Annotated in this window: 34 protein-coding genes; 17 read left to right on the forward strand and 17 right to left on the reverse strand. The window is 74.0% G+C overall.

Annotation, left to right across the window (positions count from 1 at the left end; all coding sequences use genetic code 11):
* Positions 1–39: 39 nt before the first annotated feature.
* Both OO57_RS25080 and OO57_RS25085 read right to left on the reverse strand, forming a co-directional pair.
* Entirely contained in the window at positions 40–669 is a 630-nt protein-coding gene (locus OO57_RS25080; RefSeq protein ID WP_033254914.1) for a response regulator, read from the reverse strand.
* Positions 670–745: 76 nt separating this feature from the next.
* Positions 746–1,945, reverse strand: a complete 1,200-nt coding sequence (locus OO57_RS25085; protein ID WP_033254915.1) for a sensor histidine kinase — start codon at positions 1,943–1,945, stop codon at positions 746–748.
* Between the two features lie 276 nt (positions 1,946–2,221).
* Here OO57_RS25085 and OO57_RS25090 point away from each other — a divergent pair, with 276 nt between their 5' ends.
* Complete coding sequence (locus OO57_RS25090; RefSeq protein ID WP_033254916.1) at positions 2,222–2,779, forward strand: GlcG/HbpS family heme-binding protein; 558 nt, start codon at positions 2,222–2,224, stop codon at positions 2,777–2,779.
* A 120-nt stretch (positions 2,780–2,899) separates the two neighbouring features.
* On the opposite strand, the gene OO57_RS25095 is transcribed toward OO57_RS25090, so the two are convergent.
* Complete coding sequence (locus OO57_RS25095) at positions 2,900–3,346, reverse strand: DUF7144 family membrane protein (protein ID WP_324606798.1); 447 nt, start codon at positions 3,344–3,346, stop codon at positions 2,900–2,902.
* Positions 3,347–3,559: 213 nt separating this feature from the next.
* Here OO57_RS25095 and OO57_RS25100 point away from each other — a divergent pair, with 213 nt between their 5' ends.
* Positions 3,560–5,305 (forward strand): SpoIIE family protein phosphatase, encoded by a 1,746-nt coding sequence (locus OO57_RS25100; RefSeq protein ID WP_051778220.1) that lies wholly within the window; start codon positions 3,560–3,562, stop codon positions 5,303–5,305.
* A gap of 7 nt (positions 5,306–5,312) precedes the next feature.
* Here the strand turns inward: OO57_RS25100 and OO57_RS25105 are convergent, their stop codons facing one another.
* Entirely contained in the window at positions 5,313–6,347 is a 1,035-nt protein-coding gene (locus OO57_RS25105) for a serine hydrolase domain-containing protein (RefSeq protein WP_033254917.1), read from the reverse strand.
* Positions 6,348–6,426: 79 nt separating this feature from the next.
* On the reverse strand, positions 6,427–6,825 hold the full coding sequence (locus OO57_RS25110; protein ID WP_033254918.1) for an ACT domain-containing protein: 399 nt from the start codon (positions 6,823–6,825) through the stop codon (positions 6,427–6,429).
* A 491-nt stretch (positions 6,826–7,316) separates the two neighbouring features.
* On the opposite strand from OO57_RS25110, the gene OO57_RS41465 reads away from it, so the two are divergent.
* Positions 7,317–7,979 (forward strand): PadR family transcriptional regulator, encoded by a 663-nt coding sequence (locus OO57_RS41465; protein WP_081973945.1) that lies wholly within the window; start codon positions 7,317–7,319, stop codon positions 7,977–7,979.
* Positions 7,980–8,001: 22 nt separating this feature from the next.
* Here OO57_RS41465 and OO57_RS42885 read toward each other — a convergent pair whose 3' ends face one another.
* Entirely contained in the window at positions 8,002–8,217 is a 216-nt protein-coding gene (locus OO57_RS42885; RefSeq protein ID WP_106974101.1) for a hypothetical protein, read from the reverse strand.
* Positions 8,218–8,634: 417 nt separating this feature from the next.
* Between OO57_RS42885 and OO57_RS25125 the strand changes: the two genes are divergently transcribed.
* Positions 8,635–9,333 (forward strand): bifunctional DNA primase/polymerase, encoded by a 699-nt coding sequence (locus tag OO57_RS25125; protein ID WP_033254920.1) that lies wholly within the window; start codon positions 8,635–8,637, stop codon positions 9,331–9,333.
* A gap of 27 nt (positions 9,334–9,360) precedes the next feature.
* On the opposite strand, the gene map is transcribed toward OO57_RS25125, so the two are convergent.
* The gene (gene map / locus OO57_RS25130; protein ID WP_033254921.1) at positions 9,361–10,206 is read right to left on the reverse strand and encodes a type I methionyl aminopeptidase; all 846 of its coding nucleotides are present in this window, start codon (positions 10,204–10,206) and stop codon (positions 9,361–9,363) included.
* 129 nt (positions 10,207–10,335) lie between these two features.
* On the opposite strand from map, the gene OO57_RS25135 reads away from it, so the two are divergent.
* Positions 10,336–10,560, forward strand: coding sequence for a hypothetical protein (locus OO57_RS25135; RefSeq protein WP_033254922.1), 225 nt, complete (start codon positions 10,336–10,338; stop codon positions 10,558–10,560).
* A 7-nt stretch (positions 10,561–10,567) separates the two neighbouring features.
* On the opposite strand, the gene OO57_RS25140 is transcribed toward OO57_RS25135, so the two are convergent.
* The gene (locus tag OO57_RS25140) at positions 10,568–11,863 is read right to left on the reverse strand and encodes an MFS transporter (protein WP_033254923.1); all 1,296 of its coding nucleotides are present in this window, start codon (positions 11,861–11,863) and stop codon (positions 10,568–10,570) included.
* Positions 11,864–12,002: 139 nt separating this feature from the next.
* Positions 12,003–12,581, reverse strand: coding sequence for a hypothetical protein (locus tag OO57_RS25145; protein ID WP_033254943.1), 579 nt, complete (start codon positions 12,579–12,581; stop codon positions 12,003–12,005).
* Positions 12,582–12,628: 47 nt separating this feature from the next.
* Here OO57_RS25145 and npdG point away from each other — a divergent pair, with 47 nt between their 5' ends.
* Together npdG and OO57_RS25155 are read left to right on the forward strand one after the other, a co-directional pair.
* A complete protein-coding gene (gene npdG, locus OO57_RS25150) occupies positions 12,629–13,345 on the forward strand; it encodes an NADPH-dependent F420 reductase (RefSeq protein ID WP_033254924.1) in 717 nt (238 codons plus the stop codon).
* 159 nt (positions 13,346–13,504) lie between these two features.
* Positions 13,505–13,711, forward strand: a complete 207-nt coding sequence (locus OO57_RS25155; RefSeq protein WP_033254925.1) for a hypothetical protein — start codon at positions 13,505–13,507, stop codon at positions 13,709–13,711.
* Between the two features lie 16 nt (positions 13,712–13,727).
* Here OO57_RS25155 and OO57_RS25160 read toward each other — a convergent pair whose 3' ends face one another.
* The gene (locus OO57_RS25160; protein ID WP_033254926.1) at positions 13,728–14,543 is read right to left on the reverse strand and encodes a site-2 protease family protein; all 816 of its coding nucleotides are present in this window, start codon (positions 14,541–14,543) and stop codon (positions 13,728–13,730) included.
* Between the two features lie 382 nt (positions 14,544–14,925).
* On the opposite strand from OO57_RS25160, the gene OO57_RS25165 reads away from it, so the two are divergent.
* Positions 14,926–18,279: an AfsR/SARP family transcriptional regulator gene (locus OO57_RS25165; RefSeq protein ID WP_033254927.1), complete on the forward strand. Its 3,354-nt coding sequence runs from the start codon at positions 14,926–14,928 to the stop codon at positions 18,277–18,279.
* Between the two features lie 7 nt (positions 18,280–18,286).
* Here OO57_RS25165 and OO57_RS25170 read toward each other — a convergent pair whose 3' ends face one another.
* The 3 genes from OO57_RS25170 to panB all read right to left on the reverse strand — a co-directional run bounded on the left by OO57_RS25170 (position 18,287) and on the right by panB (position 21,059).
* Complete coding sequence (locus OO57_RS25170) at positions 18,287–19,114, reverse strand: ABC transporter permease (protein WP_051778221.1); 828 nt, start codon at positions 19,112–19,114, stop codon at positions 18,287–18,289.
* Positions 19,111–20,094, reverse strand: a complete 984-nt coding sequence (locus OO57_RS25175) for a daunorubicin resistance protein DrrA family ABC transporter ATP-binding protein (RefSeq protein WP_033254928.1) — start codon at positions 20,092–20,094, stop codon at positions 19,111–19,113. Before OO57_RS25175 ends, OO57_RS25170 begins: the two co-directional genes overlap by 4 nt.
* Before the next feature lie 86 nt (positions 20,095–20,180).
* The gene (panB, locus tag OO57_RS25180; protein ID WP_033254929.1) at positions 20,181–21,059 is read right to left on the reverse strand and encodes a 3-methyl-2-oxobutanoate hydroxymethyltransferase; all 879 of its coding nucleotides are present in this window, start codon (positions 21,057–21,059) and stop codon (positions 20,181–20,183) included.
* 248 nt (positions 21,060–21,307) lie between these two features.
* Here panB and OO57_RS25185 point away from each other — a divergent pair, with 248 nt between their 5' ends.
* From OO57_RS25185 to OO57_RS25195, 3 genes are all read left to right on the forward strand, one after another.
* On the forward strand, positions 21,308–22,963 hold the full coding sequence (locus OO57_RS25185; protein ID WP_033254930.1) for an MFS transporter: 1,656 nt from the start codon (positions 21,308–21,310) through the stop codon (positions 22,961–22,963).
* 23 nt (positions 22,964–22,986) lie between these two features.
* Positions 22,987–23,685: a TetR/AcrR family transcriptional regulator gene (locus OO57_RS25190; RefSeq protein WP_051778222.1), complete on the forward strand. Its 699-nt coding sequence runs from the start codon at positions 22,987–22,989 to the stop codon at positions 23,683–23,685.
* A 223-nt stretch (positions 23,686–23,908) separates the two neighbouring features.
* Positions 23,909–24,922 carry an endonuclease/exonuclease/phosphatase family protein gene (locus OO57_RS25195; RefSeq protein ID WP_033254931.1) on the forward strand — a complete coding sequence of 338 codons (1,014 nt, stop codon included), beginning with the start codon at positions 23,909–23,911 and terminating at the stop codon, positions 24,920–24,922.
* A 38-nt stretch (positions 24,923–24,960) separates the two neighbouring features.
* On the opposite strand, the gene OO57_RS25200 is transcribed toward OO57_RS25195, so the two are convergent.
* Both OO57_RS25200 and OO57_RS25210 read right to left on the reverse strand, forming a co-directional pair.
* The gene (locus OO57_RS25200) at positions 24,961–25,794 is read right to left on the reverse strand and encodes a putative protein N(5)-glutamine methyltransferase (RefSeq protein ID WP_033254932.1); all 834 of its coding nucleotides are present in this window, start codon (positions 25,792–25,794) and stop codon (positions 24,961–24,963) included.
* Between the two features lie 603 nt (positions 25,795–26,397).
* Positions 26,398–28,143 carry an NAD+ synthase gene (locus OO57_RS25210; protein ID WP_033254934.1) on the reverse strand — a complete coding sequence of 582 codons (1,746 nt, stop codon included), beginning with the start codon at positions 28,141–28,143 and terminating at the stop codon, positions 26,398–26,400.
* 244 nt (positions 28,144–28,387) lie between these two features.
* Here OO57_RS25210 and glnA point away from each other — a divergent pair, with 244 nt between their 5' ends.
* The 3 genes from glnA to OO57_RS25225 all read left to right on the forward strand — a co-directional run bounded on the left by glnA (position 28,388) and on the right by OO57_RS25225 (position 31,071).
* Complete coding sequence (gene glnA / locus OO57_RS25215) at positions 28,388–29,749, forward strand: type I glutamate--ammonia ligase (protein WP_014135480.1); 1,362 nt, start codon at positions 28,388–28,390, stop codon at positions 29,747–29,749.
* A gap of 137 nt (positions 29,750–29,886) precedes the next feature.
* Positions 29,887–30,309 carry a hypothetical protein gene (locus OO57_RS25220; RefSeq protein ID WP_033254935.1) on the forward strand — a complete coding sequence of 141 codons (423 nt, stop codon included), beginning with the start codon at positions 29,887–29,889 and terminating at the stop codon, positions 30,307–30,309.
* A gap of 129 nt (positions 30,310–30,438) precedes the next feature.
* Positions 30,439–31,071 carry a hypothetical protein gene (locus OO57_RS25225; RefSeq protein WP_033254936.1) on the forward strand — a complete coding sequence of 211 codons (633 nt, stop codon included), beginning with the start codon at positions 30,439–30,441 and terminating at the stop codon, positions 31,069–31,071.
* A 35-nt stretch (positions 31,072–31,106) separates the two neighbouring features.
* On the opposite strand, the gene OO57_RS25230 is transcribed toward OO57_RS25225, so the two are convergent.
* Entirely contained in the window at positions 31,107–32,261 is a 1,155-nt protein-coding gene (locus OO57_RS25230; RefSeq protein ID WP_051778223.1) for an acyltransferase family protein, read from the reverse strand.
* A gap of 182 nt (positions 32,262–32,443) precedes the next feature.
* Between OO57_RS25230 and OO57_RS25235 the strand changes: the two genes are divergently transcribed.
* Positions 32,444–35,488 (forward strand): bifunctional [glutamine synthetase] adenylyltransferase/[glutamine synthetase]-adenylyl-L-tyrosine phosphorylase, encoded by a 3,045-nt coding sequence (locus OO57_RS25235; protein ID WP_199811321.1) that lies wholly within the window; start codon positions 32,444–32,446, stop codon positions 35,486–35,488.
* A 95-nt stretch (positions 35,489–35,583) separates the two neighbouring features.
* Here OO57_RS25235 and OO57_RS25240 read toward each other — a convergent pair whose 3' ends face one another.
* The gene (locus tag OO57_RS25240) at positions 35,584–36,534 is read right to left on the reverse strand and encodes a phosphatase PAP2 family protein (protein WP_033254938.1); all 951 of its coding nucleotides are present in this window, start codon (positions 36,532–36,534) and stop codon (positions 35,584–35,586) included.
* A gap of 319 nt (positions 36,535–36,853) precedes the next feature.
* On the opposite strand from OO57_RS25240, the gene pulA reads away from it, so the two are divergent.
* Both pulA and OO57_RS25250 read left to right on the forward strand, forming a co-directional pair.
* On the forward strand, positions 36,854–42,421 hold the full coding sequence (pulA, locus tag OO57_RS25245; protein WP_033254939.1) for a pullulanase-type alpha-1,6-glucosidase: 5,568 nt from the start codon (positions 36,854–36,856) through the stop codon (positions 42,419–42,421).
* 459 nt (positions 42,422–42,880) lie between these two features.
* Positions 42,881–44,808 (forward strand): M4 family metallopeptidase (locus OO57_RS25250; protein ID WP_033254947.1); only part of this gene is annotated, 1,928 nt, incomplete at its 3' end.

Here is a 44,808-nt window from a genome sequence, read left to right on the forward strand (position 1 = left end):
GTGGGCGGGGGCGGGAGTGGGCGGGGTCGGTGGGGTGTCTCAGCGCAGCAGGCGGCGCTCCTTGGCGATGGCGACCGCGCCGGAGCGGGTGTCCACGCCGAGCTTGGCGTAGATCCGGCCGAGGTGGGTCTTCACGGTGGCCTCGCTGATGAAGAGGGCCCGGGCGATCTCCTTGTTGCCGAGGCCCTGGCCCAGCTGGGCGAGGATGTCCTGTTCGCGGTCGGTGAGTTGGGGGAGCGGGGAGCGCATCTGGGCCATCACCCGGGACGCGATCGGCGGGGACAGCGCGGGACGGCCCGCCGCGGCGGCGCGGATGGCGGCGAACAGCTCCTCCGGCTTCTCCGCCTTCAGCAGGTAGCCGGTCGCGCCCGCGTTGATCGCCCGGCTGATGTCGGTGTCGGTGTCGAAGGTGGTCAGCACCAGGACGTGGCTCGCGCCCGGCCCGGCGAGGACCCGCCGGGTGGCCTCCACGCCGTCGATGCCCTCGCCGAGCTGGAGGTCCATCAGGACCACGTCCGGCCGCAGGGCGGCGGCCAGCGAGACGGCCTCCTCCCCGGTGCTGGCCTCGCCGACCACCTCGATCGCCGGGTCGCTGGACAGCAGGGCCAGCAGCCCGGCCCGGACCATGGCGTGGTCGTCGCAGATGACCAGCCGGACGGTGTCGTTCATGAACCGCTCCTCTCGTGTCGCCGTCGGCCGACGCTACCGGCCGGGGGCAGCGGCCCGCGGCTCACCGGCCCGCGGCTCACCGGCCCGCCAGGGGGATGGCCGCGGAGACCACGGTGCCCTCGCCCGGGGCGGACTCGATGGTGAGCGTGCCGCCGAGCTGGCGCAGCCGGGCCCGCATCGCGGGGAGGCCGTGGCCCCGGCTGCCGCCGGCCGCCCAGTCGGTGCGCTCGTCGCGCCCGAGCCGGCCGACCAGGGCGGGGGCGAAGCCGCGGCCGTCGTCCGCGACGTCCAGCACGGCCTGGTCACCCAGGTAGGAGAGGGTGATCGAGGCGTGCTCGGCCCCGGCGTGCTCCCTGGTGTTCGCCAGCGCGCCCTGGGCGATCCGCAGCAGGGCGGACTGGGCGGCGGCGGGCATCGGGGCGGCCCGGCCGTCCAGGTGGAAGCGGACGGCCAGGCCGCTCTCGGCGGCCTCCCGGTCGGCCAGGGCCTGCAGGGCGGCCTCCAGGGTGCCCTGCTCCGCGAGGTCGGCCGGGGCGAGGTCGTGGACGAAGCGGCGGGCCTCCGCGAGGTTCCGCGCGGCGATCGCGGCGGCCGTCCGGACGTGGTCGAGGGCGGCCGCCGGATCCTGCCGCCACGTCCGTTCCGCGGCCTGGAGCAGCATCTGCTGGCTGGACAGGCCCTGGGCGAGGGTGTCGTGGATCTCGACGGACAGCCGCTCCCGCTCGGCGAGGGCGCCCTGGCGGCGCTCGACCGCGGCCAGCTCCCGCCGGGTGCGGACCAGGTCGACGATCAGCTTCCGCTGCCGGGCGCCCTGCCGCTGCATGTGCAGGAACACGGCGGTGGCGAGCGCGGCGACGGCCGGGGGCAGCAGCAGCATCGTCGGGTCGAAGCCGCCCGGCAGCCGCAGCTCGGACACCACCACCAGCACCGTCAGCGCCGTGACCAGCGGGATCGCGGCGCGCGGCGGCAGCGCCCGGAGCACCGTGTACACCAGCGGGACGGCGCACCAGGCGAAGCTCGGCGCCATCAGCACCAGCACCGCCCAGCTCGCCAGCACCGCCGCCAGCCAGGCCGGGCGCCGCTCGGACAGCCCCGACAGGTGGCCCACGGCCAGCGCCAGGCTCAGCCCCACCACCCAGGGCGTCAGCGGGCTGGCGAGGTGGTGCGCCAGGTACCGGGCGAGCGAGGTGCCGAGCAGCAGCAGGAAGGCCAGCCGCATCACGACGGTCAGCCAGCCCGCGTCCGGGTCGACGGCCCGGGACAGGGGTTGACGCATCACGGCCGCCTCCTCCGTTCCTCCGTAGTCCTCCGCCGCCGCGCGGTGGACGTGCTCCCGCGCGTGGTGGACGTGCTCCTACGCATGGTGGACCGGGACGGAGGCCCGCACATCCACCGATCGGTTGACACGGATGTCCTCCATCATGCTCCGCGGAGCGAGCCGGTCCGCCGATCCGGGGAGGGGGTGCCGGGGCGAACCATGGAGGGCGAGGCCGGAGAGCACAGGGATCCGGCGCCGAACCGGAACCCCCGATCCACGAAACAGGAGCCGAACATGAAGAAGCTGAGCACCCGCACCCGCGTCGTCACCGGTGCCGTTGCGGTCGCCGCGGTCGGAGCCAGCGTCGTCGGCGCCGTCACCGCCAGCGCCGAGACCCCGAACGCGGCCCCCGCCACCGCGGTCAACTCCGACGTCCAGAACAAGAACACCTTCCAGTCCACCCACCTGTCGGTCGCGGCCGCCACCAAGGCCGCCCAGGCCAGCCTGGACGCCGCCGCCAAGGCCGGCCAGAAGGTCTCCGTCGCCGTCGTCGACCGCAACGGCAACGGGATCGTCGAGCTGCGCGGCGACGGCGCCGGCCCGCAGTCCTTCGAGTCGGCCGAGCGCAAGGCCTACACCGCGGTGTCCTGGAACGCCACGACCTCCGAGCTGACCAAGCGCCTGGCCCAGGCCCCGAACCTGAAGGACATTCCCGGCACCCTGTTCCTGGGCGGCGGCGCCCCGGTCCAGGTCAAGGGCGCCCCGATCGCGGGCATCGGCGTGGCCGGCGCCCCCAGCGGCGACCAGGACGAGCAGTTCGCCCGGGCCGGTGTCGAGGCGCTCGACAAGTGACCCCCGCCAACGAGTGACGCACCGCGGGCCCGCTCCGGCACGGAGCGGGCCCGCGGTGCCCCGGCGCATCCCACGCATCCGGGCACGTCCGGTGCGTCAGGCCGGTGGTGCGTCGGCCGTTCAGTCCTCCCGGTAGACGGCCAGCGCCCAGATCACGAACACGTCCAGCGCGATGGTCACCAGGGACCACAGCGGGTAGTACGGCAGGTCCAGGAAGTTTCCGATCAGGCCGAGCGAGACGAGGAAGATACCGGTGATCCTGGCCCAGGCGGCCCCCTTGATCACGAAGAAGCCGACCAGCGCGATCAGCGCGCCGATCACCAGGTGGATCCAACCCCAGGAGGTCAGGTCGAACCTGAAGACGTACCGGGGCGTGCTGACGAACACGTCGTCCTCGGCGATCGCCATGATGCCGCGGAACACCTCCAGGATGCCGCCCACCAGCATCAGCACACCGGCGAACAGCACCATCCCGGAGACCCAGCCCTTGTTCTGCGGGGCCCGGGCGGCACCGGTGCGTGATCCGGCGGGCGGCGGCGTTGCGGTCGGACCGACAGACGAGCTCATGGAACCTCCTAGGCCGAAGCAGGTCTTGCCCCGACCCTCCGCCATCGCCCGCCCCCGGGCATTCGGGCGACTCCATCCGGGTGAACGCGACCGCCCCCGCCGGGCCGCCCGGCACCGGATCGCCCGAAGCCCCGCCGCTGTGTTTACTGGGTTTACTGGTCACAGTGCCGGGTCCACGGTGCCCGAGCACCCCGGTGAGGAGGTGCGCCAGCCATGGCCGACGAGCTCTGGAGCGCCCTGCCCCGCCCGCTGCGCCAGGTCCTGGACGGCACCCCCGCCGGAATCGCCGTCCTCGACACCGACCTGCGCTACCGCTACGTCAACCCCGCCCTGGCCGCGATGAACGGCGTCCCCGCCGAGCGCCACCTCGGCCGCACCATCGCCGAGCTCCTCCCCGACATCGACGCCCGGGAGGAGGTGCTGCACGCCGTGCTCGCCGACGGCCGCGCCCGCGAGACCACCTCCAGCGGCCACACCCGGGCCGCCTCCCCGCTGCGCCGCCGCTACTGGCACGGCGCCTACCACCGGATCGACGCCGAGGACGGCCGCCCGCTCGGCCTGGTCGGCATCGTCCTGGAGGTCACCGCCTCCCGCGAGCAGCAGCACGAACTCGAACAGGCCAGGTCCCGGCTGGCCCTGCTGGACGCCGCCGCCACCCAGGTCGGCACCACCCTCGACGTCGACACCACCTGCGGCGAACTCGCCGCCTTCCTGGTCGAGCACCTCGCCGACGCCGCCAGCGTCGAACTCCTCCCGCACCCCGACAGCCCGCACGCCCGCCCCCGCCCCGACGGCGGCCGCCGACTGCGCCGCGCCGCGCTGGCCGCCGCCCCCGCCCTGCTCGCCGCGGTCCGCCGGTTCGGCGACCGCGGCGAGCACGTCGACTACCAGCCCGGCTCGGCGATCCCGCGCTGCCTAGACAGCGGCCGCCCCGTCATCGAGAACCTGCTGGGCGACGAGGAGCTGAGCCGCTCCGCCCCCAACGCCGAACGCGTCGCGCGGTACCGGGAGATCGGCATCCACTCCGGCATGATCGTGCCGCTCACCGCCCGCGGGCACCGGATCGGCACCGTCAGCCTGATGCGGGCCGACGGCTCCCCGGGCTTCACCGCGGACGACGCCGTCGCCGCCCAGGACCTGGCCGGCCGCACCGCGATCACCCTCGACAACGCCAGCCGCTACAGCCGCGAGCACGCCGTCGCCGTCGACCTGCAGCGCGCCATGCTCGCCGAACCCGGCCGCCCCCACCCCGACGTCGACGTCGCCTTCCGCTACCGCCCGGCCGGGACGGGCGCGCTGGTCGGCGGCGACTGGTACGAGACGGTGGCGCTGCCCGACGGCCGCACCGTCCTCGCCATCGGCGACGTGATGGGCCACGGCATCGAGGCCGCCACCCACATGAGCCACTACCAGGCGATGCTGCGCGCCATGGCCCTGGTCGAACCCACCGCCGACCGGCTGCTGGCCCGGCTTGACCACCTCGCCTGCGAGGTCCACGACTACCGGCCCTCCACCTGCCTGGTGGTCTACGCCGAACCCGCCCGCGGCCGGTACGAGCTGGCCAGTGCGGGCCACCTGCCGCCCGCCGTGGTCCGCCCCACCGGGGAGCTCGCGCTGCTCCCGGTCGAGCCCGGCCCCCCGCTCGGCACCGGCCTGAGCGGCTACGTCCCGACCACCGTCGTCCTGCCGCCCGACCACACCCTGCTGCTGTACACCGACGGGCTGGTCGAGCGCCGCGACGAGGACATCGACCGCTCGCTGGAGCGGCTCACCGCCCTGCGCCTGCCCCCCGGCGCGGGCCCCGCCCCGCTGCTGGACGCCGTCCTGGCGCACGCCCCCGCCCCCGCCGAGGACGACATCGCGCTGCTCGCCGCCGCCCCCGTCGCCCCGCGCCCGGGCCGCCGCCGCGGGGAGGTGCTGACGGTGCTGTCCGGCGGCCGCTGGAACGCGCGGCGCTGACCGGCCGTCAGGGCGCGCCGGGCAGCAGGACGCGCAGGGCGAGGGCGCGCAGCGCGGCCAGTCGGGCGCGGTCCCAGCCGTGGTAGACGGCGTTGCTGCACAGCACCACGTAGCGGCGGGTGCGCGGGGCCAGGTAGAGGCTGGTGCCGGTGAACCCGTGGTGGTACGCCACCGAGCCGTCCGCGGTGACGATCCAGGCCAGGCCGCGGTGCAGGCCGGGTTCGACGGGGGTGCGCGGGCGGCGGCTCAGTGCGAACCACTCGGGCAGCGGGCCGTCCGCGCCGAGCAGGTGCTCGGCGAAGGCGGCCAGGTCGGCGGCGGTGGAGAACACCCCGGCGTGCCCGGCCACCCCGCCCAGCAGGGCCGCGCTCGGGTCGTGCGGGACGCCCCACGTCCGGGGCGCGCCGCGCAGCCGCTGCTCGGTCGGGGCCAGTCGGGCGTCGCGCGGCAGCGGGCCGTACGCGGTGGCGGTCAGGCCGAGCCCGCGCCAGAGCCCGTCGGCGAGTTCGGCCAGCGGGCGGCCCAGCAGTTCGGGCAGCAGCAGGCCGAGCAGGATGAACCCGCGGTCGACGTACCGGTGGTGGGCGCCGGGGGCGGAGACCAGCGGTTCGGCGCACAGGTGCTCGGCCAGCGGCCGTCCGGTGTGCTCGTACCGGGCCAGGCCGGTCCGCGGCAGGATTCCGGAGGTGTGGCTGAGTAGTTGAGCAGCGGTCAACTCACTGCCCGGGGAGGGGAGTTCCGGGAAGGCGGCGCGCAGCGGGGCGTCCAGGTCGAGGCGCCCGGCGCGGACGGCGGTGCCGACCAGCGGCCAGGTGGCGAGCACCTTGGTGAGCGAGGCCAGGTCGTAGCGGGTGTGCTCGTCGGGGCGGACGTCGCCGCACTCCGGGGCGACCACCCCGCGGCCCGCCACCGCCCGCCCGGCCCCGGCCTGCCCGACCACCAGCACCCCGCCCGGGAACTGCCCGCCGTCCACCGCCTCCCCCAGCACGGCGCCCAGCACGGCGGCGGTGGCGTCCACCCACTCCTGCGGTTCGGCCGGCACGGTGCCCCCTCCTGCGGAATCCTCCCCGGATTGTCACCCGCCCCGGGCGCCGCGGCCAGAGCGCCCGGCCGACGCCTCCTCAGGAACGGGACGCGGCGAGCGAGTCGAGCGCCTCGACGGCGCGGTCCGCCTCGTCCACGGGCACGAACAGGTGGTCGTGGTGGAAGCCGGCCACCACGTTGCAGCTGATCCCGCGCTCGGCGAGCGCGGCGGCGACGGCGGCGGTCAGCCCGACCGCCTCCAGCGCGGAGTGCACCCGCAGGGTCAGCCAGGCCGCGACGTACCCGTACGGCAGGCCGAGCGCGTCGGCCTCCTCCTGCGCCACCACGAAGGTGACCCCCTCCGGCTCGGCCACGGTCACCACCGGCCGCAACCCGGCGGGCACCCGCCCCGGGAGGGTGCAGTACACGTAGCGCCCCGGGTTGCGGACGGGGTCCAGCCCGGAGAGCAGTTCGTCGAGGTCGCGTTCGCCAGCCATGACGTCACGCTAGTGCGTGCCCCCGCCCCGACGGGGGAGGCGGTCCGGTCCGGGACCGTTCGATGGAGGGAACTCCGCCACCGCCCCCCCCGGGGGGGGAGGGGTACGTGCCGGAACGGGACGCTGCCGCGCGGCCGGGCGTGGTGCCCGGCGGCCGGGGTACGACGGGGACGACGTTCGCCGCCCTGTGCGGCGGGTTCGCCCCGCGCCCCTGGGACGGGCCGGAGTTCGAGCACGACGCCTACCAGCGGTTCCACCGGCGTTCGCTCGCGATGGGGCGGCTCGACGAGAGGGCGGGCGGAGGCGGGTCGGGACCGTGGGCGATGGACGACGCGGGGCGGGAGCACCCGCCCGCCGCGGTCTCCGGGGCCGCTGCTGTCCAGCGTCGTACGGAACGGGGTTGTCTTCCGATAGTTAGCGATATATCGTCGAGATATCGGGATGCTTCGATAGGTGGAGCGTCCGTTTCTCGTGGAAGACAGGTGTTCGTCATGCGGTACGACAAGCGTTTCGGTGGAGAAGGTCGGCGTCGCTGGGCCGAGGGCCCGGGGCGGCCCGGTGAGGGGAGTGGCGAGTTCGAGGTGCGGGCGGCGTTCGGGCCGTTCGGGGCGCCGGGGCGGCCGATGCCGCCGTTCGGGCCGGGGTTCGGGCCGCGCGGGCGCGGGTTCGGCGGGCACGGGCCGCGCGGGCACGGGGGCGGGCGGCGCGGGGGGCGGGCCAGGCGCGGTGACGTGCGGGCCTCGTTGCTCGCGCTGCTGCGGGAGCGGCCGATGCACGGCTACGAGATGATCACCGAGATCGGTGAGCGCACCGGCGGGGTCTGGCGGCCCAGCCCGGGGTCGGTCTACCCGACGCTCCAGCTGCTGGAGGAGGAGGGGCTGGTCAAGGCCAACGAGGAGTCCGGCAAGAAGCTGTTCGAGCTGACCGAGCAGGGCCGGGCCGAGGCCGAGCAGGCCGGGGCGTCCCCGTGGGACGAGGCCGGCCGGCGGGACGACTGGGAGGCCGTGCAGGAGGTCGGCGCCGCGCTCGCGGCGGTGGACCACGCGGTGCGGCAGGTCATGATGACCGGCACCGAGGAGCAGCGGACCAAGGGCCTCGCGGTGCTGGCCGAGGCGAAGAAGAAGCTGTACCTGATCCTGGCCGAGGAGGCCTGAGCCCGACCGGGGGCGCCGGGCGTCAGGCGTCGGGGTCGTACTCGTAGCGCCAGCGGTACCGCCCCCTGGCGTCGTGCTCCTTGGCGCGGCGGTAGACCAGGGTGGTGGCCGGGGTGTCCCCGTGCGCGGGGACGGGCACCCGGTAGACCTTGGGGACGTGGTGGGTCATGCCCAGCAGGACCGGCAGGACCCGGCCGTCCAGCGGCCCCCCGACGAACTCGGTGTCGGCGCTCTTCATCCGACCAGGGTAGGCGCGGCGCGGAGCGTCCGGTGCGGGCGGGTGTGTCCGTTCCGCAGCGGGGGTGTGGAGCGGGTGTGACGGGGGCGGCACCGCCCCCGGTCATGGGGAGGGCTCCGGGAGCCTTATCCTGCTACGTACGCCCCCGGGGTCGACCCGGGTCCGCGGGCCCGTACGGGCCGGGTGGGGTGCGCCGTGGTGCGCCCGCCCGCCGAGCGCGACTCCCGTGCCTCCGTACCCGCCCCCCGGACGCCGGCCGCCCGGAGACCCCGGTGCGGGTCGGCGGCAGGACGCCCCCGCGCGGTGCACCCCTCCGGGAAGCAGTGCGCCGCTCCGTGCGTTGGCGTCGGTTGTTGCGTAGGTGGCCGTGCCGTACCTGGCACGGCAGCTCAGGCAGGTGCGTGCGGAAGGGGCCAGATGCAAGCCAGCAGCAGGTGGACGTCCTGGTGGCGGCGGGGCGGGCGGGGCCGTCCGGAGGCCGCCGGAGCGGACGCGGCCGCGCGGCTGGACCTGCTGCTGGGGGCGGCCGGGGCGGGGTTCCCGGTGGCGCCCGCGGCGCACCCGGCCGGGCACCGGTGCTCGTGCGACCGGGTCGGCTGTCCGGCCCCGGCCCAGCACCCGCTGTCCTTCGCCTGGCAGTCCCAGGCCACCACCGACGCCGAGCAGTTGGCGCGCTGGCTCTCCCGGGACCCGGAGGCGAACTTCGTCACCGCGACCGGCCGCGCGCACGACGTGCTGGACGTGCCGGCCGAGGCGGGCGTGCTCGCCCTGGAGCGGCTGGAGGCGCTCGGCGCGGTCGGCCCGGTGGCCGCCGTCGGTGCCGACCGGTACCTGTTCTTCACCGCGACCCGCGGCACCCCGCAGGACGAGGACGAGTGGTGGACCAGCGCGCTGGACTCCACCCCCGACACCGTCTCCGAGCACCCCGGCCTGCGCTGGCACTGCCGCGGCTCGTACACCCTCGTCCCGCCGGCCGCGCTGCCGGACGGCTCCGAGGTGCGCTGGCTGCGCGGTCCCGAGCACCCGCTGCCGGACCCGCTGCGGGTGCTGGACGTGCTGACCGACGCGTGCACGGAGGTCGGCGCGGTGGCCCAGGAGCAGTGGCTGATCGGCTGAGGCCGCCGCCGTGCCGGGGCCGTGCGCTCAGGGCAGGGTGAGGATCTCCGCGCCGTCCGCGGTGACCAGCAGGGTGTGCTCGAACTGGGCGGTGCGCTTGCGGTCCTTGGTGACCACCGTCCAGCCGTCCGGCCAGACCTCGTAGTCGTAGGTGCCCAGGGTGAGCATCGGCTCGATGGTGAACGTCATCCCGGGCCTGATCACCTCGGTGGCCCGGTCGCTGTCGTAGTGCGGGATGATCAGGCCGGAGTGGAACGAGGTGTTGATGCCGTGGCCGGTGAAGTCGCGCACCACGCCGTAGTCGAACCGCTTGGCGTACGACTCGATCACCCGGCCGATCACGTTGACCTGCCGGCCCGGCCGGACGGCCTTGATCGCCCGGTTCAGCGCCTCCTCGGTGCGCTCGACCAGCAGTCGCGACTCCTCGTCCACCTCGCCGCACAGGTAGGTGGCGTTCAGGTCGCCGTGCACGCCGTGGATGAACGCGGTCGCGTCGATGTTGACGATGTCGCCGTCCTGCAGCACGGTCGAGTCCGGGATGCCGTGGCAGATCACCTCGTTGACCGAGGTGCAGATCGACTTCGGGAAGCCCCGGTAGCCCAGGTCCGACGGGTACGCGCCGTGGTCGCACATGTAGGCGTGGGCGACGGCGTCCAGCTCGTCGGTGGTCACGCCCGGGGCGATCAGCTTCGCGGCCTCGGCCATCGCCCGCGCCGCGATCCGCCCGGCGATCCGCATCTTCTCGATCGTCTCGGCGTCCTGCACCTCGGGGCCGGTGTACGGCGTCGGCGCGGGCTTGCCGACGTACTCCGGACGCGCGATGTGCGCGGGGACCTTGCGGGTGGGGGACAGCGTGCCGGGTACCAGAGCCATGACGGCGAGTGTATCGGCCGCCACCCGTCCGGACCCGGCCGCGTGTACGGCCGCCGCGGCGGGAAAGGATCACCACCGACCGCCGCGGCCCGCCGCCGCGGCGCCCACCGCGGGACGGGAGAGCAGACGATGGTGTTCGGCCGCAGCAAGCCCACCGGGCAGCCGGGGGAGTGGTTCTACTGCATCAGGCACGGCAAGGTCGAGGAGGGCCCGGAGTGCCCGGCCAAGGACCGGCTCGGCCCGTACGCCAGCCGGGAGGAAGCCGCGCGCGCCCTGGAGACCGCCGCCGAGCGCAACCAGGAGTGGCGCGAGGACCCGCGCTGGAACGACGGGGAGCCCCGCGAGGAGGGCTGACGGCGGCTCAGGAGACGCCCGCGGCCTGGCGCTCGTGCTGCTCGCGCACCGCCAGCGCGTGCGGGTCGGTGCGCGAGTCCCAGGCCAGCAGCTTCGGGACGGCCGCGGTCAGCGCCAGCACGCCCGCCACGCACAGCAGGCCGCCCGCCCAGATCGAGCCGCGCACCCCCACCAGCGCCGCCATCCCGCCCGCCCGGACCTGGCCCAGCTGCGGGCCCACCGAGTACGAGAGCACCTCGACCCCGGCGAGCCGCCCGCGCAGCTGGTCGGGGATCGACTGGTTCCAGATCGTCGACCGGGCCACCCCGCTGACCTGGTCCGCCCCGCCCGCCACCGCCAGGAACAGCAGCACCAGCCAGACGTTCCCGACCAGGCCCGCCAGCGCCATCGCCGCGCCCCAGCCGAGCGCCGCGAACAGCAGCATCCGCCCGTGCCGGTGCACCCGGGCCGTCCAGCCGCCGGTCGCCGCCACCAGCAGCGCCCCCGCCGCGGTCGCCCCGTACAGCAGGCCCAGCGCCCACTCGGCGTCCAACTCGGCGGCCAGGAACGGGTACAGCGCCACCGGGTAGGCGAACAGCATCGCCACCAGGTCGATCGCGTACGTGCCCAGCAGGTCCTTGCGGCTCCAGGCGTACGCCAGGCCCTGGCCGATGGTGCGCAGCGACGGGGCCTCGGCGCTCTCGGCGGGCGGCACCGGGCGCATCCGGGCGATCAGCGCCAGCGAGAGGAGGAAGGTCAGCAGGTCCAGCGCGTAGGCGCTGCGGGCCCCGGCGAGCGCGACCACCACGCCGGCCAGCGGCGGGCCGGCCACCGAGGCGACGTTGCGGTACAGCGAGTTCAGGGCGAACGCGGCGGGCAGCTGGTCGTGCGCCACCACCCGGGGGACCATCGAGTCCAGCGCCGGGCGCTGGAGCCCCGCCAGCGCCGCGGTCAGCGCCGCGACCAGGTAGATCGGCCACAGCAGCGGGTGCGGCAGCAGCGAGTTGGCCAGCATCAGCGCCGCCAGCAGGGCCAGCCCGGCCTCGCTCAGCAGCACCAGGCGGCGCCGGTCCAGCGCGTCCGCCAGGGCGCCGCCCCACAGGCCGAACACCACCAGCGGCACCAGCTCGAACGCGCCCACCAGGCCCACCGCGAAGGTCGAGCCGGTCAGCTCCTTGATCTGGATCGGCAGCGCCACGAAGGACAGGAAGCTGCCGAAGCCCGTGACGCACCCCGAGGCCCAGAGCAGCCGGAAGTCCCGGGAGGCGCGCCAGGGCGCGAGGTCGGGGAGGAGTCGGCGGAGGAAGGGAGCGGTGCTGGTCACATGGCCAGATGCTGCGTCACCGGGACGGAACGGGGCAACCGGTTTTTCCCGCCACGGACACGGCTGCGGCCACGGCCACGGCTGCGGCTGCGGCTGCGGCTGCGGACACGGCCACGGCCGCGGACACCGGGACGGGCGGCTACCAGCGCAGCACCGGCGAGGCGGTCAGCCGCTCCGCCAGCCGGGAGAGCCGGGAGCGCGGCGGGGTGGCCGAGGTGGCCGAGCTGACCAGGTGCTGCACCAGCTCGAAGGGCTCCGGCGCGGCGCCCGGCACGGTGAGGCGCTCGTGCGCCAGGTCGGTCAGCTCCGGGTCGCCGTCGTCCAGGCAGAGCAGCACCGCCCCGGCCCGGCGGGCGTCGTCCAGCCGCTCCAGCAGCGGCGCGTCGGCCGGGCCGGGCGCCACCAGCAGCACCGTCGCGCCCGCGCGCGCCTCCGCGAGCCGGGGCAGGCCGCACGCCAGGTGCTCCGGCGCGCCCGCCGGGACGGCGTGCCGCAGCAGCGTCGGGGCCAGCTCCGGCAGGCCGCCGTACGCGGCCTCGTCGCTCAGGTGCGCCGCCAGGTGCCAGGGCTCGTAGCGGGGGGTGCCGACCAGGAGCAGGCCGGTCGCGCTGCGCCTGGTCACCGAGCCGCGCAGCGCGGTGGCGAAGGCGCCCGCCCGTTCGGGCCAGCCGGTGCCCGCCAGCGACTGCCGGAGTGCGGAAACTCTCACCGCGTCCATGCGCGACAGCATGCTGCCCCGGCGGCGGGTTTGGCAGGATCTTCGCCATGACGCAACCCGATTCAGTGAACGCGACGGCAGTGAACGCGACGGCCGGACCCGGCCGGAACCTGCCCGACGTCTCCCACCTCGTGGTGGGCGTCCTCGGCGGCACCGGCGACCAGGGCCGCGGCCTCGCCCTGCGGCTGGCCAGGGCCGGGCAGCGGGTGGTGGTCGGCTCCCGCAGCGCCGAGCGCGCCGAGGCCTGCGCCGCCGAGCTGGGCCTGGGCATCCGCGGCGCCGACAACGCGGCCTGCGCCGCCGAGAGCGACGTGGTGATCGTCGCGGTGCCGTGGGACGGCCACGCCGAGACGCTGACCTCGCTGCGGACCGAGCTCGCCGGGAAGATCGTGGTGGACTGCGTCAACCCGCTGGGCTTCGACAAGCAGGGCGCCTACCCGCTGCAGGTCCCCGAGGGCTCGGCCGCCCAGCAGGCCGCCGCGCTGCTGCCCGACTCCACCGTCACCGCCGCCTTCCACCACCTGTCGGCGGTGCTGCTGCAGGACGAGAGCGTCGAGCGGATCGACACCGACGTGATGGTGCTCGGCGAGGACCGGGCCGCCACCGAGGTCGTGCAGGCGCTGGCCTCCCGGATCCCCGGCATGCGCGGCATCTTCGCGGGCCGGCTGCGCAACGCCCACCAGGTGGAGTCGCTGGTCGCCAACCTGATCTCGGTCAACCGCCGCTACAAGGCGCACGCGGGCCTGCGGATCACCGACGTGTGAGCCCGGCGCGCGCCGCGGCCCGCCCCGCGCCCCCGGCGCGCGCCCACCCGTCCCGCTCCGAGGCCGCCCCCGTCCCGCCCCGGGGCCACCCCGGGCCCGACCGGCCCGTTCGGTCGGCGAGAATGGACGGGCACACCGCGACCCCGGAGGAGCCCCGCCATGCCCCGCAACGCCCTGTACGCCGCGACCGTCCTCGTCCTGGCGGTGGCCGCCGCGGTGGTCTCGTTCAGCAACGGCAACTGGTACGGCGTGATCTGGGTCCTGATGGCCTGCGTGGCCAGCAACATCACCTGGTACTACCTGCGCAAGGACCGCATCGAGCGCCGCGCCGCGGCCGCGGCCGCCGCCCCCGCCCAGCGGGGCTGACCGCCGCCCCCGCGGCCTAGTAGCCCTTCCAGAACGAGAACATCGCGTGGCCGATGTCGCTGTACGCGATGTTGGCGCCGAACAGGTCGAAGATCCACGACACCAGGTCGTACATCCACTGCCCGACCTCGCTCTGCCACATCAGCGCGAACAGCAGCAGCATGCCGTAGGGCGCGTACGGGGCGACCGCCCGCCGGGTCCGGTACGACAGCCAGGGCTCGATGATGCCGTAGCCGTCCAGGCCGGGCACCGGCAGCAGGTTCAGGATCGCCGCGGTGACCTGGAGGTAGGCCAGGAAGGCCAGCGCCGACGCCAGCGGCGAGACGGGGAAGGCGTACTCGCCGATGACGGAGGGCGTGTCGGTGTCGTTGAACCAGCCCCCGCTGACCAGCACCAGCGTCACCACGCCGAAGGCCACGTTCACCAGCGGCCCGGCCGCCGAGATCAGGCTGTGCTTGAGGCGGCCGGCGATCCGGTCCCGCTCGATGTACACCGCGCCGCCGGGCAGGCCGATGCCGCCCATGATCACGAAGACCACCGGCAGCACGAAGCTCAGCACCACGTGCCCGTACTTCAGCGGGTTCAGCGTCAGGTAGCCCTTGGTGCCGACCGTGATGTCGCCGCCCGCCAGCGCGGTGCGGGCGTGCGCGTACTCGTGCAGGCAGAGCGAGACCATCCAGCCCGCCACCACGAACAGGAACACGCCGAACCGCGCGTTGCCCCAGCCGGTGGCCAGCGCGAAGCCGGAGGCGACCAGGATGGCGGCCATCGCCAGGAAGATCGGGCTGACCCGGTTCTCCGCGCTGCGCTGGCCGGTGCTGGCGTAGGTCATGACGTGGGGGCTCCGGGGTGGTGGTGGGTGCGCTCGCGGCTGCGGTCGCGGACGGGGGGACGGGCGTCCGATCATGCCGCCCACCGGGCGTCCGGGACAAGCGGCCCAGGGTGAACGCACGGGAGCGACCGGACGTTCCGCCGCCCCGGCCGCCGCCGTCCCCGCCGTCGCCCCGCCGCTGCCCGTCCGCTGTCCCTGCCGGCTCGTCCTCGTCCTCGGCCCCGCTTGCCGCCGCCCCCCAGCCACCCCGTCGCCTGTCTGCTGTCTTTGCCGCCGTCCCCGCCACTGTCCCGCCGTCCCCGCTGCCCCACCCGCCGCCGTCCGCCCGGGGATTCCGCACGGGTGTGCGTCCGGGCCCCGGTGCGTCCCGCAGAATGGGCGGGTGCACTACGGCATCCTCGGCACCACCACCGCCCACCACGACGACGGCACCCCGGTCGCCCTCGGCGGCGCCCGGCTGCGCGCCCTGCTGGCCGCGCTGGTGCTGCGCCAGGGCCGTCCCGTGCCCGCCGAGCTGCTCGCCGACGAGGTGTGGGCCGACGAGCCGCCGCAGGACGCCGGTGCCGCGCTGCAGACCCTGGTCGGGCGCCTGCGCCGCACCGTCGGCCGGGCCGAGATCGGCTCCGGACCGGCCGGGTACTGGCTGACCGACCCGCGCACCGACGTCGCCGAGTTCCAGCGCCGCGCCGCCGACGGCGCCCGCGCCCTGCAGGGCGGCGACCCGGCCGCCGCCGCCGAGCAGCTCACCGCCGCGCTCGCGCTGTGGCGCGGCCCCGCGCTCGCCGACCTGCCCGACCGCACCGCCCCCGCCGCCCGGCTGGAGGCCCAGCGCGAGGAGGCCCGGCGGCACCGGCTCACCGCCGCGCTCGCCCTCGGCCGCACCGCCGAGGTCACCGCCGAACTCGCCGAGCTCTGCCGCGACCACCCCTTCGACGAGCAGTTGCAGGCCCTCCAACTGCGGGCCCTGCGCGCGGCGGGCCGCACCGCCGAGGCGCTCGGCCGCTACGAGGAGATCCGGCGCACCCTGGCCGAGGAGCTCGGCACCGACCCCGGCCCCGAACTGCGCACCCTGCACCGGGAGCTGCTCACCGCCGAGGCGCTCCCCGCCCCGGCGCCCGCCCCCGTCGCCCCGGCCGCCCCGCCCGCCCCCGCACCGCCCGCGTCCGGCAACCTCCGCTCCGGGCGGACCAGCTTCGTCGGCCGGGACGGCGAACTCGCCACCGTCGCCGACGCCCTGACCACCGGCCGGCTCACCACCCTGACCGGCCCCGGCGGCTCCGGCAAGACCCGGCTGTCGGTCGAGGCCGGCCGCCGCGAGCAGGACGCCGCCCGCTGGCCCGGCGGCGTCTGGCAGGTCGAGCTGGCCCCGCTGGACGACCCGGCCGCCGTCCCCGACGCGGTCGCCTCGGCGCTCGGCCTGCGCGAGACCGTGCTGCACACCGGCGGCACCGTCGCCGAGGCGATCGAGGGCGGCCGCAAGGACCCGGTCTCCCGGCTGGTCGACCACCTCGGCCGCCGCCGCGTCCTGCTGCTGCTCGACAACTGCGAGCACGTCGTCCAGGCCGCCGCCGACCTCGCCGACCGGCTGCTCGCCGACTGCCCCGGCGTCACCGTGCTCGCCACCAGCCGCGAACCGCTGGGCGTGCCGGGCGAGTGGGTGCTGCCCGTCGAACCGCTGCCCGACCCGACCGCGCTGCGGCTGCTCGCCGACCGCGGCGCCGCCGCCCGCCCCGGCTTCCGCACCGACCAGGACCCGGCCGCCTGCGCCGAGCTGTGCCGCCGCCTGGACGGCCTGCCGCTGGCCATCGAACTCGCCGCCGCCCGGCTGCGCGGCCTGACCCCGCGCCAGCTCGCCGACCGCCTCGACTCCCGCTTCGCCCTGCTCACCGCGGGCTCCCGCACCCTGCTGCCCCGCCAGCAGACCCTGCGCGCCGTCGTCGACTGGTCCTGGGACCTGCTCGGGACGCGCGAGCGCGCCGTGCTGCGCCGACTGTCGGTGTTCGCGGGCGGCTGCACCCTGGAGGCCGCCGAACAGGTCGTCGCCGACGGCGAGCTGGTGCGCCGCGAGGACGTCGCCGACCTGCTGCTCTCGCTGGTCGACAAGTCGCTGCTGGTGGCCGGCCTCGGCGAGCAGCCGCGCTACTGGATGCTGGAGACCATCCACGAGTACGCCGCCGAGCGCCTCGCCGCGGCCGCCGAACCCGGGACCGGCGACCGCCACACCGCGCACTACCGCGAACTCAGCCGCCGCGCCTACCTGAACCTGCACGGCCCCGCCCAGCTCGACGAGCTCGACCGCCTCGACCGCGAGCAGGAGAACGTCCGGGCCGCGCTGCGCCGCGCCGTCGACACCGGCCAGGAGCAGGAGGGCCTGGCGCTGGCCCTGTCGATGGCCGGGTACTGGATGCTGCGCGACTACCGCACCGAGTCCCGCGCCTGGTACGAGGCGGTCGCCGCGCTCGGCCCCGACCCGTACGCGGACGACGCCCCGCCGCCCGTCCCGCTCGCCGCCGGGCCGCTGGACGGGCCGCTGCCGATGACGCCCGACCTGCTCGACGAGGCCCGCCGCCAGCTCGGCCTGTACCGGCTGATCAGCCTGTTCTCCGGTGACATGAGCCTGCTGGAGGACTCCGGCGCGATGGACACCGCCCGGCGCATCCTGGCCGTCTACACCCCCGAACTGCCGCAGTCCTACCGGCAGCCGGTGCTCGGCCGGGTCTTCACCGTCTTCCTCACCGGCGAGATGGAGCGCACCCGCGCGGTGATGGACGACGCGGTGGCCGGGGCCCGGGTGCACGGCGGCCCGCTCGACCTGGCCTTCGCCCTGCAACTGCGCGCCCGGCTGCTCAACGACCTGGCCGGCGGCCTCGACCAGGCGATCGCCGACAGCGAGGAGGCGCTGGCCCTCTACACCGCGCTCGGCGACCGCTGGGGCATGTCCGACGCGCTCTCCGGCAAGGCCGAGAACGCCACCAAGTCCGGCGACGCCGCCCAGGCCGAACTGGCCTTCCGGCAGGCCATCGAGCTGTCCGTCCAGCTCGGCGCGCACCAGGAGGTCCCGATGCTGCGGGCCCGGCTCGGCGAGGTGGTGGCCGAGCGCGACCCGGAGGGCGGCGAGCGGATGGTCCGCGAGGCCGTCGCCGCGGCCGCCGCGGACAGCAGCGACGCCGAGGGCGCCCGGATGTACGGGCGGCTGGTGCTGTGCAACCTGTGCGTGCGGCGCGGCGAGTACGCCGAGGCGCTCGCCGTGCTCGACGAGCTGCCCGCCGACCCGGGCGTTCGCGGCCCCGTCCCCTCGGTGTTCGCCGGCATCGTCGCCTGCATCCGCGGCTGGGTGGTGGCCCGCTCCGGCGACCCGGCGGCCGGCCTGGCGCTGATGCGCGCGGGCCGCCGCACGATGACCGAGTCCGAGGGCGGCGTCCTGGTCTTCGTCGAGCACATGGCGATGATGCTGATGACGCCCGTCGCCGGGGCCCTGGTCGAGTACGCCCGGCTGCACGGCGACCTCGAGGCCGCCCGCCGGGCCGCCGAACTGCTCGGCGCCCACGAGGGCCTCAGCGGCATGCCCGGCTCGTTCATGGAGCGCAGCGAGTACGCCCGCTGCGCCGCCGCCGCCCGCGAACTGCTCGGCGAGGACGGCTACCTGGCCGCGCACGAACGGGGCGGACGCCTCACGCTGCGCGAGGCGTCCGCCCTGTTGAACGATCCCGGCCCGTTCGGCACCGGGGACCGCTGACCCACCGTCAGGTGCGCTTGCGGAAGCGGGCCACCGCCAGCGGCGCGGTCACCACGGTGATCGCCACCGACCAGATCAGCACCGTCAGCACCGAGTTGCCGACCGGCTGGTCGTTGATCAGCGCCCGGCAGGCGTCGGCCAGCGCCGACAGCGGGTTGTGCCTGGTGAAGGCCTCCAGCCAGCCCGGCATGCTGGTCGGCTTGGCGAAGATCGAACTGCCGAACTGGAGCGGCATCATCACCAGCATCGACATGCCCTGCACCGCCTGGGCGCTGCGCAGCGACATGCCCAGCAGCATCGACACCCACATCAGCGAGGAGCCGAACACCAGCGACAGGCCGACCGCGGCCAGCAGCTTCAGCGGCCCGCCGTCGATGTCCATGCCGAGGACCATCGAGAAGCCGATCAGCACCGCGAAGGCGACGACGGCGCGCAGCGTCTCGGCGATCATCTTCGACAGCAGCACCGCGGAGCGCCCGATCGGCAGGGTGCGGAAGCGGTCCATCACGCCGGTCTGGAAGTCGGTGTTCAGGCCGGTGCCCAGCGCCATCGCCAGGTTCAGGCCGGTGGTGCCGAGCAGGCCGGGCACCATGTACTGCATGTACGTGTGCTGGTCGCCGGCCATCGCGCCGCCGAACACGTAGACGAACAGCACGATCATGATGACCGGGATCAGCAGCGCGTCCAGCATCGACTCCGGGTCGGCCTTGATCCGCATCAGGTTCCGGCGGGTCAGCGCGCCCAGGTGGCGCAGGTTCGCGCGCAGCCCGATCCGGGTGTCGTCCGCGTCGGCGCCGGTCGCGGCGGGGGCGGGGCTCAGGGTGGCGGTGCTCATGCGACGGGCTCCTTGTCACGGGTCTGCGCGGGGACGGCGGGCTTGCCGCCGGTGATGGTCAGGAACACCTCGTCCAGGCTGGGCAGCTTGGTGTCGATGCCGGCCACCCCGAAGCCGCGGGTGCCCAGCACCCCGATCACGGTGGTCAGTTGGGCGTCGTCGGTCAGGTGCACCGACAGCAGCTCCGACTCGGCGGAGAAGGTCGCCGGGATGCCCGCCTCGCGCAGGGCGCGCGCCATCTCGGGGAGCTGCGCCGGGTCGGCCGGCCGCACCTGGAGGCTCTGGCCGCCGACCTGGGCCTTCAGCTCCTGGACGCCGCCGTTGGCGATCACCCTGCCCTTGTCGATCACGGTCAGGGCGTGCGCGAGCTGCTCGGCCTCCTCCATGTACTGGGTGGTCAGCAGCACGGTCGAGCCCTCGCCGACCATCCGCTGCACCTCGTCCCACACCTCGTTGCGGGTGCGCGGGTCCAGGCCGGTGGTGGGCTCGTCCAGGTACAGCACCTTCGGGCGGCCGATCATCGACGCCGCGAGGTCCAGGCGGCGCCGCATGCCGCCCGAGTAGCCCTTGGCGGGCCGCTTGGCCGCCTCGGTGAGCGAGAACCGCTCCAGCAGCTCGACCGCCCGGGCCTTGGCGTCCTTGGCGGAGAGGTCGAGCAGGCGCCCGATCAGGTACAGGTTCTCGTAGCCCGACAGCAGCTCGTCCACCGAGGCGTACTGGCCGGTCAGGCCGATGGTGCGGCGCAGCTGCTTGGGCTGGCGCAGCACGTCGTAGCCGCCGACGAACGCTCTGCCCGCGTCCGGCTTGATCAGCGTCGACAGCACCCGCACCAGCGTGGTCTTCCCGGCCCCGTTCGGCCCGAGCAGCCCCAGCACCGTCCCCTCGCGCACCGTCAGGTCGACCCCGTCCAGGGCCTTCGTCTCCCCGTAGTGCTTCACGATGCCGTGGACCTCCACGGCGTTCCGCTCGATTCGTGTCATGGGGACACCGTGCCGGGCCCGGCTGTCACGACGCTGTCAGCCCGCTGTCACGGGGGACGACAGCGGGCTGACGGGGCGGGGAGGGATCAGCTGAAGGAGTGCTCCGGGCCGGGGAAGGCGCCCTCGCGGACGTCGGTGGCGAACTCGGCGGCGGCCCGGGCGAGGGTCGCGCGGAGGTCGGCGTACTGCTTGACGAACTTGGGGACGCGGCCGGCCGTCATGCCCGCGAAGTCGGTCCAGACCAGGACCTGGGCGTCGGTGCCGGGGCCGCCGCCGATGCCGACGGTGGGGATCGCGGAGTGCTCGGTGACCTCGGCGGCGAGGTCGGCGGGGACGGCCTCCAGGACGACGGCGAAGGCGCCGGCCTGCTGGACGGCCTTCGCGTCGCGCAGCAGCTGGTGGGCGGCCTCGTCGCCGCGGCCCTGGACGGGGTAGCCGCCGAAGGCGTGCACGGACTGCGGGGTGAGGCCGATGTGGGCCATCACCGGGATGCCCGCGTCGACGAGGAGCTCGATGGTGCGGGCGCTGCGCTCGCCGCCCTCCAGCTTGACGGCCTGGACGCCGGCCTCCTTCATCAGGCGGGCGGCGTTGTGCATGGCCTGGGCGGGGGACTCCTGGTACGAGCCGAACGGCAGGTCGGCGACGACGAGGGCGCGCTGGGTGCCGCGGACGACGGCGGCGGAGAGCATCACCATCTGGTCCATGGTCACCGGCACGGTGGTCTCGTAGCCGAGGTGGCAGTTGCCCGCGGAGTCGCCGACCAGCAGGACGGGGATCCCGGCCTCGTCGAAGACCCCGGCGGTGAGGGCGTCGTAGGCGGTGAGCATCGCCCAGCGCTCGCCGTTGCGCTTGGCCTTGGCGAGGTCCCGGACGGTGACCCGGCGGTTGGTGACGCCGCCGTAGAGGGTGGTGCCGACGGGCGCGTCCTGCGTCCGGGCAGGCTGAAGCGGAGAGGCGTCGTTCATCGAACAGGCTCCTGGTGTGTGTCGTCTCGTGGCGCCGTGCGGCGTCCCCGGATCTGGCTCCATGCTTGCACGCCCGCGGCCGTCCGCAAAGGGTCGGGAGCCCCGGACGTGTCCGGGGGCTCGGGCGGGGCTCGGGCGGGGCCTGCCCGGGGCCCGGGCGGGGGGCTTGGGGAAGTCTTTGCCGTTCCTTGGCCCTCGGCTTACGATACGAGACCGTCTCGTATTGAAAAGGCGTCTAGGCTGTTCGTATGACCTCGCCGACCGCCGCTGTCCAGGCACCCCGGGTGCCGGAAGCCGTACACCGCCGACGCTGGTGGATCCTGGGCACCCTGGTGCTCGCCCTGCTCGTCGTCGTCCTCGACAACTCGATCCTCAACGTGGCGATGAAGACCATCGCCACCCCCGCCCCGGTCGGCCTCGGCGCGAGCCAGAGCGACCTGGAGTGGGCGATCAACTCCTACACGCTGGTCTTCGCGGGCCTGCTGTTCACCGCGGGCCTGCTCGGCGACCGCTTCGGCCGCAAGTGGACGCTGCTGGCGGGCATGCTGGTCTTCGGCCTCGGCTCGCTGCTGTCCGCGATGGCCGCCAGCCCCGGCGAACTGATCGGCTACCGCGCGGTGATGGGCCTCGGCGGCGCCTTCGTGATGCCCGCCACGCTCGCCATCATCATGAACGTCTTCGAACGGCACGAGCAGCCCAAGGCGATCGGCATCTGGGCCGGCGCGGTCGGCCTCGCCATCGCCGTCGGCCCGATCACCGGCGGCCTGCTGATCGAGCACTTCTGGTGGGGCTCGGTCTTCCTGGTCAACGTCCCGATCGTGCTGGTCGCGCTCGGCCTGATGGGCTGGATCGTCCCGGACTCCAAGGACCCCAACCCCGGCAAGCTCGACCCGGTCGGCGTGCTGCTGTCCATCGTCGGCCTGGTCGCGCTGATCTACGGCATCATCAAGGGCGGCGAACTGGCCGACTTCACCGACCCGAAGGCCTGGGTCCCGACCCTGGTCGGCGTGCTGGCCCTGGCCGCCTTCGTCCTGTTCGAGAAGCACACCCGGCACCCCGCGCTGGACGTCACCTGGTTCCGCAACAGGGTGTTCTCGGCCTCCATCGGCGTGGTCGGCATCGTGTTCTTCGCGCTGATGGGCGTCTCCTTCTTCGGCGTGTTCTACATCCAGAGCGTGCGCGGCTACAGCGCCCTGGAGGCGGGCGAGCTGATGCTGCCGCTGGCCGTCGCGCAGCTCGTCTTCGCACCGCGGGCCCGGCTGGTGGTCGACCGCTTCGGCGTCCGGGCGACCTGCGCGGGCGGCATGCTGCTGGTCACCGCCGGCTTCCTCGGCTACGCGTTCCTGACCGCCACCAGCCCGATCTGGCTGCTGATCGTGCTCGGCTTCGTGATGGGCGCCGGCATGGCGCACGTGATGCCGCCGGTGACCGTCGCGATCATGGGCGCGCTGCCGCGCGAGAAGGCCGGCGCGGGCTCCGCGCTCAACAACACCTTCCGCCAGGTCGGCGGCTCGCTCGGCATCGCGGTGCTCGGCGCGCTGCTGTCCACGGTCTACCGCAACGGCATGCAGGACCACCTGGCCACCGTCCCGGACCAGGTCCGCGACCGGGCCGGCGAGTCCATCGAGTCGACCCTCGGCGTCGCCGAGAAGCTCCAGCTGCCCGCCCTCGTCGACCCGGCCAAGGACGCCTTCATCCACGCCATGCACGTGGTCTCCGGCGTCTCGGCCGGCGTCACCGTGCTCGGCGCGCTGCTGGCGCTGCTCCTGCTGCCCGGCAAGGTCGCCGCACCCGGCGCCCCCGGTGCGGCGGGAGCCCCGGAGACCCCGGAGGCCCCGGCGGCGGGCCCGCAGGGCCGCACCGACAGCGGCACGAGCACCGGCCCCAGCACCGCCAAGGTGTGACCGCGACGGTGGAGAATAGGGCCATGACGAGCGCCGACACTCCGCTCAAGCCGTGCCACGGCCCCGCCGGGGAGCAGGACGCCCCCCGGCGGGGCCGCCCGCGCAGCGAGGCCGCCGAACAGGCCATCTACGCCGCCGTCGAGAAGCTGATGGAGGACGGCACCGGCCTGTCCGAACTGTCCATCGAGCGGATCGCCGCCGAGGCGGGCGTCGGCAAGGCCACCATCTACCGGCGCTGGCCCAACAAGGAGGCCCTGCTGGTCGACGTGGTGGCCCGGCTGGAGGAACCGCTGCCCCCGCTGGGCGGCCCCACCTACCGGGACGACCTGATCAGCGCCGTCGACTACATGCGCCGCCGCGGCCTGATCAAGCGCTCCCGGTGGATCGTCCGCTCCGCGCTCGGCCAGATGAACGCCTGGCCCGAGCTCAAGCACACCTACCACGAGCGGGTGGTGCACCCGCGGCGCGAGATGGTCCGGCAGATCGTCCGGCGCGGCGTCGCGGCGGGCGAACTCCGCGCCGACCTGGACGTCGAACTCCTCTGCGAGATGCTGATCGGCCCGATCCTGCTGCGCACCGTCCTGTGGGACGACGCCCCGCTGGAGGACCCGGACCTGCCCCGGCAGATGGTCGACGCCGCCCTGCAGGGCATCGGCGCCCGGCCGCCGGTGCCGCCGGTGCCGCCGGTGCCGCCGGTGCCGCGGGTGTCGTCCGCGTCCTGACCGTTCCGTCCGCGCCTTCCGCCGCGCCCCTGCCGTCCCGCCCGACCGTGCCCTCCGGCCCGGCGCCCGACCCCCGTCCGGCGCAGGGGCGGAACTTTCCGGGCACTTCGCCGCGTCCATCCCGTCATAGGCTGAGCCGAGAATCGGATCGGGGCAGGTCGGGGACGGGTCGACGGGCGAGTCGGCCGGCGAGTCGGCCGGGCACGGCGGCAAGGAGCGGACGATGGTGCGGGCGGACGGCCCGGCGGTACTGGCGCAGGAGCCCGAGCGGCCCGAGCGGCCCGAGAGCGGGCGGGAGAGGCTGCGGCGCTGGTTCGACTGGCGGCGCGGGTGGCCGCTCACCGCGCTCGGCCTGCTGGTCACCGGGCTTCTGGTGCTGCACGCCCAGGTGCCCAACGCGATCGGCAACCTGGGCAGCCTGCTGGAGACCTTCCTGCCCTGGCTCGGGCTGGCCGTCCCGGTGCTGCTGGCGCTCGCGCTGTGGCGCCGCGCCGGGGTCGCGGTGGTCGCGGCGCTGCTGCCCGGCGCGGTCTGGCTGAACCTGTTCGGCGCCCTGCTGGTCGACAAGAGCAGCGGGCCCGGCGACTTCACCGTCCTCACCCACAACGTGGCCGCCGCCAACGACGACCCGCAGGGCACCATCCGGATGCTCACCGGCTCCGGCGCCGAGATCGTCGCACTGGAGGAACTCTCCGCCTCCGCCGCCCCCGTGTACGCCGAAGGACTGGCCGGGGCCTTCCCGTACCACGTGGTGGAGGGCACCGTCGGGCTGTGGTCCAGCTACCCGATCGACGGCGTGGCCGTGGTCGACATCAAGATGGGCTGGACCAGGGCCTTCCGCGCCCAGGTCACCACCCCGAAGGGCCCGCTCGCCGTGTACGTCGCCCACCTGCCCTCGGTGCGGGTCAAGTTCGACAGCGGCTTCACCGCCGGGCGGCGCGACGTCAGCGCGCAGGCCCTCGGCGACGCGATCGAGCACGAGCCGCTGCGCAAGGTGCTGCTGCTCGGCGACCTCAACGGCACCATGAACGACCGCAGCCTGGCCCCCGTCACCTCGCAGATGCGCTCCGCCCAGGGTGCGGCGGGCGACGGCTTCGGCTTCTCCTGGCCCGCCTCCTTCCCGCTGGCCCGGATCGACCAGGTCCTCAGCAAGGGCGGCCTGGTCCCCACCGACTCCCGCACCCTCCCGGCGGACGCCAGCGACCACCTCGCGGTGGTCGCCGACTACCGCTACTGACCGTTCGGCCACCGGCTTCTCGGCCACCGGTTTCTTGGTCACCGGCTTCTCGGCTGCCGACCCTTCCGGGCGATCACCACGGTGGCGTCCCGCTCCCCGTCCCGCTCGGTGCGGGTGACGAGCCCCCGGGCGGCCAGCAGCGCGGCCGTCGCCGGGGCCTGCCGCCCGCTGGTCTCGATCAGCAGGCGGCCGCCGGGCGCCAGCCAGTGCGGGGCGGCCGCCGCGACCCGGCGCTGCACGGCCAGGCCGTCGGCGCCGCCGTCCAGCGCCGCCGCGGGCTCGTGGTCACGCGCCTCCGGCGGCAGCAGCGGGATCTCACCGGTCGGCACGTACGGGGCGTTGACCAGCAGCAGGTCGACCCGGCCGCGCAGGTCGCGCGGCAGCGGGGCGTCCAGGTCGCCCAGGTGCACCCGCCCGCGGTACGGGGCCAGGTTGCGGCGGGCGCACTCCACCGCGACCGGGTCGACGTCCGCGGCGTGCAACTCGACGCCCGGGCCGAGCCGGGCGGCCAGCGCGGCGCCGATCGCACCGGAGCCGCAGCAGAGGTCGAGCAGCACCGGGCCGGGGCCGCCCGGGCCGGGGCCGCCCAGGTCGGTGGGCGGGTCGGCGGCCATGGCGGTGGCCAGGTCGACCAGGAACTCGCTGCGCCGCCGCGGCACGAACACCCCCGGGGCGAGGGCGATGCGCAGGCCGGCGAACTCGGCGAAGCCCACCACCTGCTCCAACGGATGCCCGGCGCACCGGAGTTCGACCATCGCATCGAGCCGGGCGGGGTCGGTGGCGGCGGCCAGCAGCAGCCGGGCCTCGTCCTCGGCGAAGACGCACCCGGCCGCACGCAGCCGGTCGGTGACGAGGGTGTGGGGGAGCGACACGGGAACCTCTCGAAGAGCCTGGCGGGCTCCCCGTCCGGTCAGGCCGCGACCCGGCGGCGGGGGAGCACCTCGACGACCTGCACGGTGATCTCTCCCACCTCCTCGGTTCCTCACTCCGGGCACGCCGGACGTATCACGGGCGCGCGCTGCGGCGCTCACCCTAACCCGCCGCGCCCCCGCTGTCAGCCGCTCACCAACCGGCCCTGCGGGGCCCTGCGGGGCCCTGCGGGGGCGTGGCGGGGGCGTGGCGGGCGGCTCGGCCGTGCAGCGGGGTGCTCGCCGGAGCCGTCGGTCGCTCGGCCGCGCTGTCGGTTGCTCACCGGCGCTGCGAGTTGCGCACCTGCCCCGCCAACTGCTCGGCCGTGCTGCTGATCGCTCGCCCGTGCTGCGAACTGCTCGCCCGCTGCGCCAACCGCTCGATCGCGCTGCTGATCGCTCGCCCGTGCTGCTGACTGCTCGGTCGCGCTGCTGATCGCTCAGCCGCGCTGCGAACTGCTCGCCCGCCCCGCCGACTGCTCGGCCGTGCTGTCGACCGCTCGCTCGCGCTGCGGACCGCTCAGCCGCGCTGCTGGCGGCCGTCCCCGCCCGCCCGCCGGTGGGTCCTCAGCCCTGGCGCCAGCGGTTGGTGATGGGCAGGCGGCGGTCGCGGCCGAAGTTCTTCGGCGAGACCTTCGGGCCCGGCGGGTACTGCCGCCGCTTGTACTCGGCAGTGTCCACCAGCCGCACCACCCGGTCCACCACTTCGGCCGGGAACCCGGCGGCGACGATCGCGTCCCGTCCCTCGTCGCCCTCCACGTACCTGGTCAGGACGGCGTCCAGCAGGTCGTAGTCGGGGAGCGAGTCGGTGTCCTTCTGGTCCGGCCGCAGCTCCGCGGACGGCGGCTTGGAGATGGTGTTCTCCGGGATCGGCGGCACCTCGCCGCGCGCCTCGGCCGCCGCGTTGCGCCAGCGCGCCAGCTTGAAGATCAGCGACTTGTAGACGTCTTTGATCGGCCCGTACGCGCCCACCGAGTCGCCGTACAGCGTCGAGTAGCCGACCGCCAGCTCGCTCTTGTTGCCCGGGGCGAGGACGAGTTGCCCCTCCTGGTTGGAGATCGCCATCAGCAGCGTGCCGCGCAGCCGGGACTGCAGGTTCTCCTCGGCCAGGCCGGTCAGTTCGGCGGCGCCCATGTACGCGTCGAACATCGGGGCGATCGACACCGTGCGGAAGTGCAGGCCGGTGCGGCGGGCCAGCTCGGCCGCGTCGTCCCGGGAGTGCTGCGAGGAGTAGCGCGAGGGCATCGAGACGCCGTACACGTTCTCCGCGCCGATCGCGTCCACCGCGATCGCCGCGACCAGCGCCGAGTCGATGCCGCCGGACAGGCCGATCAGCACCGAGCGCGCGCCGTTCTTGCGGACGTACGCCCGGGTGCCCTCGACCAGCGCCGCGTACACCTCGGCCTCGTCGTCCAGCCGTTCGCTGACCTGCGGTTCGATCGGCTGCGCGGGCCGTTCCTTCGGCGCGCCGCCCAGGTCGACCCTGGTCAGCTTGAGGCCGTCGGCGAGCACGGTGCCGTCCGGGAGGCCGTCCTCGTTCGCGGCCGGCAGGTCCAGGTCGACGACCAGCAGGGCCTCCGCGAACTGCGGTCCGCGGGCCAGCAGCTCGCCGTCCTCGGTGACGATCAGGGTCTCGCCGTCGAAGACCAGCTCGTCCTGGGCGCCCACCATGTTCAGGTACACCAGCGGGCAGCCCGCCTCGGCGGCCCGGCGCTTCACCAGCTCCAGCCGGACGTCGTCCTTGTCGCGCTCGTACGGCGAACCGTTCAGCGACAGCAGCAGGCCCGCACCAGCCTGGCCGGTGGCCGCGACCCGGCCGCCCTCCTGCCAGATGTCCTCGCAGATCGCCAGCGCCACGTCCACGCCGTGCAGCCGCAGCACCGTCAGCTGGTCGCCCGGCACGAAGTACCGGTACTCGTCGAACACGCCGTAGTTCGGCAGGAAGTGCTTGGCGAACCTGGTCACCACCTCGCCGCCGCGCAGCACCGCCGCGCAGTTCTGCGGCCTGCCCGCGTACCGGCTGCCCGGCTCGCCGCGGCCCAGGTAGCCCACCACCACCGGGACGTCGCCCAGGCCCTCGGCCTGCAGCTTCGCCGCCAGGTCGACGAGCGCGGCGCGGGAGCCCTCCACGAACGAGCCGCGGAAGGCCAGGTCCTCCACCGGGTACCCGGTCAGCACCATCTCCGGGAAGGCGATCAGGTCGACGCCGGACTCGGCGGCCCGCTTCGACCAGCGCAGCACCTCCTCGCTGTTGCGGGCGAGGTCACCGACCCAGGGGTCGATCTGGCACAGGGCGAGACGCAGATTCGGCATGCCCCCGAGTGTAATCGTCTAACTGACGTTATGTCGCGGGGGTACCCCCGACGGCAGGTCGGACGCCCGGCGGACGCCCGCCTCCCCTCCCGTCGTCCCGCCCCGGAACCGCCAGGGATCGGCAACGGGGCGAAGATCCGCCATGATGGGTGGCGACGCGGTCAGGGCGAGGTCTTCGCCGGGCCGGGCCGGCCGGTGCGGGCGGCGTAACACGGGCGTAAAGAGCAGAGGTGAGACTGTCCCCATGGGCAAGCAGCAGGAGTTCGTGCTTCGCACGCTCGAGGAGCGTGACATCCGGTTCGTCCGGCTGTGGTTCACCGACGTGCTCGGGTTCCTCAAGTCCGTGGCGGTGGCCCCGGCGGAACTGGAGCAGGCGTTCGAGGAGGGCATCGGCTTCGACGGCTCGGCGATCGAGGGGTTCGCCCGGGTCTACGAGTCCGACATGATCGCCAAGCCGGACCCGACCACCTTCCAGATACTGCCGTGGCGCTCCGAGAACCCCGGTACCGCCCGGATGTTCTGCGACATCCTGATGCCCGACGGCTCCCCCTCCTACGCCGACCCGCGCTACGTCCTCAAGCGCACCCTGGAGAAGGCCTCCAACCTCGGCTTCACCTTCTACACCCACCCCGAGATCGAGTTCTTCCTCCTCAAGGACCTCCCCGGCGACGGCACCCCGCCCACCCCGGCGGACCAGTCCGGCTACTTCGACCACACCCCGCGCGGCATCGGCCACGACTTCCGCCGCCAGGCCATCACGATGCTCGAATCCATGGGCATCTCGGTCGAGTTCAGCCACCACGAGGGCGCCCCCGGCCAGCAGGAGATCGACCTCCGCTACGCCGACGCGCTCTCCACCGCCGACAACATCATGACCTTCCGCCTGGTCATGAAGGAGGTCGCCCTCGAACAGGGCGTCCACGCCTCCTTCATGCCCAAGCCGTTCTCCCACTTCCCCGGCTCCGGCATGCACACCCACGTGTCGCTGTTCGAGGGCGACCGCAACGCCTTCCACGAGTCCGGCGCCGAGTACCAGCTCTCCAAGGTCGGCCGCTCCTTCATCGCCGGCCTCCTCAAGTACGCCGCCGAGACCGCCGCCGTCACCAACCAGTGGGTCAACTCCTACAAGCGCATCTGGGGCGGCTCCCAGCGCACCGCGGGCGCGGGCGGCGAAGCCCCCTCCTACATCTGCTGGGGCCACAACAACCGCTCCGCCCTCATCCGCGTCCCCATGTACAAGCCCGGCAAGCAGGGCTCCACCCGCATCGAGGTCCGCTCCCTCGACACCGGCTGCAACCCCTACCTCGCCTACGCCGTCACCCTCGCCGCGGGCCTCAAGGGCATCGAGGACAACCTCGAACTCCCCCCGGGCGCCGACGACGACGTCTGGGCCCTCACCGACGCCGAACGCCGCGCCCTCGGCATCCAGCCCATGCCGCAGAACCTCGGCGAGGCCATCGACCTCATGCAGCGCAGCGAACTCGTCGCCGAGACCCTGGGCGAGCACGTCTTCGACTTCTTCCTGCGCAACAAGCGCCAGGAGTGGGAGGAGTACCGCTCGGAGGTCACGCCGTTCGAGCTGCGCAAGGTGCTCCAGGTGCTGTAAGAGTGGTGACGGCCCGTCAGGCCCCGGTCCGAGCCCGTGCGCTCGGGCCGGGGCCCGGTCGTTTCCGGGGCGGGCCGTGTACGGGGGTGGGGCGGGGGAAGTAGGACCCCGTCGATCGTCACGGGCCGGGAGGGCAGATGGAGTTGCGGCTGCGGTACGCGCCGGAGGCGGTGAACGCCGGGAGGTTCGCGGCGGACATCGTGGTGTCGGCGGCGCGGGTGAGCGGGGTGGAGCTGGACTACTCGGTGGCGAGCCTGGCGGTGGTCGACGGGATCATCGAGGAGTTCCGGAGCAGCGGGATCGTCAGCGGGCAGATCGGCGAGACGCTGTTCGGTTTCGGCTGTTACGTCGGCGAGGTGATGGTCCGCCGGGGCGGTGCGGCCTGGCGGGCGGTGGGTGGCGAGGAGGCGGCGGCGTTCGGGTTCCCGCTGGTGGTGGACCTGCCGAGCGGGCAGGTGGGCAACCCGATCGGGAAGGTGTTCCGGCGGCTGGACAACGGGCCCCAGGACAGCCTGCCGTACTTCTACACGGTGTTCGCGGAGCCCTGGCGCCGGGTGTAGTCGCCTCTGCTGCTCTGGGATGCGGAGCCCAGCTTCCCGGTGCGGACCGGATGGCGTAATCCGTGGGGCGGAGGCGATGGCGCTCCGGGATGCTCGACGCACTGGTCGGCGCGGCGGATCGGGGTGCGGATGGCTTCCGGGGACGACCCAAACTTCTTCGGGAACGTGTTTGCTTCTGTTGTCACTGCGACAGTGGCATCGGTGTTGGGGGCCCTGGGACTCTCATTGCGGGAGTGGCGCGCCCGCCGGAACACCGAGCTGAGGCGCCGCCGGGAACTGGATGACGCCCGCGCTCGACTCGACTACCTGGCCCAGTGGTTCACGACCTATGCGGCAGTCGCGCCGGGCCTGGACGTCGAGTCGATGCGACGCTGGGCAACGGCTTACCTGGACGTGGAGTTGGCAGTGCTGCGGGACGCGGTCCCCGAGGAACGGCGTACCGAGCAGATGTCGTTCCGGGGGCGAATCAGGGTGCTATTGCTCCTTTACCCCCTGCACTCGGTGGCTGGATGGGTGCTGCGGGTGGTCTTCTACCTGGTTTTGGTGACTGTCTGCGGGGTGCTTCCCAAGATTCTGTCGGATCCGCGCACCGGCTGGGGAGACCGGATCGGAGCGTCGTTGCTGTTGCTCGTCATTGGCTTCGGAACACTGGCCGGCTTGTGGGCCCTCACCGCGCGGTTGTCCCCGCGCAGCACCGAGTTGCAGGCGTTCCGTTCGGCTCGGCGGAACGGGGGGAGCGCGCCTACCAGGGACGGGGGGTGAGGGGGCGGCTGTCCAGGCCATCACGTGTGCTGCGGCTACGTCAACGAGGACGAGTCCTCGGCTGTCCGTCGGTTGGTGACCGTGCAGGTCCGAGCTGCTTGGAAAGGGAAGCGTGGTCGCGCTGCGCCGTGGGCCGGGCGGTCGCGGAGGAGGCGTTCCAGGGGGTGTTCGACGAGGTGGTGGAGGAGGGCGGCCAGGGTGAGGGAGGTGGTGGCGAGGAGGAGCCAGGTGGTGGCGGTGGGGAGGCCGGGGGCGGGGTGGCCGTAGTGGTGGAGCCAGGGGCGGAAGGTGATTTCGTGGATCAGGTACCAGGCGAAGGACCACTCGCCGAGGAGGGTCCAGGGGCGGCGGGTGAGGGGGCCGCCGGGGTGGTGGAGGTCGGCTTGGGCGGCGGCGGTGATCAGGGCGGCGAAGAGCGGGGCGGAGAGGAGTTGGGAGGCGGTGTAGGGGCTGTGCCAGGCGGGGTCGGGGACGGCGTGGTGCCAGGGGACCAGGGCGAGGTGGAAGGCGGCGACGGCGAGGGCGGTGGGCAGCAGCGGCAGGACGGGCAGGCGGCCGCGGCGGACGGCGAGGGCCAGGGCGGCGCCGAGCAGGAACTGCGGGGTGCGGCTGAGCGGCAGGTAGTCGAGGAGCCAGCTGCGCAGGGCGGGGTCGGTGACGGCGGACCCGGCCAGCCACAGCAGCGGGCCGGCGGCGCAGCACAGGGCGGCGGTGCGCAGTCCGGGCCGCAGCCGCAGGAGGAGCGGGAAGAGCAGGTAGAACCAGGCTTCGTCGCCGAGCGACCAGCCCGCCGGGTTGCCGCCCATCACGGTGCCGCGCCCCCACGGGTGCAGCAGCGGCAGTGACCACAGGGCGGCGGTGACGGGCACGGCCGCGCCGAGCGCGGCGTACACGGCGAGCGAGGCGCCGGTGGTGAGGGCGTGCAGCGGCCAGATCCGGGCGAGGCGGCGGCGGTAGAAGCGGCGGGCGGGGACGGGGGCGTCCGCGTACGTCCAGGCGAGCACGAAGCCGGACAGCACGAAGAAGAACGTCACGCCGGAGCGCCCGTACCAGGCGAGGGGGCTGAGCACCGGGAGGGTGCCGACCTGGCGGGAGAGGTGGTAGCAGACGACCAGCAGGGCGGCGAGGAAGCGCAGGCCGGTGAGGGAGGGGAGCCGGGAGGAGGGGGGAGGTATCCGCAGGGGGGTCACTCCGTGGCCAACGAGCCGGGCGGTGGGGTGTCACGGGCGGTGGGGTGTCACGGGAGGGAGGGAAAGGAGGGAGGGAGGGAGGGAGGTCCGGTTGACGGTGCGTCACGGGGCGCGGCCCGGGGCGGTGGGAACGTACGCTCAGGGCAGCAGGGCAGGGGACAGCCACGGGAGGCGGGACGACGGTGGAGGAACGGGCCGGGAGCCGGGTCAGCCGGTTGGAGACCCGACTGGTGCGGCGGGGGGTCTCCGATCCGGACCAGGCGGTGCGGCTGCTGGACGGGCCGGGGCTGCACGGCCTGGCCGCGGACCCGGTGCTGCTGGACGCGCTGGGCGCCGCCGCCGACCCGGACCAGGCGCTGCTGGGCCTGGCCCGGCTGCTGGAGGCGCTGGACCCGCACGAGCGGCACACCCTGCGCGACACCCTGACCGCCTCCAAGCCGCTGCGCGACCGGCTGCTGGGCGTCCTGGGCGCGTCGACCGCGCTCGCCGACCACCTGGCCCGGCACCCCCGCGACTGGCACGCCCTGGTCTCCTTCGAGCTGCGCGACATCCACCCCGGACGCGGCGACTTCCTCGGCGAGCTCACCCGCCGGGTGCGGGCCGAGCCGGACGCCGACCGGGCCGACGCGCTGCGCGCCGCCTACCGGCGCTGCCTGCTGGCCATCGCGGCCCGCGACCTGTCCGGCACCACCGACCTGCCGCAGGCCGCCGCCGAGCTCGCCGACCTGGCCGGCGCCACCCTGCAGACCGCCCTGGACATCGCGGCCGAGCAGGACCCGGAGGCCGCCGCGGCCTGCCGGCTGGCCGTGATCGGGATGGGCAAGTGCGGCGGCCGGGAGCTCAACTACGTCTCCGACGTGGACGTGATCTTCGTCGCGGAGGCCCGGGAGGGCGTCGAGGAGCAGCGGGCGGTGCAGGCCGCCACCCGGCTCGCCGCGCACGCGATGCGGCTGTGCTCCGACACCACCGGCGAGGGCACCATCTGGCCGGTCGACGCCAACCTGCGTCCCGAGGGCCGCAACGGCCCGCTGGTGCGGACCCTGGCCAGCCACCTCGCCTACTACCAGCGCTGGGCCAAGACCTGGGAGTTCCAGGCCCTGCTGAAGGCCCGCCCGATCGCCGGTGACACCGAGCTCGGCCGCGCCTACGCCGGGGCCATCGCCCCGCTGGTGTGGCAGGCCGCGGCCCGGGAGAACTTCGTCACCGACGTCCAGCAGATGCGCCGCCGGGTGGTCGACGCGATCCCGGCCGGGGAGGTCGACCGGCAGCTGAAGCTCGGCCCGGGCGGCCTGCGGGACGTCGAGTTCGCCGTGCAGCTGCTGCAGCTCGTGCACGGGCGCACCGACGAGTCGCTGCGCAGCGGCAACACGCTGGAGGCGCTGGCCGCGCTCAGCGCCGGGGGCTACGTCGGCCGGGCCGACGCCGCCTCGCTGGACGCCGCGTACCGCTTCCTGCGCGCCCTGGAGCACCGCATCCAGCTGCAGCGGCTGCGCCGCACCCACCTGATGCCCACCGACCCGGCCGACCTGCGCCGGCTCGCCCGCACCATGGCCCCGCTGATCCGGGGGGAGACGCGGGACGACCCGGTCGCGGCGCTGCAGCGCGAGTGGCGGCGGCACGCGGTGGAGGTGCGGCGGCTGCACGAGCGGCTGTTCTACCGGCCGCTGCTGGACGCCGTCGCCGAACTGCCGGTCGCCGAACTGCGGGTCACCGGCTCCGGTGCCGCCGGGCTCAGCACCGAGGCGGCCAAGCAGCGCCTGGGCGCCCTCGGCTACGCCGACCCGGCCGCCGCGCTGCGGCACATCTCCGCGCTCGCCTCCGGCGTCAGCCGCAAGGCCGCGATCCAGCGCACCCTGCTGCCGGTGCTGCTCGGCTGGTTCGCGGACTCGGCGGACCCGGACGCCGGGCTGCTGAACTTCCGGCAGGTCTCCGACGCGCTCGGCCGCACCCCCTGGTACCTGCGGCTGCTGCGCGACGAGGGCGCCGCGGCCGAGCAGCTCGCCCGGGTCCTGTCCGCCGGGCGGCTCGCCCCCGACCTGCTGCTGCGCGCCCCCGAGGCGGTCGCCATGCTCGGCGACGCCGGGGGCCTCGTCCCGCGCGGCCGGGCCGCCCTGGAGGCGGAGGTGCTGGCCGCCGTCGGCCGGGCCGCCGACCCGGCCGCGGCCGTCGCCGCCGCCCGGGCCGTCCGGCGCCGCGAACTGTTCCGCACCGCCGCCGCCGACGTGCTCGGCCGCCTCGACGAGGACCCGGCCCGCGCCCTCGACCTCGCGGGCGAGGCCCTCACCTCGATCACCGCCGCCACCCTGCAGGGCGCGCTGCGCGCCGCGAGCAACGGCTGGGAGGCCCGCAACGGCGAACTGCCCACCCGGATCGCGATCATCGCGATGGGCCGCTACGGCGGCCACGAACTCGGCTACGGCTCCGACGCGGACGTGCTGTTCGTGCACGAGCCCCGGCTGGGCGTCCTGGACGAGGACGCGGCCCGGGCCGCCCGCGAGGTGGTCGGCGAGCTGCGCACCCTGCTGGCCGCCCCGTCCGTCGAACCCCCGCTGCTGGTCGACGCCGACCTGCGGCCCGAGGGCCGCAACGGCCCGCTGGTGCGCACCCTCAGCTCGTACGCCGCCTACTACGCGCGCTGGTCGCACGCCTGGGAGAGCCAGGCCCTGCTGCGGGCCGAGGCGACGGCCGGGGACGAGGAGCTGGGCGCGCGCTTCCGCGAGCTGGTCGACCCGCTGCGCTACCCCGGCGCGGGCGTCCCCGACCGGGACCTGCTGGAGATCCGCCGGATCAAGGCCCGGATCGAGTCCGAGCGGCTGCCGCGCGGCGCCGACCCCACCACCCACACCAAGATCGGCCGCGGCGGGCTGGCGGACGTCGAGTGGACGGTCCAGCTGCTCCAGCTCCGGCACGGCCACGAGGTGCCCGCGCTGCGCACCACCCGCACCCGGGCCGCGCTGGCCGCCGCGACGGAGGCGGGCCTGGTCGACCGGGAGGACGCGGAGGTGCTGGACGCCGCCTGGGTGCTGGCCTCGCGGGTGCGGGCCGCGGTGATGCTGGTGCGCGGGCGCGCGGGGGACAGCTTCCCCGGCGACGCGCGGGAGCTGGCGGGGGTGGCGCGTTACCTGGGGTATGGGGTGGGGCACTCGGGGGAGCTGGTGGACGAGTACCGGCGGACGACGCGGCGGGCGCGCCGGGTGGTGGAGCGGCTGTTCTACGGCTCGGAGTAGCACCGGCGCGAGTTACGAGCGCACCACCGGGGCCGCGCGGTTCTGCGCGGCCCCGGTGGTGCGCTCCGCGGGGTGCGCCTCCCGGGCCGGAGGCGCTACGCGTTGACCTTGGTGTCCCACTGGGCGGGGACGGTGAGCTCCCGGTCGGCCGGGTCGCCGGGCCGGCGGGGGAGGCGGTAGACCCAGGTGTGGTAGATCAGGCGGGCGGCGAGGAAGCCGACGGCCAGGCAGATCAGGCCGCCGACCGCGTCCAGCCAGAAGTGGTTGGCGGTGGAGACGATCACGCTGAGGGTGACCAGCGGGTAGGCGAGGCCGAGCAGGCGGACCCAGGTGCGGCGGGCCAGGAAGAAGATGGTGAGGCCGCACCAGGTGGACCAGCCGATGTGCATGGAGGGCATCGCGGCGTACTGGTTGGAGACCGTCGCCCCTGCGCCGGAGGCGAGCGAGCCCCAGGTCTGGTGGAGGGTGACGGTGTCGAGGAAGCCGCCGCCGGTCATCAGGCGGGGCGGGGCCAGCGGGAAGCAGTAGAAGCCGACCAGGGCGATGCCGGTGGTGATGAACAGCACCGTCCGGGAGGCGGCGTAGCGGCCGGGGTGGGAGCGGTAGAGCCAGACCAGCACGCCGATGGTGATGATGAAGTGCAGGGTGGCGTAGTAGTAGTTCATCCCGACGATGAGCCAGGTGACCGAGTTGACGCCGTGGTTGACGGAGCGCTCGACGGCGATGCCGAGGGCGTGCTCCAGGTCCCAGACCCAGGTGGCGTGCTTCTGGGCGATCGCGGCCTGCTCGGGGACCGCGTTGCGGACCAGCGAGTACAGCCAGTAGCTGAGGCCGATCAGGGCGAGTTCGAAGAGCAGGTGCGGGCGGCGCGGGGTGCGGCGCTGCTCGCGCAGGCGGCTGCGGACGGCGGCGGCGGGCGACTGGGCGACGCGGGTGGCTCCGGCGGGCTCGCGGGGGGTGTGCTCCGGGCCCGGGTCGGAACCGTGGTGCGTGGTCCGGTCGGCACGTTCGGCGCCGGCTGTCTGGATCTCGGTCGGTTCCCCCATGGGGGAGAAGTCTGCCAGACCAGGTGTGGCCGCTTGCTCATCCTCTGGTCGGGGATTCTTCACCGACTGTCCCCCCACGGGGGTAGGGGTCGATCGGTTTTCGAGGCGCATGCGCTCCATTGTGGCGCGCGGGTCACGGGGGGTCGAACCGGGGTCTGGTTCGGGTACGGACGCCGGGGGCGGACGGGGAGGGGCTCAGGTCACGACTCGGTACGACTCGGCGCCGAAACACCTTTCGCATCTTGCTGAAACATCTTGCAGGGCGCTAGGTTCCACGCCACCCACCCTTGCCCGAGCGCCCCCGAGGGAGAGCCCTGCCGTGGCCGACGCCCCGTTCCGCCCCCAGCGCCGCACCACCCCGTACCGCCGCCCCGGACGGGCCGCCGTCCTGGTCGCCGCCTCGTTGATCGCCGCGACCCTGGGCGCCGCCCCGCTGGCCGCCGCCGCGCCCGCCAAGCCCGCCGCCCCGCCGTCCGACAAGGACCTGGCGGCCACCGCGGCCCGGCACGACCTGACCCGCGAGCAGTTCTACTTCGTGCTGCCGGACCGCTTCGCCAACGGCAGCACCGGCAACGACACCGGAGGCGTCACCGGCGGCCGGATGGACAACGGCCTCGACCCGGCCGACAAGGGCTTCTACCACGGCGGCGACCTCCAGGGCCTGATCGACCGGCTCGACTACATCCAGGACCTCGGCACCACCGCGATCTGGATGGCGCCGATCTTCAAGAACCAGCCCGTGCAGGGCGCGGGGGCGGACGCCTCGGCCGGCTACCACGGCTACTGGATCACCGACTTCACCCAGGTCGACCCGCACTTCGGCACCAACGCCCAGCTCAAGGAGCTGATCGACAAGGCGCACAAGCGCGGCATCAAGGTCTTCTTCGACGTCATCACCAACCACACCGCGGACGTCATCGACTACGCGGAGAAGACGTACGACTACCGCTCCGAGGGCGCCTACCCGACCCTCGACGCGGACGGCAACCCGGTCGACGAGACCGCGGTCGCCGACGCCCGGGCGCAGTGGCCGAGCATCACCGAGGACTCCTTCCCCTACACCCCGGTGCTGCGCGACCGGGCGGGCGCGACGGCGAAGACCCCGTCCTGGCTGAACGACCCGTCGCTCTACCACAACCGCGGCAACTCGACCTTCGTCGGCGAGTCCGCGACCGAGGGCGACTTCTCCGGCCTGGACGACCTGGACACCCAGAACCCGAAGGTCGTCGCGGGGATGGAGAAGATCTACCAGCAGTGGGTCGCCGAGACCGGCGTCGACGGCTTCCGGATCGACACCGTCAAGCACGTCAACCTGGCGTTCTGGGAGCAGTGGGCGCCCGCGCTGAAGCAGTTCGCGGCGCAGCAGGGCAACAAGAAGTTCTTCATGTTCGGCGAGGTCTACTCGGGCGACCCGGCGGTCACCTCCCCGTACGTCACCAAGGGCAAGCTGCAGGCCACCCTGGACTTCGCCTTCCAGGAGGCGGCCCGCAAGTACGTCTCGCAGAACGGCTCGGCCAAGGCGCTCAGCGAGCTGTACGCGCAGGACTACCGGTACACCACCGCCGACACCGACGCCTACGAGCTGCCGACCTTCCTCGGCAACCACGACATGGGCCGCTTCGGCTCCTTCCTGCAGAGCGACAACCCGGGGGCCTCCAACGAGGCGCTGCTGGCCAAGGACCGGCTCGCCAACGAGCTGCAGTTCCTCACCCGCGGCCAGCCGGTGGTCTACTACGGCGACGAGCAGGGCTTCACCGGCGCGGGCGGCGACAAGGACGCCCGGCAGGACATGTTCGCCTCCAGGACCCCCTCGTACAACACCGACACCGTCATCGGCGGCGCCTCCGGCTCGCAGGACCGCTACGGCCAGGACGGCGCGCTCTACCAGGGGATCGCGGGCCTGGCGAAGCTGCGCAAGGACCACCCGGCGCTGGCCGACGGCGCCCAGGTCGAGCGGTACGCGGCGGACGGGCCGGGCGTGTACGCGTTCTCCCGGATCGACGCGAAGGAGCAGGTCGAGTACCTGGCGGCGGTCAACAACGCGGCCGAGGCGAAGACCGTCACGCTGGACACCTTCTCCGCGGGCATGGACTTCGACGGCCTGTACGGCACCGGCGGCAAGGTCACCAGCGGCGCGGACGGCAAGGTGACGGTCACCGTCCCGGCGATGTCCTCGCTGGTGCTGAAGGCGAAGCACAAGCTGGCCAAGCCCGCCGCGGGCCCGTCGATCACGGCGAGCGCGCCCGCCGACGGCTCGTACGGCACCGTCACGCTGGGCGCGGAGGTGCCCGGCGGCGGGTTCAACCGGGTCACCTTCGCCGCGCAGGTCGGGGACGGCGCCTGGCAGACGCTCGGCACCGCCGACAACGGGACGTACCGCGTCACGCAGAACCTCGACGGCGTCGCGCCCGGCACCGTCGTGCGCTTCAAGGCCGTCGTCGAGGACTCGGCGGGCCGACTGGCCTCCACCACCGGGCAGTTCACCGCCGGCCAGCAGGCGCCGACGCCCGCCCCGAGCGCGGTGACGCGCGAGTACGCGGTGGTGCACTACCAGCGGCAGGACGGGAACTACGACGGCTGGAACCTCTACACCTGGGGCGACATCGCCGACGGCGAGGCGACCACCTGGCCGGAGGGGCACGGCTTCGTCGGGCGGGACGCGTACGGCGCGTTCGCGTACGTGAAGCTCAAGGGCGGGGCGTCCGACGTCGGGTTCGTGGTGGAGAACAACGGCACCAAGGACGTCGACCAGGACCGGCACATCGACATCTCCGCCACCGGCGAGGTGTGGATCAAGGAGGGCGACGCCACCGTCCGCACCGCGAACCCGGACGCGGCGCAGCCGGTGCCCGAGGGCAAGGCGGTCATCCACTACCGGCGGGCCGACGGGAACTACACCGGCTGGGGCCTGCACGACTGGACCGGCGCGGCCGCGCCCACCGACTGGGGCAACCCGCTGATGCCCGCCCGGCAGGACGCGTTCGGCGCGGTCTTCGAGGTGCCGCTGGCCGAGGGCGCGACCAGCCTCAGCTACATCATCCACAACGGCGGCGACAAGGACCTGCCGCAGGACCAGTCGCTGAACTTCGCCACCTCCGGCCGGGAGATCTGGATCATCGGCGGCAAGGAGGGGCACCTGCTGCCGCAGAGCGCCGGCACCTCCTCGCAGCTCGACCTGGGCTCGGCGAAGGCCCAGTGGATCGACGCGAAGACCGTCGTGGTGCCCGCCAACTACGGTGCGGCGGACGCCCAGTTGGCCGGGGGCACCAGCGCCCAGCTGATCTACGACCCCGAGGGCGGGCTGAGCGTCGACAAGGGCGTGCTCTCCAAGCCGGGCCACTGGATCCGGCTCACCCCGGCGGCCGGACTCACCGACGCGCAGAAGGCGGAGTTCCCGCACCTGGCCGGGTACCGGGCGTTCACCGTCGACCCGCGCGACGCGGGCCGGACCACCGCCGCGCTGCGCGCCCAGGTGGTCTTCACCGAGCACCTGCCCAACGGCGCGCCGCTCGCCGCGACCGGCGTGCAGACGCCCGGCGTGCTGGACGACCTGTACGCGGCGAAGGCGGCGTCCGCGCAGCTCGGCCCGGTGTACTCGGGCCCGGGGGAGCAGGGCAAGGGCAACCACGGCAACGGCAACGGGAAGGGCAAGGGCGACCAGCGGAAGGTGACGCTGTCGCTGTGGGCGCCGACCGCCACCGACGTCGCGGTGCAGCTGTTCGACAAGGCGAGCGGCGGCACCCCGCGGACCGTGCCGCTGAAGCGCGACGACGCGTCCGGCGTCTGGTCGCTGACCGGGGACGCCAAGGACCTGGACGGCAAGTACTACCTGTACCAGGTGAAGGTGTGGGCGCCGAGCGTCCAGCAGGTGGTCACCAACCTGGTCACCGACCCGTACTCGACCGCGCTGTCGGCCGACTCGAAGCGCAGCCTGGTCGCCGACCTGTCCTCGGCCGCCACCAAGCCCAAGGGCTGGGACCAGCACCGCAGCCCGGCGGCGATCCCGGCGGTCAAGCAGCAGATCCAGGAGCTGCACGTGCGGGACTTCTCCGCCGCGGACAGCACCGTGCCGGCCGACGAGCGGGGCACCTACCTGGCGTTCACGCAGTCCAGGTCGGCGGGCATGCAGCACCTGAAGGACCTGGCGAAGGCCGGGGTGACCACCGTCCACCTGCTGCCGACCTTCGACATCGCCACCATCCGGGAGAACCGGGCCGACCAGCAGCTCCCCGCCTGCGACCTGGCCGCGCTGGCCGCGGACTCCGAGCAGCAGCAGGAGTGCGTGGCGGCGGTGCAGGCCGGCGACGCCTACAACTGGGGCTACGACCCGCTGCACTACACCGTCCCCGAGGGCTCGTACGCCACCGACCCGAACGGCACCGCGCGCTCCGAGCAGTTCCGCGCGATGGTGCAGGCGATGCACGAGGCGGGCCTGCGGGTGGTGCTGGACGTGGTCTACAACCACACCGCGGCCGCCGGGCAGGACGACAAGTCGGTGCTCGACAAGGTCGTGCCCGGCTACTACCAGCGGCTCAGCGACAGCGGGAAGGTCACCACCGACTCCTGCTGCGCCGACACCGCGCCCGAGCACGCCATGATGAACAAGCTGGTCGTGGACTCGGTGGTGACCTGGGCCAAGCAGTACCGGGTGGACGGCTTCCGGTTCGACCTGATGGGCCTGGACCCGAAGTCGACCATGCTGGACGTGCAGTCGGCGCTGCGGGCGCTGACCCCGCAGAAGGACGGCGTGGACGGCCGGAACGTCTTCCTGTACGGCGAGGGCTGGAACTTCGGGACGGTCGCCAACGACGCCCGGTTCGTCCAGGCCACCCAGGTCAACATGGCCGGGACGGGCATCGCGACCTTCAACGACCGGATCCGGGACGCCGGGCGCGGCGGCAACTACGAGCTGTCCTCGGCCCCGCAGCAGGGCTTCGCCTCCGGCCTGTTCACCGACCCGAACGGCTCGGACGCCAACGGCACCCCGGAGCAGCAGAAGGCCCGGCTGCTGCACCAGATGGACCAGGTGAAGGTCGGCCTGACCGGCAACCTGGCGGGTTACACGTTCACCGACAGCAGCGGGAAGTCCGTCAGCGGCAGCGGCGTCGACTACAACGGCGCCCCGACCGGCTACGCGGCCGACCCGGGCGAGGCGGTGGAGTACCTGGACGCGCACGACAACGCGGACCTGTACGACGCGCTGGCGTTCAAGCTGCCGCAGGGCACCTCGCCCGCCGACCGGGCCCGGATGCAGGCGCTCGGCCTGTCGCTGACCGCGCTGAGCCAGGGCCCGGGCTTCGCCCAGGCGGGCAGCGACCTGATGCGCTCCAAGTCGCTGGACGCCAACTCCTTCGACTCCGGCGACTGGTTCAACGCGATCACCTGGGACTGCAAGCTCGGCAACGGCTGGGGCCGCGGCCTGCCGATGGCGGCCGACAACCAGTCGATGTGGGCCCGCGACAAGCAGCTGCTGGCCGACCCGAAGCTGCGGATGGGCTGCAACGAGACGGGCGCCAGCACCGCCATCTACCAGCAGTTCCTGACGATCCGGCAGTCCTCGCCGCTGTTCGCGCTGTCCAGCGCGGCGGAGGTGCAGCGCCGGCTGTCCTTCCCGTTGTCGGGCACCGCGGGGGAGGACCCGGGCGTGATCACCATGCACCTGGACGGCACCGGGCTGAAGGGCGCGGAGAAGGGCATCACGGTGGTCTTCAACGCGACCCCGACCGCGCAGGGCCAGACCGTGGCGGGCCTGCGCGGCAGCAAGCAGCAGCTGCACAGGGTGCAGGCGAAGGGCAGCGACCCGGTGGTCAAGCAGGCCTCCTTCGACCCCGCCTCGGGCACCTTCACGGTGCCGGGCCGGACGGTGGCGGTGTTCGTCCAGAACTGACGGTTTCCCAGCGGTAACAGGGGCCTCACCTCCGGGTGGGGCCCCTCGCCGCGTTGGCCGAAAACCGACGTCGCGCGGGGAGGTTTGGCACGGACCTTCCCGGGTGCGTCCCACATGCCGGACCATGGGGGGCCGCCGGGGGAGCGGCGGGGCGGTCATTAATCGGTCATTCCATGGCATGCATCTGTCATTCACGAGGTGTTTGCTGCCACGATTCCCCCGGCTGCGAACCGACAGGTAGCCCCAACTCCCTCACTCCGCCGACGGGTTCCTCCCGAGCTTCCTCCCGAGGACGCCGACGGCCGCAGCCCGGCACGCGTACCCCAGCGTGCCCGGTACCGCGCACCTGCACCGCACCCCGCGCCGCGAACCGGCGGCAGGGGCCCCCGCTGCGCCGCAACCGCGGCCAGATTCTCTCCACCGCTCGTGACCCCGCGACGGTCGGTAAAGGAGTCCCGCATGTCTCGCCGCACGCATGCCCGCGTGAGCACGGCCGCCCTCGCGGCCACCACTGCCCTGCTGGTGACCGCGATCCCGGTGGCCGTGGCCCAGGCCGCCCCCGCCGCCCCCTCCCCGGCCGGCCAGGTCGCCTCCCAGCAGGCCGCCGCCGGGCACGCCCAGCTGATCTCCGACGCGGGCAGCCGCTCGGCCGGGTTCGCGCAGGCCCTGGGCCTCGGCGCCCAGGAGAAGCTGGTGGTCAAGGACGCGTCCAAGGACGCCGACGGCACCCAGCACTTCCGCTACGAGCGCACCTACGGCGGACTCCCCGTCCTCGGCGGCGACCTGATCGTCCACCAGGCCGCCAACGGCACCGCCAAGGGCGTCGACCGGGCCTCCACCGCCTCGCTGGACGGCCTGTCCACCACCCCGAAGCTGACCGCCGCCAAGGGCCAGGCCACCGCGCTGGCCGCCCAGGCCGGCTCCGCCCTGGACACCGCGCCCCGCCTGGTGGTCTGGGCCGCCGACAACAACCCGCGCCTGGCCTGGGAGACCGTGGTCTCCGGCGTCCAGGAGGACGGCACCCCCAGCAAGCTGCACGTGGTCACCGACGCCACCAGCGGCGCCGTGATCCGGCAGTGGGAGGGCGTGCAGACCGGCACCGGCAACGGCGTCTTCGTCGGCAACGTCACCGTCGGCACCTCGCTGTCGGGCTCCAGCTACCAGCTCAAGGACCCGACCCGCGGCGGGATGTACACCACCAACCTGAACAACGGGACCAGCGGCACCGGCACGCTGTACTCCAAGTCCACCGACACCTGGGGCGACGGCACCGTCTCCAACAAGGAGTCCGCGGCCGTCGACGCCCACTACGGCGTCGCGACGACCTGGGACTACTACAAGAACACCTTCGGCCGCAGCGGCATCCGGGGCGACGGCGTCGGCGCGTACAGCCGGGTCCACTACGGCAGCAACTACGTCAACGCGTTCTGGGACGACAGCTGCTTCTGCATGACCTACGGCGACGGCGCCTCCAACACCCACCCGCTGACCGAGCTCGACGTCGCGGGCCACGAGATGACGCACGGCGTCACCTCCAACACCGCGGGCCTGAACTACTCCGGCGAGTCCGGCGGCCTCAACGAGTCCACCTCGGACGTGTTCGGCACCATGGTCGAGTTCTACGCGAACCTGCCCAAGGACAACCCGGACTACCTGATCGGCGAGCTGATCAACATCAACGGCGACGGCACGCCGCTGCGCTACATGGACAAGCCCTCCAAGGACGGCGCGTCCGCCGACAGCTGGTCCTCCACCGTCGGCAACAAGGACGTCCACTACTCCTCCGGCGTCGGCAACCACGCCTTCTACCTGCTGGCCGAGGGCAGCGGCGCCAAGACGATCAACGGCGTCAGCTACAACTCGCCGACCGTCAACAGCATCACCGTCACCGGCATCGGCCGGGACAAGGCCGCCGCCATCTGGTACCGGGCGCTGACCACCTACTGGACCTCCACCACCAACTACGCCAGCGCCCGGGCCGGCATGCTCTCCGCCGCCACCGACCTGTACGGCTCCGGCTCCGCCGAGTACAACGCCACCGCCACCGCCTGGGCCGCCGTCAACGTCGGCTCGCTGCCCAGCACCGGCGGCCCGACCGTCACCAGCCCCGGCAACCAGTCGACCGCGCTGAACGGCGCCGTCAGCCTGCAGGTCAAGGCCACCGGCGGCACCGCGCCGCTCAGCTACTCGGCCACCGGCCTGCCCACCGGGCTGTCCATCAACGCCTCCACCGGCCTGATCAGCGGCACCGCCACCGCGGCCGGGACGTACAGCGTCACCGTCACCGCCAAGGACGCCGCCAACAAGACCGGCACCGCCTCCTTCACCTGGACCGTCACCTCCGGCGGCGGCACCGGCTGCACCCCGGCCCAGCTGCTCGGCAACCC

It is taken from the genome of Kitasatospora phosalacinea (genome assembly GCF_000717185.1).
In the GTDB taxonomy this organism is placed as follows: Bacteria; Actinomycetota; Actinomycetes; order Streptomycetales; family Streptomycetaceae; genus Kitasatospora; species Kitasatospora phosalacinea_A.

What these genes read in the sequence shown, in the direction of transcription:
- OO57_RS25220 (WP_033254935.1), top strand. Translation starts at nt 29,887, where the DNA reads ATGGAGTTGCGGCTGCGGTACGCGCCGGAGGCGGTGAACGCCGGGAGG.
- OO57_RS25125 (WP_033254920.1), top strand. Translation starts at nt 8,635, where the DNA reads ATGCAAGCCAGCAGCAGGTGGACGTCCTGGTGGCGGCGGGGCGGGCGG.
- map (WP_033254921.1), bottom strand. Translation starts at nt 10,206, where the DNA reads ATGGCTCTGGTACCCGGCACGCTGTCCCCCACCCGCAAGGTCCCCGCG.
- OO57_RS25185 (WP_033254930.1), top strand. Translation starts at nt 21,308, where the DNA reads ATGACCTCGCCGACCGCCGCTGTCCAGGCACCCCGGGTGCCGGAAGCC.
- OO57_RS25100 (WP_051778220.1), top strand. Translation starts at nt 3,560, where the DNA reads ATGGCCGACGAGCTCTGGAGCGCCCTGCCCCGCCCGCTGCGCCAGGTC.
- OO57_RS25170 (WP_051778221.1), bottom strand. Translation starts at nt 19,114, where the DNA reads ATGAGCACCGCCACCCTGAGCCCCGCCCCCGCCGCGACCGGCGCCGAC.
- OO57_RS25155 (WP_033254925.1), top strand. Translation starts at nt 13,505, where the DNA reads ATGCCCCGCAACGCCCTGTACGCCGCGACCGTCCTCGTCCTGGCGGTG.
- OO57_RS25210 (WP_033254934.1), bottom strand. Translation starts at nt 28,143, where the DNA reads ATGCCGAATCTGCGTCTCGCCCTGTGCCAGATCGACCCCTGGGTCGGT.
- OO57_RS25090 (WP_033254916.1), top strand. Translation starts at nt 2,222, where the DNA reads ATGAAGAAGCTGAGCACCCGCACCCGCGTCGTCACCGGTGCCGTTGCG.
- OO57_RS25195 (WP_033254931.1), top strand. Translation starts at nt 23,909, where the DNA reads ATGGTGCGGGCGGACGGCCCGGCGGTACTGGCGCAGGAGCCCGAGCGG.
- OO57_RS25110 (WP_033254918.1), bottom strand. Translation starts at nt 6,825, where the DNA reads ATGGCTGGCGAACGCGACCTCGACGAACTGCTCTCCGGGCTGGACCCC.
- OO57_RS25145 (WP_033254943.1), bottom strand. Translation starts at nt 12,581, where the DNA reads ATGGACGCGGTGAGAGTTTCCGCACTCCGGCAGTCGCTGGCGGGCACC.
- OO57_RS25135 (WP_033254922.1), top strand. Translation starts at nt 10,336, where the DNA reads ATGGTGTTCGGCCGCAGCAAGCCCACCGGGCAGCCGGGGGAGTGGTTC.
- OO57_RS25240 (WP_033254938.1), bottom strand. Translation starts at nt 36,534, where the DNA reads ATGGGGGAACCGACCGAGATCCAGACAGCCGGCGCCGAACGTGCCGAC.
- OO57_RS25080 (WP_033254914.1), bottom strand. Translation starts at nt 669, where the DNA reads ATGAACGACACCGTCCGGCTGGTCATCTGCGACGACCACGCCATGGTC.
- npdG (WP_033254924.1), top strand. Translation starts at nt 12,629, where the DNA reads ATGACGCAACCCGATTCAGTGAACGCGACGGCAGTGAACGCGACGGCC.
- OO57_RS41465 (WP_081973945.1), top strand. Translation starts at nt 7,317, where the DNA reads ATGCGGTACGACAAGCGTTTCGGTGGAGAAGGTCGGCGTCGCTGGGCC.
- panB (WP_033254929.1), bottom strand. Translation starts at nt 21,059, where the DNA reads ATGAACGACGCCTCTCCGCTTCAGCCTGCCCGGACGCAGGACGCGCCC.
- glnA (WP_014135480.1), top strand. Translation starts at nt 28,388, where the DNA reads ATGGGCAAGCAGCAGGAGTTCGTGCTTCGCACGCTCGAGGAGCGTGAC.
- OO57_RS25085 (WP_033254915.1), bottom strand. Translation starts at nt 1,945, where the DNA reads ATGCGTCAACCCCTGTCCCGGGCCGTCGACCCGGACGCGGGCTGGCTG.
- OO57_RS25225 (WP_033254936.1), top strand. Translation starts at nt 30,439, where the DNA reads ATGGCTTCCGGGGACGACCCAAACTTCTTCGGGAACGTGTTTGCTTCT.
- OO57_RS25095 (WP_324606798.1), bottom strand. Translation starts at nt 3,346, where the DNA reads ATGAGCTCGTCTGTCGGTCCGACCGCAACGCCGCCGCCCGCCGGATCA.
- OO57_RS25190 (WP_051778222.1), top strand. Translation starts at nt 22,987, where the DNA reads ATGACGAGCGCCGACACTCCGCTCAAGCCGTGCCACGGCCCCGCCGGG.
- OO57_RS25160 (WP_033254926.1), bottom strand. Translation starts at nt 14,543, where the DNA reads ATGACCTACGCCAGCACCGGCCAGCGCAGCGCGGAGAACCGGGTCAGC.
- OO57_RS25175 (WP_033254928.1), bottom strand. Translation starts at nt 20,094, where the DNA reads ATGACACGAATCGAGCGGAACGCCGTGGAGGTCCACGGCATCGTGAAG.
- OO57_RS42885 (WP_106974101.1), bottom strand. Translation starts at nt 8,217, where the DNA reads ATGAAGAGCGCCGACACCGAGTTCGTCGGGGGGCCGCTGGACGGCCGG.